The organism is Brevibacillus sp. 1238 (assembly GCF_029892995.1).
Classification (GTDB): Bacteria; Bacillota; Bacilli; order Brevibacillales; family Brevibacillaceae; genus Brevibacillus; species Brevibacillus parabrevis.
This window is the reverse complement of the sequence record NZ_JARXWC010000012.1, coordinates 1-56,566: the sequence shown is the minus strand read 5'-3', so window position 1 is coordinate 56,566 and position 56,566 is coordinate 1. Positions and strand designations below refer to the sequence as shown.

Annotated in this window: 56 protein-coding genes, 5 tRNA genes and 1 other RNA gene (1 of these 62 cut by a window edge); 17 read left to right on the top strand and 45 right to left on the bottom strand. The window is 51.0% G+C overall.

Going from position 1 to position 56,566, the window contains the following annotated elements:
* On the bottom strand, window positions 1–427 hold the 5' portion of the coding sequence (locus M2298_RS22270; protein ID WP_173599413.1) for an ABC transporter ATP-binding protein. 485 nt of this gene lie to the left of the window's left edge; the window shows 427 of its 912 coding nt (coding positions 1–427); the start codon lies at window positions 425–427; the stop codon falls past the left edge of the window.
* A 153-nt stretch (window positions 428–580) separates the two neighbouring features.
* Here M2298_RS22270 and M2298_RS22265 point away from each other — a divergent pair, with 153 nt between their 5' ends.
* Together M2298_RS22265 and M2298_RS22260 are read left to right on the top strand one after the other, a co-directional pair.
* A complete protein-coding gene (locus M2298_RS22265) occupies window positions 581–1,291 on the top strand; it encodes a response regulator transcription factor (protein ID WP_173597690.1) in 711 nt (236 codons plus the stop codon).
* Between the two features lie 2 nt (window positions 1,292–1,293).
* On the top strand, window positions 1,294–2,697 hold the full coding sequence (locus tag M2298_RS22260) for a sensor histidine kinase (protein WP_280649106.1): 1,404 nt from the start codon (window positions 1,294–1,296) through the stop codon (window positions 2,695–2,697).
* Between the two features lie 179 nt (window positions 2,698–2,876).
* Here the strand turns inward: M2298_RS22260 and M2298_RS22255 are convergent, their stop codons facing one another.
* From M2298_RS22255 to M2298_RS22185, 15 genes are all read right to left on the bottom strand, one after another.
* Window positions 2,877–3,470 (bottom strand): YdeI/OmpD-associated family protein, encoded by a 594-nt coding sequence (locus M2298_RS22255; RefSeq protein ID WP_122963708.1) that lies wholly within the window; start codon window positions 3,468–3,470, stop codon window positions 2,877–2,879.
* A gap of 288 nt (window positions 3,471–3,758) precedes the next feature.
* Window positions 3,759–4,178: an SRPBCC family protein gene (locus tag M2298_RS22250; RefSeq protein ID WP_122963707.1), complete on the bottom strand. Its 420-nt coding sequence runs from the start codon at window positions 4,176–4,178 to the stop codon at window positions 3,759–3,761.
* Window positions 4,175–4,522 carry an ArsR/SmtB family transcription factor gene (locus M2298_RS22245; protein WP_173597692.1) on the bottom strand — a complete coding sequence of 116 codons (348 nt, stop codon included), beginning with the start codon at window positions 4,520–4,522 and terminating at the stop codon, window positions 4,175–4,177. The genes M2298_RS22250 and M2298_RS22245 overlap by 4 nt, the downstream gene beginning before the upstream one ends.
* Before the next feature lie 414 nt (window positions 4,523–4,936).
* Window positions 4,937–5,089 (bottom strand): hypothetical protein, encoded by a 153-nt coding sequence (locus M2298_RS28205; protein ID WP_338076110.1) that lies wholly within the window; start codon window positions 5,087–5,089, stop codon window positions 4,937–4,939.
* A 1,379-nt stretch (window positions 5,090–6,468) separates the two neighbouring features.
* Window positions 6,469–7,023 carry a response regulator gene (locus M2298_RS22235; protein WP_173599418.1) on the bottom strand — a complete coding sequence of 185 codons (555 nt, stop codon included), beginning with the start codon at window positions 7,021–7,023 and terminating at the stop codon, window positions 6,469–6,471.
* 68 nt (window positions 7,024–7,091) lie between these two features.
* A complete protein-coding gene (locus M2298_RS22230) occupies window positions 7,092–7,472 on the bottom strand; it encodes a hypothetical protein (protein WP_173599419.1) in 381 nt (126 codons plus the stop codon).
* A gap of 7 nt (window positions 7,473–7,479) precedes the next feature.
* Window positions 7,480–7,710, bottom strand: a complete 231-nt coding sequence (locus M2298_RS22225) for a bacterial transcriptional activator domain-containing protein (protein WP_173597695.1) — start codon at window positions 7,708–7,710, stop codon at window positions 7,480–7,482.
* Between the two features lie 203 nt (window positions 7,711–7,913).
* Entirely contained in the window at window positions 7,914–8,687 is a 774-nt protein-coding gene (locus M2298_RS22220; RefSeq protein WP_122963701.1) for a HipA family kinase, read from the bottom strand.
* Between the two features lie 188 nt (window positions 8,688–8,875).
* A complete protein-coding gene (locus M2298_RS22215) occupies window positions 8,876–9,349 on the bottom strand; it encodes an ASCH domain-containing protein (RefSeq protein WP_122963700.1) in 474 nt (157 codons plus the stop codon).
* A 459-nt stretch (window positions 9,350–9,808) separates the two neighbouring features.
* Window positions 9,809–10,144 carry a cupin domain-containing protein gene (locus M2298_RS22210; RefSeq protein ID WP_122963699.1) on the bottom strand — a complete coding sequence of 112 codons (336 nt, stop codon included), beginning with the start codon at window positions 10,142–10,144 and terminating at the stop codon, window positions 9,809–9,811.
* The gene (locus tag M2298_RS22205) at window positions 10,132–11,901 is read right to left on the bottom strand and encodes a hydantoinase B/oxoprolinase family protein (RefSeq protein ID WP_122963698.1); all 1,770 of its coding nucleotides are present in this window, start codon (window positions 11,899–11,901) and stop codon (window positions 10,132–10,134) included. The genes M2298_RS22210 and M2298_RS22205 overlap by 13 nt, the downstream gene beginning before the upstream one ends.
* Before the next feature lie 4 nt (window positions 11,902–11,905).
* Window positions 11,906–13,948 (bottom strand): hydantoinase/oxoprolinase family protein, encoded by a 2,043-nt coding sequence (locus tag M2298_RS22200; RefSeq protein ID WP_280649105.1) that lies wholly within the window; start codon window positions 13,946–13,948, stop codon window positions 11,906–11,908.
* A 38-nt stretch (window positions 13,949–13,986) separates the two neighbouring features.
* Window positions 13,987–15,327, bottom strand: coding sequence for an MFS transporter (locus M2298_RS22195; protein WP_173597698.1), 1,341 nt, complete (start codon window positions 15,325–15,327; stop codon window positions 13,987–13,989).
* Window positions 15,328–15,370: 43 nt separating this feature from the next.
* Entirely contained in the window at window positions 15,371–16,120 is a 750-nt protein-coding gene (locus M2298_RS22190) for an aspartate/glutamate racemase family protein (protein ID WP_173599423.1), read from the bottom strand.
* 210 nt (window positions 16,121–16,330) lie between these two features.
* Window positions 16,331–18,010, bottom strand: coding sequence for a PucR family transcriptional regulator (locus M2298_RS22185; protein WP_280649104.1), 1,680 nt, complete (start codon window positions 18,008–18,010; stop codon window positions 16,331–16,333).
* Window positions 18,011–18,611: 601 nt separating this feature from the next.
* Between M2298_RS22185 and M2298_RS22180 the strand changes: the two genes are divergently transcribed.
* Complete coding sequence (locus M2298_RS22180; RefSeq protein ID WP_233454114.1) at window positions 18,612–19,175, top strand: hypothetical protein; 564 nt, start codon at window positions 18,612–18,614, stop codon at window positions 19,173–19,175.
* A 194-nt stretch (window positions 19,176–19,369) separates the two neighbouring features.
* Here the strand turns inward: M2298_RS22180 and ssrA are convergent.
* The 4 genes from ssrA to secG form a co-directional block, all read right to left on the bottom strand.
* Window positions 19,370–19,724, bottom strand: a transfer-messenger RNA (tmRNA) gene (gene ssrA / locus M2298_RS22175).
* Window positions 19,725–19,893: 169 nt separating this feature from the next.
* Window positions 19,894–20,367: an SsrA-binding protein SmpB gene (gene smpB, locus M2298_RS22170; RefSeq protein WP_122963688.1), complete on the bottom strand. Its 474-nt coding sequence runs from the start codon at window positions 20,365–20,367 to the stop codon at window positions 19,894–19,896.
* 149 nt (window positions 20,368–20,516) lie between these two features.
* On the bottom strand, window positions 20,517–23,021 hold the full coding sequence (gene rnr / locus M2298_RS22165) for a ribonuclease R (RefSeq protein WP_280649103.1): 2,505 nt from the start codon (window positions 23,019–23,021) through the stop codon (window positions 20,517–20,519).
* A gap of 143 nt (window positions 23,022–23,164) precedes the next feature.
* Window positions 23,165–23,407: a preprotein translocase subunit SecG gene (gene secG, locus M2298_RS22160; RefSeq protein ID WP_003843341.1), complete on the bottom strand. Its 243-nt coding sequence runs from the start codon at window positions 23,405–23,407 to the stop codon at window positions 23,165–23,167.
* 294 nt (window positions 23,408–23,701) lie between these two features.
* On the opposite strand from secG, the gene M2298_RS22155 reads away from it, so the two are divergent.
* The 5 genes from M2298_RS22155 to M2298_RS22135 all read left to right on the top strand — a co-directional run bounded on the left by M2298_RS22155 (window position 23,702) and on the right by M2298_RS22135 (window position 27,564).
* Window positions 23,702–24,097 (top strand): YqzM family protein, encoded by a 396-nt coding sequence (locus M2298_RS22155; protein ID WP_173597700.1) that lies wholly within the window; start codon window positions 23,702–23,704, stop codon window positions 24,095–24,097.
* A 75-nt stretch (window positions 24,098–24,172) separates the two neighbouring features.
* Window positions 24,173–24,940, top strand: a complete 768-nt coding sequence (locus M2298_RS22150; RefSeq protein WP_173599425.1) for an ABC transporter ATP-binding protein — start codon at window positions 24,173–24,175, stop codon at window positions 24,938–24,940.
* Complete coding sequence (locus M2298_RS22145) at window positions 24,937–25,683, top strand: ABC transporter permease (RefSeq protein WP_173599426.1); 747 nt, start codon at window positions 24,937–24,939, stop codon at window positions 25,681–25,683. Before M2298_RS22150 ends, M2298_RS22145 begins: the two co-directional genes overlap by 4 nt.
* Before the next feature lie 113 nt (window positions 25,684–25,796).
* Window positions 25,797–26,321: an RNA polymerase sigma factor gene (locus tag M2298_RS22140; RefSeq protein WP_122963683.1), complete on the top strand. Its 525-nt coding sequence runs from the start codon at window positions 25,797–25,799 to the stop codon at window positions 26,319–26,321.
* Window positions 26,311–27,564: a YjgB family protein gene (locus M2298_RS22135; RefSeq protein WP_122963682.1), complete on the top strand. Its 1,254-nt coding sequence runs from the start codon at window positions 26,311–26,313 to the stop codon at window positions 27,562–27,564. The genes M2298_RS22140 and M2298_RS22135 overlap by 11 nt, the downstream gene beginning before the upstream one ends.
* A gap of 63 nt (window positions 27,565–27,627) precedes the next feature.
* Here M2298_RS22135 and M2298_RS22130 read toward each other — a convergent pair whose 3' ends face one another.
* Window positions 27,628–28,638, bottom strand: a complete 1,011-nt coding sequence (locus M2298_RS22130; protein WP_122963681.1) for an ABC transporter substrate-binding protein — start codon at window positions 28,636–28,638, stop codon at window positions 27,628–27,630.
* 207 nt (window positions 28,639–28,845) lie between these two features.
* Between M2298_RS22130 and M2298_RS22125 the strand changes: the two genes are divergently transcribed.
* The 4 genes from M2298_RS22125 (at window position 28,846) to M2298_RS22110 (ending at window position 32,552) form a co-directional block, all read left to right on the top strand.
* On the top strand, window positions 28,846–29,856 hold the full coding sequence (locus tag M2298_RS22125) for a FecCD family ABC transporter permease (RefSeq protein ID WP_173599427.1): 1,011 nt from the start codon (window positions 28,846–28,848) through the stop codon (window positions 29,854–29,856).
* Window positions 29,853–30,887, top strand: coding sequence for a FecCD family ABC transporter permease (locus tag M2298_RS22120; RefSeq protein ID WP_122963679.1), 1,035 nt, complete (start codon window positions 29,853–29,855; stop codon window positions 30,885–30,887). The genes M2298_RS22125 and M2298_RS22120 overlap by 4 nt, the downstream gene beginning before the upstream one ends.
* A gap of 19 nt (window positions 30,888–30,906) precedes the next feature.
* Window positions 30,907–31,734, top strand: coding sequence for an ABC transporter ATP-binding protein (locus M2298_RS22115; RefSeq protein WP_173599428.1), 828 nt, complete (start codon window positions 30,907–30,909; stop codon window positions 31,732–31,734).
* A gap of 170 nt (window positions 31,735–31,904) precedes the next feature.
* Window positions 31,905–32,552, top strand: a complete 648-nt coding sequence (locus M2298_RS22110; protein WP_122963677.1) for a hypothetical protein — start codon at window positions 31,905–31,907, stop codon at window positions 32,550–32,552.
* Window positions 32,553–32,609: 57 nt separating this feature from the next.
* On the opposite strand, the gene eno is transcribed toward M2298_RS22110, so the two are convergent.
* The 9 genes from eno to rpoN form a co-directional block, all read right to left on the bottom strand.
* The gene (eno, locus tag M2298_RS22105) at window positions 32,610–33,896 is read right to left on the bottom strand and encodes a phosphopyruvate hydratase (protein ID WP_063230975.1); all 1,287 of its coding nucleotides are present in this window, start codon (window positions 33,894–33,896) and stop codon (window positions 32,610–32,612) included.
* 88 nt (window positions 33,897–33,984) lie between these two features.
* The gene (gene gpmI, locus M2298_RS22100) at window positions 33,985–35,526 is read right to left on the bottom strand and encodes a 2,3-bisphosphoglycerate-independent phosphoglycerate mutase (protein WP_280649102.1); all 1,542 of its coding nucleotides are present in this window, start codon (window positions 35,524–35,526) and stop codon (window positions 33,985–33,987) included.
* Window positions 35,527–35,541: 15 nt separating this feature from the next.
* Complete coding sequence (gene tpiA, locus M2298_RS22095; protein WP_122963675.1) at window positions 35,542–36,300, bottom strand: triose-phosphate isomerase; 759 nt, start codon at window positions 36,298–36,300, stop codon at window positions 35,542–35,544.
* Window positions 36,301–36,321: 21 nt separating this feature from the next.
* Entirely contained in the window at window positions 36,322–37,506 is a 1,185-nt protein-coding gene (locus M2298_RS22090) for a phosphoglycerate kinase (RefSeq protein ID WP_242774056.1), read from the bottom strand.
* Between the two features lie 97 nt (window positions 37,507–37,603).
* A complete protein-coding gene (gene gap, locus M2298_RS22085) occupies window positions 37,604–38,608 on the bottom strand; it encodes a type I glyceraldehyde-3-phosphate dehydrogenase (protein ID WP_063230979.1) in 1,005 nt (334 codons plus the stop codon).
* Between the two features lie 19 nt (window positions 38,609–38,627).
* Complete coding sequence (locus M2298_RS22080) at window positions 38,628–39,992, bottom strand: Na+/H+ antiporter NhaC family protein (RefSeq protein WP_173597710.1); 1,365 nt, start codon at window positions 39,990–39,992, stop codon at window positions 38,628–38,630.
* A gap of 20 nt (window positions 39,993–40,012) precedes the next feature.
* Complete coding sequence (locus tag M2298_RS22075; RefSeq protein WP_122963672.1) at window positions 40,013–41,038, bottom strand: sugar-binding transcriptional regulator; 1,026 nt, start codon at window positions 41,036–41,038, stop codon at window positions 40,013–40,015.
* 177 nt (window positions 41,039–41,215) lie between these two features.
* Window positions 41,216–41,482, bottom strand: coding sequence for a glutaredoxin family protein (locus M2298_RS22070; RefSeq protein WP_173597711.1), 267 nt, complete (start codon window positions 41,480–41,482; stop codon window positions 41,216–41,218).
* 6 nt (window positions 41,483–41,488) lie between these two features.
* Window positions 41,489–42,862 carry an RNA polymerase factor sigma-54 gene (gene rpoN, locus M2298_RS22065; RefSeq protein WP_173597712.1) on the bottom strand — a complete coding sequence of 458 codons (1,374 nt, stop codon included), beginning with the start codon at window positions 42,860–42,862 and terminating at the stop codon, window positions 41,489–41,491.
* A 224-nt stretch (window positions 42,863–43,086) separates the two neighbouring features.
* On the opposite strand from rpoN, the gene M2298_RS22060 reads away from it, so the two are divergent.
* Window positions 43,087–43,161: transfer RNA gene (locus tag M2298_RS22060), tRNA-Arg, on the top strand.
* Between the two features lie 129 nt (window positions 43,162–43,290).
* On the opposite strand, the gene M2298_RS22055 is transcribed toward M2298_RS22060, so the two are convergent.
* Window positions 43,291–43,443, bottom strand: a complete 153-nt coding sequence (locus M2298_RS22055; RefSeq protein WP_167470261.1) for a hypothetical protein — start codon at window positions 43,441–43,443, stop codon at window positions 43,291–43,293.
* Window positions 43,444–43,655: 212 nt separating this feature from the next.
* On the opposite strand from M2298_RS22055, the gene M2298_RS22050 reads away from it, so the two are divergent.
* Together M2298_RS22050 and M2298_RS22045 are read left to right on the top strand one after the other, a co-directional pair.
* Window positions 43,656–45,530 (top strand): PAS domain-containing sensor histidine kinase, encoded by a 1,875-nt coding sequence (locus M2298_RS22050; RefSeq protein ID WP_280649101.1) that lies wholly within the window; start codon window positions 43,656–43,658, stop codon window positions 45,528–45,530.
* A gap of 36 nt (window positions 45,531–45,566) precedes the next feature.
* On the top strand, window positions 45,567–45,704 hold the full coding sequence (locus M2298_RS22045) for a DUF4023 domain-containing protein (RefSeq protein WP_083955789.1): 138 nt from the start codon (window positions 45,567–45,569) through the stop codon (window positions 45,702–45,704).
* 244 nt (window positions 45,705–45,948) lie between these two features.
* Here the strand turns inward: M2298_RS22045 and M2298_RS22040 are convergent, their stop codons facing one another.
* Together M2298_RS22040 and M2298_RS22035 are read right to left on the bottom strand one after the other, a co-directional pair.
* A complete protein-coding gene (locus tag M2298_RS22040; protein ID WP_173597714.1) occupies window positions 45,949–47,166 on the bottom strand; it encodes a branched-chain amino acid ABC transporter substrate-binding protein in 1,218 nt (405 codons plus the stop codon).
* A 394-nt stretch (window positions 47,167–47,560) separates the two neighbouring features.
* Complete coding sequence (locus M2298_RS22035; RefSeq protein WP_122963665.1) at window positions 47,561–48,025, bottom strand: copper amine oxidase N-terminal domain-containing protein; 465 nt, start codon at window positions 48,023–48,025, stop codon at window positions 47,561–47,563.
* Between the two features lie 221 nt (window positions 48,026–48,246).
* On the opposite strand from M2298_RS22035, the gene M2298_RS22030 reads away from it, so the two are divergent.
* Together M2298_RS22030 and clpP are read left to right on the top strand one after the other, a co-directional pair.
* Window positions 48,247–48,468, top strand: a complete 222-nt coding sequence (locus tag M2298_RS22030) for a hypothetical protein (protein ID WP_063230986.1) — start codon at window positions 48,247–48,249, stop codon at window positions 48,466–48,468.
* 131 nt (window positions 48,469–48,599) lie between these two features.
* Complete coding sequence (gene clpP, locus M2298_RS22025; protein ID WP_122963664.1) at window positions 48,600–49,202, top strand: ATP-dependent Clp endopeptidase proteolytic subunit ClpP; 603 nt, start codon at window positions 48,600–48,602, stop codon at window positions 49,200–49,202.
* 59 nt (window positions 49,203–49,261) lie between these two features.
* On the opposite strand, the gene M2298_RS22020 is transcribed toward clpP, so the two are convergent.
* The 12 genes from M2298_RS22020 to M2298_RS21965 all read right to left on the bottom strand — a co-directional run bounded on the left by M2298_RS22020 (window position 49,262) and on the right by M2298_RS21965 (window position 56,455).
* Entirely contained in the window at window positions 49,262–49,441 is a 180-nt protein-coding gene (locus M2298_RS22020; RefSeq protein WP_122963663.1) for an H-type small acid-soluble spore protein, read from the bottom strand.
* A gap of 13 nt (window positions 49,442–49,454) precedes the next feature.
* Window positions 49,455–49,649, bottom strand: coding sequence for a hypothetical protein (locus M2298_RS22015; RefSeq protein WP_063230989.1), 195 nt, complete (start codon window positions 49,647–49,649; stop codon window positions 49,455–49,457).
* Between the two features lie 123 nt (window positions 49,650–49,772).
* Entirely contained in the window at window positions 49,773–50,030 is a 258-nt protein-coding gene (locus M2298_RS22010; RefSeq protein WP_063230990.1) for an HPr family phosphocarrier protein, read from the bottom strand.
* A gap of 49 nt (window positions 50,031–50,079) precedes the next feature.
* Window positions 50,080–51,027 carry a DNA-binding protein WhiA gene (gene whiA, locus M2298_RS22005; RefSeq protein WP_122963662.1) on the bottom strand — a complete coding sequence of 316 codons (948 nt, stop codon included), beginning with the start codon at window positions 51,025–51,027 and terminating at the stop codon, window positions 50,080–50,082.
* A gap of 9 nt (window positions 51,028–51,036) precedes the next feature.
* Window positions 51,037–52,047, bottom strand: coding sequence for a gluconeogenesis factor YvcK family protein (locus M2298_RS22000; RefSeq protein ID WP_122963661.1), 1,011 nt, complete (start codon window positions 52,045–52,047; stop codon window positions 51,037–51,039).
* An 84-nt stretch (window positions 52,048–52,131) separates the two neighbouring features.
* Window positions 52,132–53,013, bottom strand: coding sequence for an RNase adapter RapZ (gene rapZ / locus M2298_RS21995; protein ID WP_122963660.1), 882 nt, complete (start codon window positions 53,011–53,013; stop codon window positions 52,132–52,134).
* A gap of 235 nt (window positions 53,014–53,248) precedes the next feature.
* Window positions 53,249–54,208 (bottom strand): thioredoxin-disulfide reductase, encoded by a 960-nt coding sequence (gene trxB / locus M2298_RS21990; protein ID WP_063230994.1) that lies wholly within the window; start codon window positions 54,206–54,208, stop codon window positions 53,249–53,251.
* Window positions 54,209–54,266: 58 nt separating this feature from the next.
* On the bottom strand, window positions 54,267–55,916 hold the full coding sequence (locus M2298_RS21985) for a tetratricopeptide repeat protein (protein ID WP_122963658.1): 1,650 nt from the start codon (window positions 55,914–55,916) through the stop codon (window positions 54,267–54,269).
* Between the two features lie 151 nt (window positions 55,917–56,067).
* Window positions 56,068–56,143, bottom strand: a tRNA-Gly gene (locus M2298_RS21980).
* A gap of 40 nt (window positions 56,144–56,183) precedes the next feature.
* A tRNA-Lys gene (locus M2298_RS21975) sits at window positions 56,184–56,259 on the bottom strand.
* 5 nt (window positions 56,260–56,264) lie between these two features.
* A tRNA-Phe gene (locus tag M2298_RS21970) sits at window positions 56,265–56,340 on the bottom strand.
* 38 nt (window positions 56,341–56,378) lie between these two features.
* Window positions 56,379–56,455 (bottom strand) — tRNA-Asp (locus M2298_RS21965).
* Window positions 56,456–56,566 lie beyond the last annotated feature (111 nt).

Below are 56,566 nucleotides of genomic sequence, written 5' to 3'. Positions count from 1 at the left end.
CAATTCCTAGCCGCTGTTTCATCCCCAGTGAATACTTTTCAACCTGCTTCTCCTTCTGTTTTTCCAGACGCACGATTTTCAGCGCTTCCTCGATGTTTTTCGCCGGAACATCGCGCAGCTTCTGCACGACACGCATGTTTTCCAGCCCGGTCAAGTGCCCGTAGTACGAGGGCGATTCAATCAGTGAACCGATTTGACTGAGAACGAAGCGGCGGTTTGCCTGAAGCTCCTTCCCGAACACCTGCACCTGGCCGCTCGTCGGTCGTACCAGCCCCAACAACATCTTTAATGTAGTCGATTTCCCTGCTCCGTTCGGTCCAAGAAATCCGTAAATCTCCCCTTCGCGAACGGACAAGTTCACTTCCTTCACGCGCAAGGCATCACCGTATCGCTTCGATAGTTTGGTAGTAGATAGGATCGTCTCCATCTGTCCCTCCTGCAATGGCTTTATTTGGCATATATGCAGTATGACAGGAGATTCTTTCAGCAATCTGACGTTCACCTTACACTAGCCTTAAATTTGCTGCAAAAGCCGATTATCCCGCGCCAAAGCCGCTATAGTAGAGAGAGGTGATGACAGATGGACGAACTGAAACAGAAAAAGCTGCTTATCGTCGATGATGAGCCTGAAATTCGAAAAATGATCGAGCATTTTTTGCGCAAGGAAGGATTCATGCGCATTTACCAGGCGGGCGATTGCAGAGAAGCGCTGGAGCTTTGTCGTTCCATCCAGCCTGACCTCGCCATTCTTGATGTCATGCTGCCTGATGGCGACGGCTTTTCCTTGCTGCAAGCGATCCGGCATATTTCGAACTTGCCCGTGCTGTTTTTGTCTGCCAAAGGACAGGATGAAGACCGAATCCTCGGCCTCGGACTGGGCGCGGATGATTACATCGTGAAGCCGTTTTTGCCACGGGAGCTTGTCTTGCGGCTGACGGCTATTTTGCGCAGAGTGTACATTCCCCACACGCCGGAAAAACGCCCTGTTTTTCAACTGGACGACCGTCTCATTGACTTGGAGGCTGGCACCATTCGCCATGGCGGAACAAATATCCCGCTGACCGCAAAAGAAATCGCTCTGCTCGGCAAGTTTTATGAGAACCACAATCGCATCGTCACGAGCGACGCGCTCTGTCAGGCCGCATGGGGCGACGACTATTACGGCTATGAAAATACGCTGATGGTGCACATTCGGCGCATTCGGGAAAAAATCGAAACGAATCCTTCCCAGCCCGCTCATTTGCTGACCGTGCGCGGACTCGGCTACAAGCTGATCGTAAAGGAGGAGTAACGATGGAAGGCACGTCGCGCATTATCAAGCGTTTTGTTCACGCCACCATCCTGATTTCGCTGCTGCTCCTGGCTCTCAATGCTGTCGTGCTCTTGATCTGGATCGGCAGCGGGATCAGCGATGGCGCCTCTCCTTCCGCTGTTGTGCATTTCGTCAGCGACGACTTGCATGGCAATCGAGACGCCTATGCCATCGCTCCCCGCTCGCAACAACTGTTGGAGCAAAACAGGGCGTGGGCCATGCTGCTCAACTCCAAAGGCTACGTGGCATGGAAGTTCCAGCTCCCTGCCGAACTGGAACGGCCGTACTCTCTCGCAGATGTAGCCAAGTTTTCACGCAGCTTCCTGGGCGATTATCCGGTCTTCACCTGGGAACATCCAGCTGGCCTTGTCGTCGTCGGTTACCCGAAAGGCTCCTACGCCAAATACCAGCATATTCTTCCGGTTGGCTGGGTGGAGAATTTGCCCGGGAAGGCGTTCTTTTTGTTGGCAGGCAACATCGTGCTGGCTCTGTTGCTCTCGCTGTTCATCGGTTCCAGACTCATCGCTTCCATCCGCCCGCTGACAAGCGGCATTCAAGCGCTGGGAGCAGACAAGCCTGTCCAGATTGAGCCAAAAGGCGTGCTGGCGAATCTGGCGGTAAGCATCAATCATGTGTCCGCCCTGCTGCAACAAAAAAACGCCGCTCTGAAAGCAAGAGACGCGGCCCGCTCCAACTGGATTTCCGGCGTTTCCCACGACATTCGCACGCCGCTCTCCATGCTCCTCGGCTACGCGAGCGACATCGCTGACAGCCCGGAGCTGCAGGCAGAACAGAGGCGCTTGGCCGCGATCATGCGCCAACAAGCCGAGCGCATCCGTTCTTTGGTGAGTGATTTGAACCTCGTCTCCATGCTCGAATACGAGATGCAGCCGCTGGGCAAAAAACCGCTGCGGTTGTCGGCAGTCGCCAGACAAGCAGCCTCGGAGCTGTTGAACAACGGACTGGATGAGCGATATCAGCTGGAAGTAGAGCTTGGAGATGAATCCCCGCAAATCGATGGGGATGAGCGCCTTTTGTTGCGTGCCCTTGCCAATCTTTTGCAAAACACCATCGACCATAATCCGGCGGGGTGCCAGCTGCGCATCCAAACCTTTTTTGATCCCGGCAACCAAGCTTGTCACGTAGTCGTCTCAGACAACGGAAGCGGAATTTCCCCAGACGAACTGCCCGACTTGCTGGAACTGCCTTACGCAAGCAAACGCAAACGCCCGCGCCAGAACGGACACGGCTTCGGCCTTCCCATGGCCGAGCGAATTGCCAAGGCTCACGGAGGAAAGCTGTCGTTATCGAGCGAGGTCGGCAAAGGCTTCTGCGCGAGTCTGGAGCTACCTGCCCTCTCGCAAAAAGAAAAGAGCAAGCTGTAATGGCCTGCTCTTTCTCCGATTAGATTTCTTACTATTGCGAATAAAAGGCTCGTGACTGCGGTGCAAAAAACAACTGTACGTCACAGCACGGCGTCCCATTTTTTCACTAATTTTTTGCATTCACCGGATTTCAGTTGGTTCGCTCCGTTTGACGCTTATCGCTGAATAGCTGCGCTAGGCTAATCATTCAATCCTTTTCCGTTTAGAATTTGCTCCATGTATTTTTCCACTCTCGCCACTCGCGTCTTGGATTGTTTCGGTTCAGAAAAATAATAAAGGTATGCTCTCTGCCGTCCCGGTGTCAACGCTTCGAAGGCAGCTTTCAGGTCAGGATTTTCAGCCAATTTCGTTTGAAATTCTTCAGGAGCGGTATATTCTTCTGTCTTCTTGAAATCCACTTCCAAACCGGCTTTTTCCACTTCAATAGCCTGATGAATGTAGGCTTTCAAGACGTCTTCCATCTCCACGATTTCTTGCACGTTGGTAAAGCGAATTTGTCGCGCCGCCTGTACATTTTCCGTCTGCTGGATGAGGATTCCGTGCGGATCTTGCAACAACGCACCTTTGTGGAACAGGAGCGCACAGTATTCTTTGAAACCATGGATTAATACGACGTTCTTTTTCTCAAGCGTGTAACAAGGATGCATCCATTTAAAATCTTCGGTCAGCCCACAGTCGAGAACGATTCTGCGCAACTGCACAAATTCTTCCTGCCACTTTTTCGCTTTGCTTAAAAATTCGTCGACCTTCGGATGCGCACTACTATTTGTCATCAAAGAGCACTCCTCTTCCATCTTTTGATCAACTGACAGTGAAAAGAATGTTCATTCAGTCGTAATAACCTCTTGCTCTTAATTTTGCCCATTCTATCATAATTAAGACTGTGACTATGCGAACAACCGCGACAATTCACTTGCACGCAATTGAAAAACCTCCCATTCGAGCACTCTATCCCGTTTGCTGCAACTGGAAGGCTTTTCATTTGTGTGTATGGAAATGATCATCCATTCATCTAGCGTTGCGGACGGAGGTAATCAGCGGTACATCCGGCTATCCGGTTATTATGCCAACGCCTTTTCCAGCTCGCTGCACCACTTGCTCCAGCCGTACTTCGCTCCACCCAGTGCCTGCTCATTGGAGATTCCGGATTGTTCGAGATGCAGGTTAACTTTTCCGTCTCCTAAATCCTGTAGCGTCCAGACAACTGTGTGCTTCTCTCCCCCGCTGCCCCAAGTGTAGGACAAGCGGTTTGGTTCGTCTACGATAAGCACTTCGCCCTCAACGACTCCATCCCAATATTCGGTCGGCTGAGTGCGAAACTGAAAACGATGTCCCACCACAGGTTTAAAATCATTTTCCATCGGCTCGCCAGTCTGGATGTTGCACACCCATTTGGCCAACTTGCTAGAATCAGTCAAAGCGGACCACAGCTTCTCAAGCGTTGTCTTGTACTGAAAATCCAAAGATAACGTCAAACTCATTCTGCTTCCTCCTCTAATAGTTGGTTCAAGCGCAACAAATTCGCACTCCAAAACTTGCTGTAGAAAGCCACCCAATCTTGAATTTCCCTCAGTGGAGCCGCGTTGAGCCTAAAGCGCGTTTCCCTGCCGACTTTGCGGTCGAGCACCAGTCCGGCCTCTTTCAGAATTGTCAAATGCTTGGATACCGCCGTCCGGCCCATTTGAAACTGTGCCGTTAGTTCATGAAGCGGCAGCTCCTCTGCTCCGGCCAATAACTCAATCAGCCGTCGCCTGGTTGGGTCCGCAACAGCATCAAACACATCCCGAGACTGGTTGTTTTTGTTTTCGTTTTCATTCTCGTTCACAACACTCCCTCCAAAATATTAATTTCTGTAGGACATAGGTATTGGTGGCGCGAAAGGACGAATGTTAATTTTGAGCACCTCCCTAAAGTTTGCACCCTGTGAATGCAGCGCCCATGCGGCGAGATTTAGCGCGGAATAAAAGAGCGGGAGGATAGCAGAAAACTCGCAATCACCGTAAGCGTTGGCAAACACATGAGAGAAAGCTGCACCAGTCATTCAAAAGTAGATACCAGCGTGAACCATTCTTTCAGCCGAGGCAAACCTGGCACGGCAAAAGCGATGGCTCCGGGCACTTTTCAAATCCCGGGAATGGTTAAGAGGGTTAAGATAGTCAAAGCCTATAGCGGGCAACCAAACTTCGCCACCAGTTCGACGCTTCTCCCGCTTGCATCAGTTGACCGATGCCACTTACCATCACCGTTGCTGCGAGTAAGAATGTTGCTGACCGATGCCACTTACCATCAATGTTGCTACGAGTAAGAATGTTGCTGACCAATAAGCAGTTATTTTTCCCCAGGGCTGAATTTCTACACTCGCGATTGTTCTGGCACTGATCAGCTTGCTCATTCGTCTCCCCTCTCATCCCTGTTTCAAATGAGGCTTATTCAGGTTGTGAGCTTTGCAAATGGTTTTTTCTTATTGGACACCTTTTAGTGTCTGTTTCGATAATAAGACACCATTTAGTGTCCTGTCAACAGGAGCTTTTTTTCTGCATAGGTCTGAAAGTCAGTGCGTGGGGAGAATTTGTCCCCTGAACACATGCTAAAAAGCCTCGGCGCGTTAATGCCGAAGCTATCTATGTCCGCTAGCTCAAATCCTCTGGAAAATTGTATACTTGCTACCCAATCTATATACTTGAACGGATGTTAGGATGCTGACAAGGAGATAGGTGCATCTTGCGGGATTGTGGGTCTCCCCAACATAGGGAAATCGACAAATACACGCTCTCCCTTCGGCTGTGACTTATGACTCGCTATACGTTTGCTCTTTCGTCATTTGCTTCCCATATAGCAAATGCGCCATAACCTAAAAACTCGCGCACCTCAAGAAGTTAGCGCCTGTAACGCTCAGATCACTCATGAAAATCGCTCCTGTTCGTCTTTGTGTAAACTTCAGCCATTGGCAAACGCCAACTCAACACAGCTTCGGCAAACGCAAAACATCTGAGAAGATGAACAAGCCAACTGAGCCATCCCCGAAAATGAATATCGCGTCTTAGCGCACGCGGCAATGCCCCCTTTATTTTTCCTTAGTGTGCGCATCTTCATGCAATGCTGTTCCCTCCCTCGTTAACAAATTGTCTGGTTTGTCGAACATAAACAATGTAAATTCAGACATATGAGTTGTACGATAATATTGCCTGTTGTTCATTTTCTTTCTGATCCGTTGAATTCCAATCCTCTCCCAAATTATGCGTTTGTGATCGATATTCATGTGTTACGCAATAACTCGGCTACGCCTGAAAGCTATGCCATTGCCGGAGTGATCCGGACGTCTACTCAATCAAACGTTCCTCTTCCTCCAACAAATGCTAACGGAATAACTACATTTGACATTATTTTCATGTCCCAAATAGATAGTGGAGACGGAGTGAGCGTTCAGGTCAAGTCCGCTTTTAACCATAGATTCCTGCGGGCTGCCCTTGTTAACACGAGATGAGCTGCATGATTATTCCAAGCACAAATCCGAGTTTCTGTTTTCTGATGCAAAACAACTGACAGGCAGACTTTTATGCAGCGCCCCTGAACTGAACTTGCCATCAATCGCAAGAAAGAGAGTGCTTTTTAAGTGATTTCCTTACCTCGGAACGGAAATCCATTCGATGAAACCACATGTTATCGCTCGTATGAAAGACAGTGCAAAAAAAGTGGATAATCCGCATTCACTGTTGAATCGGATTATCCACCAATTGCTCCCCAAGCTTGGGTCTATTTTTCTATCTTAATCTACCTGTCCGCGATCGCCTCCACGCCATCCGCCTGCTTCATCGCTGTATGCGGCAGAACATCCGTATAACTCAGCGCAACAATACTATTCAAGACGTTGTACAAAAAATGCGGCTTGATTTGCGATTGCAAAAACGCAACCTCCAGATCGACCGCCTTGGCGAGCGACTCCTTCATCGCCAGCACGCAGCCGATTCTTGCCTTCAGCTCCGCCAGTTCGAATGGCTTCGGCAGGAAGTCGTTCGCCCCCGCCTCGAACGCCGCTACCTTGTCTTGAGGTTGAATCGCAGCCGTCACCATCAGCACGGGAAGCTCCAGCAGCGTGTACGTTTTGCGAATCTCCTGGCACACTTCGTACCCCGACATGCCCGGCATCATCAGGTCGAGAATGACAAGATCTATCTTATGCCGCTGGCTGATTTGTTCCAGCGCCTCATAACCGTTTTTGACGGCAATGACATTATAGCCAAAAGGCTCCAGCGGCGCATCGAACAGATAGGGAATGTTTTGCGCTTCGATTCCTGTGCCTGTGTCCTGAACCGAAATTTCAATCATGCCGTCCGTCTGTCGCCGCTGCCGTTACGGCAATACTGCCGCCCTCGTATGCTTGACCGCGTTGTCGATCAGATTGCCGATGTTTTCAAACCGTAAACCGCTGCCGTATCGCCGACTTTGATCCGCAGACGGTATGTTGCCATGCCCAAAGTATTCATCTGATCCGACCACGAGCCCGGCACTTCGATCCGCCCCGGCAAACGATTGTTTTCATTCGCGGGGGAGGATGTGAAATCTTCATGGAAGAGGAGCTTGTCCGGGTAAAACTCCCATTCTCCGTCCAACGGAACGATGCCTTTGTCTGCAAACCGCCATGCGGTCAAATCCAGCAGCCCGTTCTCCACCCTTGGCGTCTGCTTCCCGTCCGGCGAGAACCAAACGAGAAACATGCCGTATGTTGCGGCCAATATGACCAGCGTGACCAGCGCCGCTGCAATCGTTTTTCTCATCGTCCGCTCATCCCTGGTGTCTCATTTGTTGATACAATCTTACCGTCTCCTCTTCCATCGCGACCCCCAGCTCATCGCGAATGACCCGCTCCAACTGCCAATAAACGCGCAGCGCCTCATTGCGGTTGCCCGCTTCCAGATGCAATTTGATGAGCTCGCGGCCATCCGTCTCCGACTCCGGTGCAATCGCCAAAATGCGCTGCAAGCTGCCCGCCGCGAGTACCGCATTGCCGCCCATTCAAAAGAGCCTGTACATGCGGCGAAGTGCACGGATGTATTGGCTACATTTCTGATTTCCTCGACACAAATGGTCCTACTCCTTGCTTTCGTCGGTTTCGCCTTCGTTCCCTGCAAATCGTTTCCGTCCCAACAATAGCGGTAAAATGGGGCACGTCTCCTGCTTGGTAACACCCTCGCGTCACCCCATTCTTGCCGAGTTGCTTACTCCGCAATCGCTTTCTTATGCCGCATGCACCAAGCCACGACCATCTCGCGTAATTTTTTTTGACGGTAGAGCAGCATTTCTACTACCATTTCTTTTTCGAGTTTTGGCAATACGTTTTCCGGTACTGTCTCCACAATGTCTCGTATCATGTGTTCAGGAATTTTCTCGATTTTATCCACATGCGGCAAAAGCTGGCGAAAGGTGCGGATATAGGCGCGCAAGCCTCTTGGATAGTGGAAATTGTATTTGCTTACATTCAGCCAGTAATCCGCGCTCCAATGGATTTTTCTCCACGTAACTCCCCCTAAAACCGCGCTGCCGTGGTCGATCAAATAAAAATCATAGTGCTTCCCTTTGGGGAAAACAATCAGATTTCCCCCGTGCCGATCAATGTTACAAATCCATATATCAAAAACAAATGTAAGTAACAGTTGTTCGGGATTGTGCAAATGTTTAACGGGCGAACCGCCTGTTTTTTTGGTTAGCTGGAACCAGTTGAAATGGGCGGCCATCGGCTTAGCAATGGAGACGATCCCTTGCTTTCCCTCAACAACCGTTAGTTCTACAGTCGCTACGTTTAGCTCCAGGAGCTTGGCTAGATGATAAGCAATCAGCTCGTTTGCAATCACATTGCCCCACTTCGCGTTTTTCTTGCAAGGAAATTTGAAGTATCCTCGTTGAATTTTGCCGTTCACAGATCGCCAGACGGACCAGACTGTGCCGAATCTGCGCGAAAATCTGCGGTGAGTCCTCCACTTGTTTGTGCTCATCCCTCCACCCCCTTGTACAATTTATGTAGGACAGGCAAGGCGAGGAACGGCATATATAATGACTGGCCGAACTCATTTATTTGTCAGTTTCTCGGTGTTTCGGATGAACTCTCATTTGTCGAGGAAGTCACGCTCCTGCTGCCTGTGCGCTAGTCTCCCCATCTGCTTCGCTCGTCATTTTAGGACAATCATTCATTATCCGTTTTCTCGTTATGGTATTTGTCACAATCCCAATTCCACAATCCTTGCCGTCCGTTCACCGGCACCGGAGCGATCGGCTTTACGTCAACCATCTGCCAGGCAAACCTCCCTCGTTCAAACCAACCGAAGCTGAGTTCATTGCCTTTTATCGGTATCGCCGCATCATCTGCGTCACGCCAGGCGGCAACTTCGCCTGTTCCGGGGGCGATACTGATTTGCAGGCAATCTTCAAGCTTTGCGGTCGCAACCACCGCGCCTGTCGGCAAATTATCTGCCGAGTAGCCATGTTTGGAAAGGACCGACCATATTGGCTCTCTGTAGCACGCCTCCTTGTCCACCTTTTTGGCCGCGTGAATCGCGAGAGGGCCGCGGTATTTCGTGGCCCACCCCCGGGTTTCAAAGCGTTTCTCGCCAAGAGCGATCAATGTTGCCCAAGGCTGGTGGATCGTGATTGTCTTCATGCCGTTTCCTCCTGTGAAATCCTCGAATCTTTCTACCGAAGTCCCTTCTTAATGTAAGGACAATTTGTCGCGACATTAAGGAGGAGATTATTCATGCTGAAAAAGGGTTATTGTTGCGTTCCATTCAAATTTATTTATCAGTATAAAACAAACAAACCGCCCTGTGGACGGTCTACATTATATGGCACTTTAGCAAATTGAAATTGGATAAATCGACTCACGAAGGATAACAGATCGCTCCAAAGATCGGAATCGAAAATGTGTTTACGCAGCAACGTAGTCTCGTTGAAGGTAAGGTGAATGGCTGTATCAACATACTAGCGATCTAGACTTGTTCGAATGAGATAAGATTAGCCCCCTTTTATGAAAAGAGGGCACTCATCCAGTCACACAAACCTATGCTCCATTCACTGCGACATTGAGATAACCAAGTCTAGCATCCTCTCCGTATCCATGCCGCTATCGTTTTACAAGCACCCAGACGATTTCGCAATCTTCGCTCCCGTCGTTGTATGCCCAGTGGGCCTCGCCAGCAGGAATAAGAGACGCATCATTTGCTGACATCCGATATTCACCTTCTTCCGTACCGGCAAGAATCGTTCCTTTTACGACGATTGAATACTCGTCCTGCGCATGACTCCCCGAACCGCTTAAAGGAATACGCGCACCAGGCGGAACGACGACGACACCGAAAGTAGCTTTTCCGCTCTCTACCTGGTCTTCGGTAAACAATATTTTCAGGGTTACACCTGGGCGATCTTCCGGCTGAATCGCATTGGCATTTACAATGAGCATTGCTGTTCCCCCTGTTCAAAAGACTGACGCAGCGGTGTCACCCCTTCTACACGATACGTTGCCTTGTCCAGCTCTACTCCGTACAAGTCTCTTGCTTGTTCTACGGAAATATAGCCATTTTTGGCATCCAGGACGACCTTCTCTACCGGACGTTCCAGCGGATTGCCGTATCCTCCGCCTGTTGCGGTAACAAGGCGCACGACATCTCCTTTATTAAGCGGAAAGCGTGCATATTTGCCAAATGGACCAACCACTTCGCCATTGGCTTTGACGATCTCAAATTCATTGCGGGAGCCGTCATGCCCCCCGTTAAAGCCCCATGGCAAATATTTGTGACGGCCAAAGGTTGCCGTGATCGTCTGACCATCAGACATCGCGCGGTACGAGCGGATAGCTCCTGAACCGCCGCGATATTTACCGGCACCAGCCCCATCCGTACGCAGGCTGTACTCCTCAACCATGATGCCATAACGTGTCTCGGCTACTTCGACCGGCACGTTGTACGTTTCCCCATCGCCGATGCAAAACTGTCCGGCCATCCCGTCCAGTCCGTCTCCTGCGCCCCATCCTCCGACTGAAGGCTCAACCACAAGGAACGGTTCGTTCGTATCCGGATGGATGCCGGATAGCACCACCCCGCACACCGAAAGCAGATGCCCCGCATTCAACCGATGGGGAACGACCGGTGCCAGTGCCTTCCAGACGAGATCCGCTCCATACATCATGGTTTCCCAGTAGGTTGATACGGCTGCCGGGCGTTCCGCTGAGAAAATGGAACGGTCATCGATAAGAATGTGGAGCGGGCGGAAAACGCCATCGTTTACATCCTGAGACGGGTTGGTCACCGCAAGAAAAATGACGCGAACGGCGGAAACCAAGGCGGTATAGGAGCAATTGACTGGACCCAGCACTTGCGGATGACTACCGCGGAAATCGCAAATAAACTCGTCATCGGTAATCGTGACCTTCACCTGTACCTTGAATGGACCGTTTCCAACTCCGTCATCATCAATAAAATCTACGGCTTCATACGTGCCCTTAGGCAGCTTGGCAATTTCTTTTACCGCCAACTGTTCGCCATGTCTTAACAAATGGTCAATGGCATCCTTCACTACCGCTTTTCCATGCTTATCGCACAATTCGCGAAAGCGCTTCTCCCCTGTTCGCAATGCTGCTACCTGCGCCCACATATCACCAAGCGAGAGATCGGGAAAGCGGACATTTGCTGCAATGATATCAACCAACGGCTGATTCAGCTTGCCTGCTTCAAATAGTTTGACGCAAGGAAATTGCAAACCTTCCTGAAAAATCTCCGTGGAGTCGGTCGTCCAGGAACCCGGGTCTTTTCCGCCTACTTCGGTCCAGTGGGCTTTGTTGGCCGAAAAGGCAATCAGCTCGCCCTCGTAAAAGATTGGCAGCACAAGACCTACATCAGACAAGTGGGAACCTCCTCCACCGTAAGGATCATTTATGATGATGATATCCCCCGGCTTTAGCTCCCCATGCTCGGAAAACTTTTTCAAAGTTTCCTTCACCATAAAGGTCAGCATCCCGATAAATCCGGTCACACCGTTGCCTTGCGTCAGAAGTTGACCTTTTGCATCTGTCAAGCCGCTGGCGAAGTCGAGCACCTCGTAAATAATCGGACTCATCGACGTGCGCGCCAATGTATGAAACATTTCTTCCCCAATGGCGATCAGGGAATCTTTCACAATCTCAAGCGTAAACTGGTCATGTTTCAACGTTGTCTCACTCATCTGACTACACCCCCGTAGTAATGATTAGATTGCCATATTCATCAACAATGAGATGCTGTCCAGGATAAATGACCGTTGAAGAAGAAGGTTCCTCGACAATTGCCGGACCCTTCACCGCGCTTCCGGCATTCAGCAGCTCGCGGTCGTAGACTGTCGTGTCAATCCATCCATACTCTTCGAACAGAACCGGACGCACTTCTTTGCGCGCTTCCTCGCTATTGTCCCCTTGTCTTCCCAGACTGGCTATCCGTGGTTTTTGCACCGTGCCGAACGCCGTTAGATGGAGGTTTACAATCTCCGTCGGTGCATGCTCCAGTTTGAACGTGTAATGCTGCTCGTGCAGGTCATGGAAGCGATAAATCACTTCCTCAATCGCTTTTGCATCCATCAGTCCATTTGGCACGGGAACCTTGACAGCATGCTCCTGTCCGACGTAACGGATGTCCGCATAGCGTACGAACAGTACTTGATCCGCTGCAATTCCTTCGCGCTCGTATTGGTCGGTCGCTTCTTTTTCCAGTTGGCTCCATTCGCGATTCAGTTCTTCCTGATTCAGTCCGTTCATTCGGCGAATATACGTCTGGATGTAGTCGTGCCGCAAGTCAGTCATCAGCATGCCCCATGCGGAGAAGACCGAAGCCGCAATCGGGATGATGACTTTTTTCACACCCAATTCCTTGGCCAATGCCAGCGCATGCATCGGTCCTCCCCCTCCGAATGCAACCAGGGAAAACTCCCGCGGGTCGTAACCCTTGCGAATGGAAATGAGCTTCAGCGCATTCAGCATGTTGGAGTTGGCAATGCGGATAATTCCCAGTGCCGCCTCTTCCACGGAGATGCCGAAGTGCTTTGCGATCTTTTCGTCGATCGCTTGCTTGACCGCTTCCATATTTACCTCGTTTTGAAAATTGGCAGGCGATAACCGCCCTGTAACCAAATTGGCATCGGTTGTAGTCGGACTTTCACCGCCACGCCCATAGGCGACCGGCCCTGGCAACGCCCCGGCCGACTGTGGCCCCACCTTTAATGAGCCGGCACCGTCGATCCAGGCAATAGAACCTCCGCCATTCCCGATCTCCACGATATCAACCACTGGTACTTTAATCGGATATCCGGCATTTCGTTCATCTTTCTCAATCCGGTATTCGGTCGTAACCTTTACTTCCCCTTTGTCAATCAGGGAACATTTGGCCGTCGTCCCTCCGATATCAAAAGCAATGATGTTTTCTTCCCCAAGAATTTGCCCTAAGATGGCTGAGCCAAAAATCCCGGCTACTGGCCCCGACTCGACCATGTTGATCGGCGTTTCTTTTGACTGCTCAAAAGTAGTCGTGCCAGAGTTGGACTGCATGATATATTTGTTGCCGTCAAGCCCGATGTCGTGAAGATGGTTACTCAACTTGTCGATGTAGGACTTGGCAATCGGCTTGACATAAGAGTTCAGCACTGCCGTACTGGTCCGCTCGTACTCGCGCCATTCCTTGGTCACCTCATGCGAAGCCGTCACGGCTACCTCCGGCCAAATTTCCCTGATCGCTTCCACCGCCAGCTTTTCATGAATGGGGTTGGCGTAGGCATGCAGGAATGAGACCGCAATAGCCTCGACTCCCTCCGCTCGCAGTTGCTCGACAGTGGCCTTCACCTCTTCCACTGCCAATTCGGCCATGACTTCCCCCTTATAGTTGATCCGCTCGCTGACCTCCTTCCTCAGAAAGCGCGCAACAAACGGAGTCGGCTTCTGATAACGAACATTGAACAAATCGGGACGGTTGCCTCGGGCGATTTCCAGCACATCGCGGAACCCTTTTGTCGTGATTAACCCGGTCTTTACTCCCTTGCGCTCCGTCAATGCGTTGATAATTACCGTCGTTCCGTGGATAAAGGTCGCGATTTCCAAAGGATCAATCCCAGCCTTTTGAATCACTTGGATAACCCCTTGCTCAAAATGGGGCGGTGTTGTATCGCTTTTAGCGGTACCGATTTTACCGTGCTCATCTAGGTACACCAGGTCAGTAAACGTTCCTCCAATATCTGTAGCTACACGCATAGGAACCACCCTTCTAGGAGTAATGGAATGTTACAGCATTAATGCAAAATCTCGCCTTCCGTTTCCTTCAGGAAAAGCGAAGCCACAAATGTAACGACAAGAAAAGCGGAGATAAAGGAAACCGTAGTCAAAAAGCTGCTGTTGATCGCCAGCATGGCTCCGATTACACTTGGTGCAATCGCGTTGGCTACACGCTGGCCGGTCATCCCTACAGAATAGCTGACACCGCGGACCTCTGTCGGATACAGCTCAGCCATCCATGTATCCCATACTCCCCACGCCCCCAAGCTGAAGAACGAAAGGGCAAAATTCCAGATGTACATTTCCTGCAAAGTATTTGCGTTGGCAAATCCAAACCCGCTGACCGCTGCAAAAAAGACGAACAGCGCCATTACTTTTTTGCGCCCATATTTGCCCGTCAAATACGAGGAAACCATGTAACCGGGAAACATGAAGAGGGCGGATATGGCCATAAAGCCCATTCCTTCCGGCGCACTCAATCCTTTTTTCGCCAAAAGTGCCGGCATCCAGGAGGACAGTCCCCAATATCCCCAGGAAAAACTAAAGTTGATGACGAGCTGCAAAATTGTCGAACGCCGGAATTGCCCGCTAAAAATCTCCAGGAAAGAACCTGTTTTCACATTCTCCACAGCAAGCTCGACGCTGTTGATCTCTTTTTGCATCGTGCCTTTGGAAAGTTTGTCAATAACCTCCTTCGCCTCCGAATGGCGCCCTTTTCCGGCCAACCAGTACGGCGACTCAGGTACAAACGCAGCGATTGCCAGAAACCACAAACCGGCAAGCGAACTGACGCCAATAATCCAGCGCCAGCCCAGCTCCATAAAGAGGTAGGTCGTGCCAATGGCAAGCAAATAGCCTACTGGCCATCCAGAAGCCAGATACACCGCAGCCTTCCCACGCACCTTCATGGGGAGCAGCTCCTCGAAGTAGGGGAACGTTGCCACCAAAACCCCAGAGAGCGCCACACCGGACAAGAAGCGGGTCCACCACAGCATTTCGTAGGTGAGTGAGAATGCACTAATAAGCGAAATGATTCCATAGAGGCCAAAACTGATAATCATTGATTGCTTGCGGCCGATTTTATCAACGAGCTTTCCCCATAGCAGGCATCCCGGGATCATCCCGAGATAAATGGAGCCGATAAGCGATCCGATTTGAGTGCCGTCCAGTTGAAACTCGCCGCCAATTGAAGCGCTTGCCAGAATGACAATCATCATTTCCCACGATTCAATCACAAAGGAGAAAAAAAGCACCAATCCCGCTTGCCAATGCTGACTGGTAACCGGCATGTTTTCAAACAGCGCCCCAACGGGTACTGATCGCTTTTGCAGTACCTCCACTCCGCTTTCTGCTCTCATAAATGGCCCCCCTTATCTCTTCTCACAGCCGCTAACTTTGTTTTTAAAACAGCTTCCAGCAGGCCACTTCTTCATCAGGCGGCGACTGGTAGCCATCCAGCTTGCTGTGGCTCCAACCGAATTTTTGGTTGAGCTCTATCAAAAATTCGGCGTATTTAAAAGGTGCAAGGCTTGCGTCAATAACCGGAACCCCCAGCTCCTCCTGAATTTCCCGATAAAAGCCAAATTCAATCGTGCATCCCAGCACAAGCACATTGGCTCCATCCTTCTCGACAGCCTCTCGCGCCGCCTCACGCATCCGCTGCATCGTCACCTGATGATCTTTCTGAAAATCGTGCACGCCCATATCGAGTGACTTGAAAGAAGCCAATTTGTCGGCAAAGCCATATTTATGGACGTTCTCTCTCATCTCGGGTATCCACTTGCGCCGCCCGACAATGATCGAGATACTCTCGCCCAATGTCGCCGCAATATGCAAGCTGGCTTCTGCCGGAGCCGTGACGACCATTTTTTTCGAAATCTCTCGGGCCGCCCTCAAGACAGGATCGTAGAAGCAGCCGATAATTGCCGCATCGTAGCCGTCTTCTTCGGCTTTTTTAATCACGCGGAGGATTTCCGGCATCAGCATCACTTCGTAGCAGTTGTACTCCAGATGAGTCGGTCCAGGACCCGGGGTCAAGGAAACCACATCCACAATCGTCCCCGCCTGCTTGATCCTGTCAAACTCGCTCTTGAAAATGGTGTTAAACAAATCAGTAGTGACCGGATTGATCCACAAAATTCTTTTCTCCATGCGAATGCCCCCTCATCGGTTTTGGTTTTTCCCAATCTTGTGTGTCCATCATGCAGCCCACAGCCCCCTATCCTGCATAGCTTTCAATCATACTGCTTGTTTCTGTTCACATTATTTCACACAAAAACAATAATCTTAATATTTAAAACAAACAAAAAACAACCCGTATCTTTGTCTATCACAGACAAACCGAGCTGCTTCGCGCTTCTATTATGGCAATAGCTTCCTGGCCTTCAGCGCCAGATGGAAATTCAATCTTTCCTCAGGCTTTTTAAATGGATCAAACCCGAGAATCTCCTTCACTTTTTCAATCCGGTATTTGACCGTATTGGGATGTACGAACAACCGCTTTGCGACATCTGTAAAGATTTCCTTTTCATCCAGATACGCTTCTACCGTCTTTACCAGATCCGTTTGATTTTTGGCATCATATTGATAGAGCTGATCGAGAAGCCCCGCTGTAAACTGGTCTAACAACTTGCCGGATATTTCCCCCAGAATCCCGAATACCCCCAGCTCATTCACTGCTGTAATACTGCCCGTCCCAAACATTTTGCAGCCGAGCTCAAGGGCTTGCAGCGCTTCCCTGTAGCTTTGGTCCAAGTTCAACGGCGACGGATAAAAACCGCCGATTCCGGCAGATACGCGGGCTTTGCCGCTTCCCGCTTCGATAGCCTCTTTTAACAGGACCGCAAGATTTTTCGCTTCCTGTTGCGAATGTTGCTTGTCAAATTGCCTGTCAAAATGAATGAAAATGACCAACATGTCCCCCTTTACCACAAAATTGCATTTGGGAGCATGCTGATTGATCGTTGACCGGACCGCCGCGTGAATGCGGCTTTCCAGTTTCCCCATCTCTTTTTCAAGCCCATCGCTGAAGTCAAAACGCATGACCAGCACCATATGTTTTTTCACCAGGTTAAGTCCGACCGCTCTCGCCCTCTCGTACAAATCCTCTTCTCTAACATATTTCCCTTCGAACATTTCCGTCAAAAAGTCGCTTCGCATGCGTCTTTTCGCCTCGGTAATCGCCCGCTGCTTGGCAATCTCCAGAGCGACCGCAGTAGAAGCGTGCGAGATGGCAATGAAATCAAGCTCTTGTAAGAAAGCCCCCATCTCTAAGGTGAAAATGTACCCCAGAGGATCGCTTATCACTCCGGCAGGCATAACGATCAGCCGTACAGACCGCCCCTCTATCTCAAACAAGCTGGAGTGAAACACCATCTCCAGCGCAGAATCGTGGGTCCAGTTTCCAGCTTTATCAAACTGAATCCGCTCCGACATTTCTGTCATAAGTAAACACTTTTTTAAAAATAAATGTTCTTCCGCTTCTTTTAACCCTAAAGCCAAAATTTCGAACATATCGTCGGTAATCATGACTGGCTGCTTGATTAATCCGGTCAGCGTCTTGGCAATCGCATTCACATCGCCGCCATGCAGTATGACACGGGTCATCTCCCGGTTAATCTCTTCCGATTGTTTCAACAACTGTGATTGCCGATTCAGGATCGTCCCTAACACGGCAGAAAAAACCGTAGCATAAGGCATCGCAGGAGGCAACAAAATGACAGGAAGGCCGGAAATATTCGCTGCCTCCACGATCGCCTTCTGCATGATCTTGTCAGCAATCATCGGATGAATCCCCAGAGCTGCTGCCCCGTTTTCAGCAAGCTTTTTAATCGTATTCACTTGCGCCTCCAGATCATCTTTCAAGCTGTGAAAGGTGGTCAGCACAAGCTCGCCTCCCAAAACCAAATGCTCCACTTCGGTTATGGGCATTTCCAAAACATTTACCTGATTGATGATCCTGTCCAAACCATCGAAACCGGCGATAACACGTAAACTTTGCAGCGCGTCCAACCGCAGCATCTCCTGCACCGTAATCCCCATTTTCGATCCTCCTCTCGGCCTAACCTTCCTAGAAGTAGATAAGACACGTTTCCTGATTCGTTGATTAGACGAGCTTTACAAGATCATACTGGTTCGTAAGAGAGAGTTGCGGATATTATTGTTTTTTCTAGCTCGTTCATTTTTGTTTGGCTTCGTTCATGTATTTGTAAGTCTGGTCGGGAAAGTCTTAATTGCGAATAGTCGCATTTATTATACCATTTTGTATTTGGATTGACTTTTGGTAGTGGGAGTCCCTTGTGCAGTCTAGACATTTCGCTTGGGTTTCTGGATGATTTTTGGGCGTAAAAGATGCGCAGTTTGGTAGCTAGTAAGGGTGGGGATGTTTTATGGAAAGGAGAAAGGAAAAAACGACTATTCCTTGATCGTTAAGAGAATAGTCGCTCCTATTTATCGTTCCCTTACGGAGTTATCACCCGTCCAGTAATCGCATCAACAAATTGATCTCCCCGCCCCATTCTATCTTCGCCTACTCTCCCGACCGAACTGATTATTATGTTCATCAGGCAAAGAAGCACATTTTCTTAATTTGTCCAGTCACCGCCGTATTTTCGTAAATACGCTTCACTGTGGAGGTGACAACATGAGTTCGAAAAAGGATGAGAGAAGTAAAAAGTACGAAATCCAAGTCGTACATTCTACTCCGAACACAGGTTTACGCAAGGAAGAAATCGAGCAGTGCTACCAGGACTTGCAGGATTTGAACGACGCTGCTTCGGCGTTTTTTCGAATCCCTGTGTTCTTTAGCCATCAAAATTTGTTTACGCTCGGTCCTCCACAGCCGCCGTTTACTGTCCAACAACAATTCGTAATTCGCATGTTCAAAGAAATCAAGAAAGAACTCCTCTTCCCGCGCACTTTGCCCAACACAGAACAATATCCGAATACTACACTGGAAAACATCCGTACGATGATTAACTCGAGTTATGGAATGGCTTCTGTCCTTCTACGACCAACGAGGGCAACACAGCAGGGAGAACCGTACTCGCCTTTTTTGCAAATTGAACCTGCAATGGCTTATCAATACGGTTTACCATTGCTACTTGTGATTGAGGACGGGTTTCCGGCAGGCGGCATTTGGGGAGGGGCTGGTCAGCTCGCTCCATTTACTCCCATCGTTTGGTTGTTTCTGGTTCTGTATTGGTAGATGATTTTTTAAAAAGTCCCCAGTGGAAATCCGCTCTGAAAAACTGGGCCGGACAAGTTAGAAGCGGGTACTTTATACAGACAGGACCCGCATTTCAGTATCGCTGTGATGACTGAAAATTGAGTCAGTTCATGCATAACGAGACTTCGCTGTCAACGCAAAAAAGCCACCTCTGCAGGTGGCTTTTTTTATGTAGGTGGAGGCGGGGGGATTCGAACCCCCGTCCGAAAACAGCGATACATGAGCATCTCCGAGCGCAGTCACTCATTTAAATTTCGGCGACGGATTCGCGGAGTGACGCGCTGACCCGTTACCTAGCCTGATTGATCTTCTTCCTTCGGCTCCAGGCGGAAGCCTCCGGCGTATCCCACTAAAGTTGAGCGCTAGTCATGCCACATGGGCGATGGAATGGTAGCGCCTCACTGGTTATTAAGCAGCGAGAGAAAGTTGTTTGTTGCCAGTTAATGGCGTTTGCGTTGGTGACGAGGTCCGCAACCCCCCGGCTCGCTTCTCATGCTCTACCATCCCCGTCGAATCCAGAACGCCCCCGAGGTATAAGGTGAGAAAAAGTCCAGATGACGAGCCATTATCGACATCCAGACTGTGTTTACAAGTCAGTCCATGCAAGCTTGTACCGCTTGCTGTTGTTCCACTACTATAGCACAAGCGATGGCGGAAACTCAACGTTGATTGCTGCCAGGCTTGCCATAGCCATCCATTATGCCTTTTGGCGGTCGCGCAAGGCGCGCTCGACTTCGCGGGCTGCGTCCTTTTTCTTGAGGTCTTCGCGCTTGTCGTAGTTCTTTTTCCCTTTGACGAGAGCAAGCTCGACTTTGGCCCAGCCGCCTTTCAAATAAATGCTCAGCGGAACCAGCGAGTAGCCTCTTTCGCGGATCAGACCGTTCAACTTGAGGATTTCCAGCCGTCTCATCAGCAGCTTGCGGGTGCGCTCCGGTTCATGGTTGAAACGGTTGCCCTGCTCGTACGGGCTGATGTGCACGTTGTACAGCAGCAATTCGCCATTTTGCACGCGGGCAAAGCTGTCTTTGAGCTGGACGCGCGCTGCACGCACGGCCTTGATCTCCGTTCCGGTCAGGGCAATGCCTGCTTCGAATACTTGCTCGATGTGGTAATCGTGGCGTGCTTTTCGGTTTTGGGCGACTGTCTTGGTTCCGGTTTTATCTTTTGACATGGAGATCACCTCACTCGTACGTACTGCGTATCGTAACAGTTAGTCTAGCAAATTTTGCCGATGGTGGCAAGCGATTTTCCCGGAAGCTTCGGGGGCTTTCCTGGCCGATTGGCACTCAAATCAAGCCCCCTTGGCTCTTATACAATCGTTTAACGGCGCTTCCGTTTGACCTGGCTGGCTACATTCTTGCGGTTTTTCTTTTTGGAGCGGACAAAATCTTCCCAGAAGCCTTTCTGGTTCTGTGATTGATTTTCCTCTCCGCCCGTCCCGATTGGCAGTACCTCTTCCTTGGCACCTGCTGATCCGGAAGCTGGTGGACGAGAAGCTTTGGTTCCTTCGCTTCTGCGGCGATCCTTGTATTTTTGCCGGATTTCAGCCGGGTGCTTTTTGTCCTTTTGGCGATCTGGACGTTCTGGACGACCTCCACGGGAACGATCCTGCTTGCCGCGAGTCGGTTTGCGCTCTCCTCCGCGTCCGTCGATGACGCGCGGTGTACGCTCGCGGCTGCCGCGGAAACCTGCCGCTTTGGTCATGCCGACGATTTCAAAATCGATGGTGCGTTCATCCACGTTGACACTCGCCACGCGAACCTGCACAACATCCCCGATGCGGTACTGCTTGCCAGTTCGCTCCCCTACCAGCGCATACATCTTCTCATGGTAGTGATAGTAATCGTCGGTCAGGAAGCTGATGTGCACCAGCCCCTCGATCGTATTGGGCAGCTCCACGAAAATTCCGAACGAGGTAACACTGGAGATCACGCCTTCAAATTCTTCTCCGATGTGCTCTTTCATGAACTCCGCTTTTTTCAGGTCGTCCGTCTCACGCTCGGCGTCCACAGCCAGTCGCTCGCGCTGGGAAGCGTGCTCGGCGATAACCGGCATTTGCTCCGCCCAATACGCCAAACGCTTCTCTGACAGGTTGTTGCCCTGCTCGATCCAATCCCGAATGCGGCGATGGACAATCAGGTCCGGGTAGCGGCGAATCGGCGATGTAAAATGCGTGTAAAACTCGGTGGACAGCCCGTAGTGACCGAGGCTTTCCGCGTCGTAGCGCGCTTGTTTCATGGAGCGCAGCATGACCGTGCTGATGATGATTTCTTCCGGCGTGCCTTTGACTTCCTCCAAGAGCTGTTGCAGCGCACGAGGATGCACAGAGTTGCCTTTTCCCCGGATCGAATAGCCGAAGTTCGTGATAAACTCCATGAAAGACATGAGCTTCTCCGCGTTCGGGTCTTCGTGAATGCGGTACATGAACGGCTGCTTCATCCAGTGGAAATGCTCTGCCACTGTCTCGTTGGCTGCCAGCATAAATTCTTCAATAATCTGCTCGGCAATCGAGCGCGTGCGGAATCCGATCTCTGTCGGTGCGCCTTCTTCGTTGACAAAAATTTTCGCTTCGCGGAAATCGAAGTCGATGGCTCCGCGCTGCATCCGCTTGGAACGCAGCTTCAGTGCCAGCTTCTTCATTTCCTCGAACATCGGGACAAGCTCGCTATACTTCTCAAGCAAAGCTTCGTCCTTGTCTTCCAGGATGCTGCGCACATCGGCGTACGTCATGCGCTCGTTGGTACGGATAACGCTGAGGAAAATATCGTACTTCACCAGCTGCGCATTTTGGTCCATCTCCATATCGCAGGAGATCGTCAGCCGATCCACTTTTGGATTCAAGCTGCATATCCCGTTCGACAAGCGGTGTGGCAGCATCGGGATGACACGGTCGACCAAATAGACGCTCGTACCCCGGCGATACGCTTCATTGTCCAGCGCAGACTTTTCACGGACATAATAGCTGACGTCGGCAATATGCACGCCAAGCCTTACATTTCCGTTCGGCAACACTTCAAGCGACACGGCGTCATCCAAATCCTTCGCGTCCGCTCCGTCGATTGTGACCATCATCCGGTCGCGCAGATCGCGGCGTTCCTTGATTTCGTCTTCGGAAATTTCGTCCGGCGAAGCCTCTGCTTCCGCCAGCACCTCATCCGGGAACGCTTCCGGCAGATTGAACTTGCGGATAATCGACAGGATATCGACTCCCGGGTCGTTTTTGTGCCCCAGAATCTCGACGATTTCTCCTTCTGGATTCACCCGTCCTTCCGGGTAGCGGACGATATTGACGACTACTTTGTGGCCGTCTACCGCTCCGTTGTACGCCGTTTTCGGGATGAAAATGTCTTTGCCAATCCGCTTTTCATCCGGGATGACAAACGCGTAGTACGTCTCGTCCTTGAACGTCCCGACAACTTGGGTCATTCCCCGCTCGACGACGCGAACGATCCGTCCTTCCAGGCGATTGCCGCCCGCTTCCTTTTCCACACGAACCAGCACGGTATCACCGTGAATCGCTCCGTTCATGTCGTTGGCGTGTACGTATACATCTTCCATGTCAGGTGTTTCCGGGATGATAAACCCAAAGCCTTTTGGATGGCTTTGCAGACGTCCGCGCACCAAATTCATTTTTTCAGGTACACCATATCGATTCGCACGAGTGCGGATAATCTCTCCGCCGGCTTCCAGTGCGTTCAGCGTCTTCACCAGTTCCTTGAAGGAAGCTGAGTCCTTGATTTCAAACGCTTCCTCCAGTTCCTTCACTGTCATCGGGTGATAGGCCTGCTCGCGCATGAACGCGAGTATTTTTTCTTGATCTGTCATTCACAAACCTCCTTTTTTCGCGTGGCTCTACCGCGCTGTTCCATTTCTCCATTACTATGTAGTATTCACCGTTCATCCACATCGCAATCGGAATAGCGAAAAAGACAGCAAGTCGCACTCGCTGTCTTTCGGCTATTCGTCTATTACGCTCCTGTTTTCAAGAAATACCCGAGCAAAATCGCAAAAATCATGAAAGCAACCGCAAATACAACGGTCAGTTTCCCTAAAAGTGCGTCAATCCCACGGGCTTTTTGTTTGCCCATCAGTTGCTCTGCACCGCCACCAATCGCTCCCGAAAGGCCGGCACTCTTTCCAGATTGCAGCAACACGACGATAATTAAGCCAATACTTGCGATCACAAGTAAAATTTTCGCAGCCAATGCCATCTACATTCACCTCAAAACGGATTTCCAAGGCGGTAAAAAACCAATATAACCACTTTATCATACTTGTCTGGTTACAGCAACCCGCTATCCTTTCCATTATATGTGGAGCAATCATCTGCAAAATAATCTCCGACTTTTTAGGCACAATAGATAGAGATAGTGAAAGATTGTTTACACAAAATTGGCAAATTGTGTACTTTCTTTGTCTGTTTGGCAGTCGCCTTGCAACTGTCAAGATTTTGCCGTAAAATTGCAGTTGAACCTTTATTATTTGCATCGGGAGGTCTTTGTCAAATGGCTGGGTCCAACAAAAAAGACATGAATCAAAACGACGTAATTGATTCCGCGAAGGCCTTTTTCACTTCGTTTGGTATCTTGTTTCTAGTTTTTCTCATTGCACTCGTAGGATCGATTATTTTCCCGCCAAAACATGGGGAAGAAGCTCAAGGTGGCGGCGCACCTACTGCCAACATTGACGCTGCAGCTATTTTCAAACAAAACTGTGCTTCCTGTCACGGGCAAAACCTTGAAGGAATCGCAGGTCCAAACCTGACCAAAGTCGGGGCAACTTACAGCGCTGAAGACATCGCCAAAATTATCAAAGAAGGTAAAGGCGGCATGCCTCCAGGAATGCTGAAAAAGCAACCAGAAATTCAAGCGGTTGCACAATGGCTGTCGGAGCACAAATAAGTACATAGATAGCCGTAAGGAGAAACACCGAAGACTCGTCCTCTTCGGTGTTTTGCCGTTGATGGGGGGATTTGCATGAGCACCGTCATGGAGATTGAATCGTTGGGCAAAAAAGTTTTCGCTTCTGCCGATTCCTGGCTTTTTCGCGACTTGAACGCAACCATCTCAGAACCTGCTATTATTGGAATCCTCGGAAAATCCGGTCAGGGCAAAAGCACGCTGCTCCGCATTTTAGGCCGACTGTTGGCTCCCGATCACGGAACCGTCCGAATGGAGCAAAAAGCAATGGAGCAATGGCCGAGCGCCTTGTGGCGAATGAAAATGAGCTACGTCGCCCAGCAGGCGACCATGCTGCCCGGTACGGTAGAAGACAATTTGCGAACCGCAAGCATGCTGCACCAGCGCCCTTTTGACCAACAGCTCGCCCGCGCCCTGTTTGAACAGCTTCATCTGGAACAGGTCGAATGGACGAAGCCAGCGCAGCAACTGTCTGGCGGCGAAAAACAGCGTGTAGCCCTCGTGCGGACACTGCTCCTGCGTCCGGCTGTTCTGCTATTGGATGAAGTCACAGCCTCGCTGGATACGAGAAGCAAACTGGCAACCGAGCAATTGCTCGTCGATTTGCACAAACAAACAGGCACGACCATCCTCTGGGTCACGCACGATCTGGAAGAGGCGAAAAACAACTGCGAACGCATCTGGTTCATGGCAGATCATCAGCTGCAGGCAGACATGCCCAGCCACGCGTTTTTTCAGGCGCCGCCCACCGAACAGGCGCGGGACTTTTTGCAGACATCACTAGCACAAGCTCATCCAGGCGCGAAAGAGGTACACCCTATATGACGTATACATCGATCTGGATCGCATTTGCCTTCGTACTGATTGCCCTCCTCCTCTCCTTGTGGCAGCGGCTTGGGCTGGAAAAGGAAATTGCCGTCGGCACGATCCGCTCGACGCTGCAACTTTTGGCGATTGGCTACGTGTTGCATTTCGTCTTTCATTCGGACAGCATCTTGTTCATTTTGCTGCTCATCGCCATGATGATTGCCGTCGCCTCCTGGAACGCGGCGAGCAAAGCGAAAAAGCTGCGCGGCATCTTTGGACGCATCGCTCTTTCGCTTGCGCTCACGGAACTGGTCACCATGGGGCTGTTGGTGACGCTCGGACTGGTTTCGCCGACACCTCAGTACCTGATTCCGATGAGCGGCATGATTATCGGCAGCTCCATGATCGTTTGCAGCCTGTTTCTTTCCCATATGAACAGGGAAGTGGAAACCTCGCGCGGCGAGATCGAGGCGCTTTTGTGCCTGGGAGCGACTACCCGGCAAGCGGTGCAAATCGTCCTCAAGCGCGCCGTGAAAGCAAGCATGATCCCTACCTTTGATACGATGAAAACGATTGGGCTTGTCCAGTTGCCCGGCATGATGACGGGGATGATTATTGCTGGCGCCAGTCCTATCGAAGCTGTTCGTTACCAGATTCTCATCATGCTCAGCTTCAGCTCGTCTGCTGCTGTCTCCGCCGTTCTGATCAGCATGCTGAGCTATCGGCTCTGGTTTACACGCGATTCCATGTTGCACTCATAACGTTCTTTCCAAAAACTGTCGGTCATTTTTCCGGCAGTTTTTTTCGTCTTTTGTAATGAAAGCACGCCTTGGTCGTCAAATTACAAGTAGAAAGCATAAAAGGTGGTTCAGCTATGGACAAAAACAGCATCATCGAGCAATGGTTTCTGCGCTATAGCGACGACATCTACAAGTTCCTCGTCTACTACACCGGAAACAAGGACGTGGAGGATCTTGTCCAGGATGTGTTCCTCAAGGCGCTGCGGTCACTGGAGTCATTCGAAGGCCGATCGCAACCGAAAACATGGCTGCTCACCATCGCCAGACATACAGCGATCGACTTTGCCCGCAAAAATCGGCTGCGCAACTGGCTGCCGGACAAATGGCTTGCCGGGGTTCAATCGGAAGCAAAAACGCCGGAGGAAATTTTGCATCTGCACGCCGAACAGCAAGCCCTGTACCAAGCCGTCAGAAAAATGAAGCCCGCTTATCGCGAAGTATTGATCCTGCGCGGGATAAAGGGGTTATCTCCCAAAGAAACGGCCGAAATTCTCGACTGGTCGGAAAACAAAGTAAACGTGACCATGCACCGGGCCATGAAGGCGGTAAAAGAGCATTTGATGCAAGACAGAAAGGAGATGGTAGGCGATGCCATCTAAAACAGACGACCAGCTTCTAAACGACATGAAAGGACTACCTGACATGAAAATGAACCAGGATAAAAAACAGGAAATCATCTCCACGATCCGCTCGACTGACACTCATTCCTTGCCTAAACGAACAGCCGCTTCCCCCGGCCGCTTTTCTGCTCTGGGTAAAGGCTTGGCCGTATGCTCTGTTCTGGCGGCGACGATCTGGATGGGAGCGACCCTTATCAGCAACAACCAGCAAAGCACCATGCCGGAATCAATCACAAGCAACACGCCCGGCTCGACTTCTGCTTCCCCTGGCCCAGCGGCTGGAAAAGGAAATGCCGTAACCCCTGCGCCTGTTCAGCCGCAATCGGAGCAATTGCTGCCGCTCATCCGCAAAGACGCCGAAAAAGGCAAAGTGATTGAGGTTCCCTACAGCGTGGAGCAGACTGTTTTTGATCAAGTCGAAAAAGACTGGGGCAAGCCGGATCATACCGATCAGGCAAACGGCCTGACCTACTCCACCTATGCCAAACGCGGTGTCGTGTTCGGCTACAACAAAGGCATGCAGGTGGTCGATATCCGCACGAACGATCCCCGCTTGGCGAAACTCAATGCGGACATGGTGGAAAAGGCGATGGGAAAACCCGGCCGTATTTCCGAGTTCGCCGGTAAAACGATTTACACATACGACGTAACAGACAAATACCAAATCAAGTTTATCTTCCAAGGCAAGAAAACCGCCAGTGCCAAGGATCTCGTCCTGGTTCGCTACAACGTCTACTACCCGCAAGGCAACAAAAACCTGATGCTGTACGGAAGCAATGCCGATATTTTGCAAAGCATCCGCGATCTGGCCAAAAACGGGCAAACTTTCGGCAGCGAATATCGCGTCGAAAAAGACTTATTTGATGACATCGAAAAACAGATCGGCAAACCAGATATCGTCGCGACCTTCAATGGAATTACCTACAATACCTACATGGACAAAGGATTGGTCTTCGCCTTCAACAAAGGCATGCAAGTCGTGGATATTCGCTCCTACGATGCACGCCTGCAAGCAATCAGCCAAGCGGAAGTTCTGCAAACGTTGGGCAAGCCGAACAATGTCACGACCACAGCAGGTGAAACCATCTACACGTACAAAGTTACGCCTGACTACGAGTTGAAAATCATCTTTAGCGGAACGGGCGGCAAACCGGAGAAACTCTACATCGATCACGTCAACATTTACTATCCGCGCGGCACGATCAACAACATGGCAGGCTGATCAGCACCATTTTGTACGCAAAAAAAGACGAGGGCACCCGCCCCCGTCTTTTTGCTTTCCAGCTTATTTGCCGATGATGTAGCCTTCCAGCTCATCCAGCACTTTGTTAGCCGCGATTACGCCGCCGGAAGTGTTCCAGATCGTATCATCCACTTTGAACGCCTTGCCAGCTTTTACGACATTCAGGTTTTTCCAGAGCGGATCGTTCGTCCATTCTTGCTCCAGCTTGGAAGCTTCTCCTTTGCCTGGCTCATACGTGAAGTAGAACATGATGTCGCCGTCCATTTCCGGAATGCGCTCTTTGGTTACTTCTGCTGCGAACTCTTCTTTGTCCTGGGATGCTGGACGAGCCAGGCCCAAGTCTTTGAAAATGGAGCCAGTGAAAGTGTCTTTGTAGTAAATACGCACTTTACCAGGCATGAAGCGTACGACGGAAATTTGCGTTTTCAGCTTGTCGCCCGCTTTTTCCTTGAAGTCTGCTACGCGTTTGTTCCAGTCAGCGATGACTTTCTCGCCTTCCGCTTTTTTGTTTACCGCTTCTGCGTACAAGTTGAAGTTTGCTTTCCAGTCGCCGCGCGGTTCTTCTACGAATACAGTTGGTGCAATAGCGGACAATTGTTGGTAAATTTTCTCGTGGCGGAACTTCATACCGAGAATCAAGTCTGGCTTCAGCGCAGCGATTGCTTCCAGGTTTGGCTGGCTTTCCGTACCAACCGACTTCGTTCCTTCGAGGAAAGATTTGGTAAAGTCGTAAAATTGAGTCGGGTCAATAGTCGAACCAACTGCACCTACCGGCTTTACGCCAAGCGCCATCAATGTTTCAGTACCTTGGTTGGTCAGCATAACGACGCGTTCCGGAGTACCTTTGATTGTGGTTTCGCCCATCGCGTGTTTTACTGTATAAGATTGGCCGGAACCGTTGGAGTTGCCTGTAGCTTGGTCAGCAGGCTTCTGTTCTGCCGGTTTTTGCTCTGTTGCTTGCGGTGTGCCACAACCTGTGACGATCAGCAACAGCGCCATCAAAACGGCGAAGAACGCTTTACCGCCTGCGGTCCGATATGTACGAGAAAACATGATGTGAGGACCCCCTTGATTTTTGTCTATGGAAAATGTGAGTCAAAGACATTGACTATCCTACCTTTATGCATGGCCACAGTCAAGCATAAAATGATAATGACTATCAGCATCATTGACACATATCCGAGCTGGCTCTAAACTTAGCATTGTGGCGGAATCGTTAACAAAACAGAACAACAAGAAATAGATAAGGATGTAGCCCTCATGAATTGTTTACTCGCAAGTAACATTCGGAAAATTCTGGGAGTGGTTATCGCCATTCTGCTCTTGCTTTACCTTAGCTATGCCAGCCTCGTTTTTGGCGTAATTGACACCAGCTGGCAAAACGCAATCGACGCCTACACCCATTTCAACGGTTCGAACGAACATATTGTCATTAAAGAAGTTCGGGTTCCCCGCGTGCTGAACGCGCTGACGGTAGGCTTTTGTCTCGGCCTGGCCGGGACCCTGCTTCAATCGTTAACGAGAAACCCTGTTGCAGATGTCGAGTTATTCGGACTGAACGCGGGCGCTTCTCTCTTTGTCGTTTTTGCCGTTACCTTTGTCGGGATCAGTTCGCTGACGGAGTTTACCTGGATTGCCTTTCTGGGGGCGGCGGTCGCCGGATTTGTCGTCTACTTGCTTGGCTCGTTTGGCAGAGACGGCCTTACGCCTGTCAAGCTGGTGCTTGCGGGTGCAGCGATTACAGCTTTGGCCGCTTCGATTCGTCACGCCATGATGGTCTTGAATGAAAAAGCTGCCGACGAGGTGCTTTTCTGGTTGGCTGGCTCTGTCGGGGGGAGAAAGCTGGAGTATTTGGCAACCGTCTTTCCTTATATGGTCTTTGCCTGGATTGCCGCCTTCCTGTTGGCCCGTCCGATTCAGACGCTGCTCATGGGTGATGATGTGGCAAAAGGGCTTGGGCAGCGCACACTGCTAGTCAAGCTGTCGACAGGTGTGGTCATCGTTCTGCTTTCCGGCTGCGCCGTTGCGGTTGCAGGGCCGATCGGCTTTGTCGGGCTCGTCACGCCGCATCTGGCTCGCTATCTCGTTGGAATCGAAACACACTGGGTGCTTCTGTACAGCGGCCTGCTCGGCTCGATCCTGTTGCTGCTCGCCGATATCGGCGCGCGCTTTATCGCCATGCCAGCCGAGGTTCCTATCGGTGTCATGACAGCCCTGATCGGTGTGCCGTTCTTCATCTATGTCGCACGAAAGGGGCTGGATAAGGAATGAAACCATACCTCTCTCTGCGGTTTGGCAAACGTCTGTCTTTTCAGCTGCATAAAAAAACCGTTCTTTTTTCCGGCATCGCTTTGCTGGTTGCACTCGCTGTCACGGTGATCAGTCTCGGCATGGGCGAGATGAAAATTGCGCCACTCGATGTCGTCAAAGTCCTTCTCGGCATCGGTTCTGATGAAAATGCTCTGATCGTCCAGCAATTTCGCCTGCCCCGCATCCTGACTGCGATTCTGGTCGGTGCTGCCTTGGCTTCGGCCGGGGCGATCATGCAAGGAATTATCCGCAACCCGCTCGCTTCACCTGACGTTCTCGGCGTAGCCGGAGGTGCTTCTGTTGCGGCTGTGGCCTTTTTGCTCGTCTTCGATACTGTCAGCATCAAATGGCTGCCGCCTACCGCTTTTCTCGGCGCCTTGCTGACCACGTTTCTGTTATACGCGTTGTCCTGGAAAAAAGGCGTCACGCCGATGCGCCTCGTCATGATCGGTGTCGGAATCAAGATTGCTGCGGGCGCGTTCGTCACGATCCTGATCATGTTCAGTCCGTTTTTGCTGCAAAACAAAGCCTTGCTCTGGTTGACCGGAAGCATCTACGGGGTAGACTGGAACGATGTGTTCATGATCCTGCCATGGGTCGTCATCCTGATCGTCGTTGCGGCTGTCCTGGCACGACGGGTCAATATCCAGCAGCTCGGGGATGACGTGGCGACAAGCCTGGGAAGCTCGCTCCAATGGGATCGGTTCCTGCTGCTCATGATTTGTGCAGCTTTGACCGGAACAGCCGTTTCTGTAGGCGGAGACATCAGCTTCGTCGCTTTGCTCGCGCCGCATATCGCCAAGCAGCTAATCGGGCCGTCCTTTGGCGGTGCCCTGCCTCTGTCGGCATTCCTGGGCGCCGTGATTGTGCTGATTGCCGATCTGATCGCCCGCATGGCTTTTTCTCCAATCGAAGTGCCTGTCGGGGTTTTCACTTCTGCGATTGGCGCTCCGTTCTTCATCTATTTGCTGTACAAAAATCGAAATCGTTAGCGAAAGGAGTCTTGCCCTCATGCAAGCTTTGGAAACCCGCAAACTGACCTTGTCCTACGGGGAACGCAACATCATCGAAGCGCTCGACTTGAATATTCCGCGTGGAAAAATTACGGTTTTCATCGGCAGCAACGGCAGCGGCAAATCGACACTGCTGCGCTCCCTCGCTCGCCTGCTAAAGCCAAAAGAAGGAGCCATTCTGCTTGAGGGCGAATCCATCGCCAAACGCTCTACAAAAGAAGTGGCAAAGCGCCTGGCTATTCTCCCGCAAGGACCTTCGGCACCGGAAGGCTTGAGTATTCACCAGTTGGTCAAGCAGGGGCGTTACCCTTATCAAAACTGGCTTCAGCAATGGTCGGAAGAAGATGAGCAAATGGTGAAGAAAGCGCTGGAAGCAACTCAACTGACGGAAATGGCCAGCCGATCCGTAGACAGCCTCTCCGGCGGTCAGCGCCAACGAGCCTGGATCGCCATGACGCTGGCTCAAGGCACCGATACGATTTTGCTCGATGAACCGACAACGTACCTCGACATGTCGCATCAGATTGAAATTCTCGATCTGTTGTATGAACTGAACGAGACTGAGCAGCGGACGATTGTAATGGTTCTTCACGATTTGAATCTGGCTTGCCGTTACGCCCACCATATTGTCGCCGTGCACAATCAGACGGTTGTGGCCGAAGGGGCGCCGGAAGAAATTTTGACGACCGATCTCGTCCGCACCGTGTTCGATATGGATTGCCAGATCACACTCGATCCGTTGTACGGCACTCCCATGTGCATCCCTTACAGCAAATGCCGCATCGGTGGCAACACCGCGAAAGCAAAAGAAGCAGTGATGTCGTAAGCGACCGTTACTCTGAAAAGACTGCCCCTGCCTGTTATCCAGGAGCAGTCTTTTTTTCATGCGAAAAGCAAAACATCCACTGATGCCCATTGCCTGCTTCGCTCATAAGATGCAATAGCAAGGGCTAACTGGAATTGACTTTGGGAAAGGAAAGAAAGGAGGGGGCCGAAATGCCACACCAGATGCGCGAAGAGTGCGTTCGTCTGCCAAAAATATACGATTGGGTGCTAACGACCAGCTATTCCCGCTCGCGGCTGCCGGTTCCTGAGCCTTTTTTCACTCAGTTGAAAAACTGTCTGCAAAGCGGCATGGCGATCTCCGTGAGCTGCCTGCCCCCAGACGACCCTTGCACTTGTGCCCCTATCCGCTGCCACCTCCACGCCCCTTTGCACCGGACTTTTCACATCGTTGGCGGCCAGCGTGTGCCGATTGCTGTTGCCCGTTTTATCGTCGAAGCAACTGTTTCTGTTCTCTTTTTTGCAGACGGCGACTTGCTTTTTGAGCTTCCTGTCCCGCTCGCTTTGGAAGAACAGGCAGCGATCAGCCTGCCGCCCCCCTTGGACCTGGAAAACATCTCCTGCCGGATCGCAGCGGCTGAATGTCGCGCTGATTCGGCACTGTTGTCACAGATGGGGTTTATCGAAATCGATGCTTTTGCCTGCCTGGAAATGGTGGTCGAAGCCCAGGCCGTTTTGCAGGTGATGGGACGTCACTGCACTCCGCGGTCCGATTCGATTCCCGTTCCTCCCCGCAAGCTCCCGCTAAGCTGTACCCCCTTTCGCCTGCCTCCGAACTGCCCCAGGCTGACTGCTCCTTGAACAAAAAGAAGCGATGCCTGCGCATCGTCTGCACAAGCATCGCTTCGTTGTATTTCGTTATTTTTTCAGGTTGTAGAAAGCTTTGCGTCCGCCAAAACGAGCGGTATCAGCCAGCTCATCCTCAATGCGCAGCAATTGGTTGTACTTCGCTACGCGGTCAGTACGGGAAGGCGCACCTGTCTTGATTTGTCCCGCATTGGTAGCTACTGCGATATCCGAGATGGTGGAGTCTTCGGTTTCGCCGGAACGGTGGGAAATAACAGCTGTGTAGCCTGCCAGCTTCGCCATTTCAATCGCTTCAAACGTCTCTGTCAGCGTACCGATCTGGTTTACTTTTACCAGAATGGAGTTGCCTGTAGATGTTTCGATACCGCGCGCCAGACGCTCTGTGTTGGTTACGAACAAGTCGTCACCTACGAGCTGCACTTTGCTGCCCAGCTTGTCAGTCAGAGCTTTCCAGCCATCCCAGTCGTCTTCGGACAGGCCGTCTTCGATGGAGATGATTGGATATTTGCTTACCAGATCTTCGTAGAACGCGATCATTTCTTCGGTTGTTTTCACAACGCCTTCGCCTTCGAAGTGGTATTTGCCGTCTTTGAACATTTCGGTAGCTGCTACGTCCAGAGCGAGGAACACGTCTTTGCCTGGCTCATAGCCAGCTGCCTTGATCGCATCCAGGATAGTCGTAATCGCTTCTTCGTTGGATTTCAGGTTTGGAGCGAAGCCGCCCTCATCGCCTACTGCCGTGCTCAGTCCTTTGTCATGCAGCACTTTTTTCAGGGAGTGGAAAATTTCCGCACCCATGCGCAGCGCTTCCTTGAAGGACTCTGCACCTACTGGCATAACCATAAATTCCTGAATGTCTACAGTGTTGTCGGCATGCTTTCCGCCGTTCAGGATGTTCATCATTGGAACTGGCAGCGTTCTTGCGTTGAATCCGCCCAGGTAGTTGTAAAGCGGCACTCCCAAAGAGTCAGCAGCTGCGCGAGCTACTGCCATGGAGACGCCGAGGATCGCATTTGCGCCCAGCTTGCCTTTGTTGTCTGTACCGTCGAGCTGGATCATCGCCATATCGATGCCTACTTGATCCAGAGCGTCCATGCCGATCAGCTCAGGCGCAATGATTTCGTTGACGTTTTCTACTGCTTTCAGAACGCCTTTGCCCAGGTAACGGGACTTGTCGCCGTCACGCAGCTCAACTGCTTCATAGGCACCTGTGGATGCTCCGGATGGTACTGCTGCGCGGCCCATGGAGCCATCTTCGAGGTACACTTCCACTTCCACAGTCGGGTTGCCGCGGGAGTCCATAATTTCGCGTGCGTAAATGTCAGTAATCATTGCCATTTCTCGTCCATCTCCTTTTAAAATGCGAGTCGCCCCACAAGTATTTGGTATGGCTATCCAGACATCTATCAGTGTGTCTTAGAGACGCCTATTTTGCAAGTAACGATTTCCCTGTCATTTCAACAGGCTGTTCTGCTCCCAAAAGGTCGAGCAAGGTTGGCGACAGATCGGCCAAAACTCCGTCTTCTCTGAGCGTAGCGCCTGCTTTGGTCACAATGACTGGCACAGGGTACGTGCTGTGCGAAGTGATCGGACGCCCTTCTGCATCCAGCATCAAATCCGCATTGCCGTGGTCTGCCGTGATGATCGCCGCCCCGCCTTTGGCCAAAATCGCATCGACGACCCGACCGAGGCAAGCGTCGACTGTCTCCACCGCTTTGATCGTCGGCTCCATTTTACCGGAGTGACCCACCATGTCGCAGTTGGCGAAGTTGAGAATGATCGCATCGAAATGATCGGCTTCAATCTCCGCCACGACCGCGTCTGTCAGTTCAGGCGCACTCATTTCCGGCTGGAGGTCGTACGTCGCCACTTTCGGCGAAGGAATCAGGATGCGCTTCTCGCCTGGAAACTCCTGCTCGCGGCCGCCGCTGAAAAAGAAGGTCACGTGCGGATATTTTTCCGTCTCCGCGATGCGCAGCTGCTTCAAGCCTTGCTGTGCCAGCACCTCGCCCAACGTGTTGTCCAAGTTGGAAGGCTTGTAAGCGACATACCCGTTCACCGTCTCGGAAAAATGCGTCAGGCAGACGAAGTGCAGATCGCGCGGGTGGTTCTCTCCGCGATCAAAGCCGCGGAAATCATCGTTCGTAAAAGCTTGCGAGATTTGGATGGCACGATCCGGGCGGAAGTTGTAAAAGATGATGGAATCTCCGTTCTCGATCGTCGCTACAGGCTTGTCGTCAGCGCCAAGGATAACCGTCGGCATGACAAATTCGTCCATGATCGACTTTTCATAGGATTCCTTGACCGCCTGAATCGGGTCGTGATAGGCAGGAGCATCCGCATACACAATGGCGCGGTAAGCTTTCTCTACCCGCTCCCAACGCTTGTCGCGGTCCATCGCGTAGTAGCGACCTTGCACCGTTGCGATCTGACCAACGCCGATTTCCGCAATCTTCGCTTGCAACTGCGCAATGTATCCGACGGCACTGTCCGGGGATACGTCGCGCCCGTCGAGGAAGCCGTGAATATAAACGCGGTCAAAGCTTTGCTTTTTGGCCAGCTCCAAAATCGCGTACAAATGCTCGATATGGCTGTGCACGCCTCCATCAGACAAAAGCCCGAACAGATGCAGCTTCTTGCCGTTTTGCTTCGCGTGCTCGATGGCAGCAATCAACGTCTCGTTTTCAAAAAAGGCGCCTTCCCGAATCGACTTGGTGATGCGAGTCAAATCTTGATAAACAACGCGGCCCGCACCGATGTTCAGGTGCCCTACCTCGGAGTTCCCCATCTGCCCTTCCGGCAAGCCGACAGCCAGTCCACTCGCTTCAAGCGTTGCATGAGGGTACTCGTTCCAGAGGCGGTCAAAGTTCGGTTTATTGGCTTGCGCTACTGCATTGCCATACGTTTCGCTCCGCAAAGCAAAACCATCCAAAATCAACAGCGCTACCGGTTTCGGTCTTTGTGCCATTTGTTTCTCCTCCTCCTATTGCTGCTGTGCACCTGCCACAAGCTGCAAATAGCTGTCTGCTGCCAGGCTCGCTCCCCCTACCAGCGCGCCGTCGATATCAGGCTGCGCCATATAGCTTGCGATGTTCTCCGGCTTGACGCTGCCGCCGTACTGAATCCGCACGGCTTCCGCTGTCTCTTGGCCGAATCGCTCTGCTACGACACTGCGAATAATCGCAATCGTCTCGTTAGCGTCTTCAGCCGTAGAAGATTTGCCTGTGCCAATCGCCCAAATCGGTTCGTAAGCAATAATCGCTTTTGCCACCTGCTCGGCTGTCAATCCGGCAAAAGCTCCTTCTGTCTGCGTGCGCACGACGTTAGCTGTCTCGCCTGCTTCCCGCTGCTCCAGGCTTTCTCCGACACACACAATCGGCACCAGGTCTGCTGCCAGCGCAGCGACCACTTTTTGATTCACCGTCTCATCTGTTTCATTGAAGTATTGACGACGCTCGGAATGGCCGAGAATCACGTATTCGACGCCGATCTCTTTCAGCATGGACGCGCTGACTTCCCCTGTGTATGCCCCTTGCTCGGCAAAATGCATGTTTTGCGCGCCCACGGCAATATCCGTTCCTGCCAATGCCTCTGTCAAAGCAGCCAAAGCTGTAAATGGTGCGCAAATGACTTTTTGTACGCCGGAAGTGTTGTTCCCTGCTTTGGCTTCTGCTGCAAAAGCTTTCGCCTCGGCAATCGTCTTGAACATCTTCCAGTTCCCCGCGATAATTGGTGTCCGCATGCAAACTCCCCCGCTTCGCTCTTATTCGTGATCTGCCAGTACAGCAACGCCCGGCAGTTCTTTGCCTTCCATAAACTCCAGAGACGCTCCGCCACCTGTAGAAATGTGGGTCATCTGCTCGGCTACGCCTGCTTTTTCCACCGCAGCTACCGAATCGCCGCCGCCGATGATCGTCGTTCCTGTGCACGCAGCCATCGCTTTGGCTACGCCAATCGTGCCAGCTGCAAAAGCGTCCATTTCAAATACGCCCATAGGCCCGTTCCAGACAACCGTTTTGGACTCTACGATTACACTGTGGTATTGCTCCACCGTTTTTGGCCCGATGTCGAGCGCCATCCAGCCTTCCGGAATCGCGTCGATCGCCACAACCTTTTTCTCGGCATCTGCCGCAAAACGGTCTGCGACAACGACGTCGACTGGCATCAGCAACTGGACGCCGCGCTCTTTTGCCTGCTCCATCAAGCTGCGCGCCAGATCGAGCTTGTCATCCTCACACAGCGAAGCACCGATGCCGTAGCCCTGTGCTTTGAGGAATGTATTCGCCATGCCGCCGCCGATGATCAAGTGATCCACTTTGGTCAGCAGATTTTCGATGACAGCAATTTTATCTTTGACCTTTGCTCCGCCGACGATCGCCGTAAATGGACGCTCCGGCTTGGACAAGGCTCCGCCCATGAAGCGGATTTCCTTTTCCATCAAAAGCCCCGCAACAGCCGGTATGTACTGGGCAATTCCTGCTGTAGAAGCGTGTGCCCGATGTGCGGCTCCAAAAGCGTCATTGACAAACAGATCGGCCAGCGCCGCAAAGCTTTTTGCCAGTTCTGGATCGTTCTTTTCTTCTCCCGCATGGAAGCGTACGTTTTCGAGCAAGATCACGTCGCCGTTTTCCATGCTTCCTACTACCGCTTCGACATCTGCCCCTGTGGAATCGTCAAGCTTACGGACTTCCTTGTCCAGGAGCGCAGACAGATGGGACGCGACAGGAGTAAGGCGCATCTCTTCGACTACTTGCCCCTTTGGACGGCCAAAATGGCTCGCCAGGATTACTTTCGCTCCTTTTTCTATCAGGAAACGGATGGTTGGCACAGCGGCACGGATGCGAGTATCATCTGTGATGGTCCCGTCCTGCATCGGCACATTAAAGTCGACACGGCAAAATACGCGCTTGCCTGCCAGCTCAACATCGCGGATAGATTTCTTGTTCATGAACGATCCTCCCAAATCAATGGCTTTTTATTCGGAAAAAACATATGGGAAAAGGGAGATTGCTCTCCCTTTTTTCACAACAGTTCTATTTTACGTGTTAGAAGCCGCGCTGTGCAACAAAATGACACAAGTCTACGACACGATTGGAATAACCCCACTCGTTGTCGTACCAGGAAACTACTTTCACCATGTTTCCTTCCAGTACCATAGTGGACAGAGCATCGATTGTGGAGGACGCCGGGTTTCCGTTGTAGTCGGACGATACAAGCGGGTCTTCGGAGTAGCCCAGAATGTTTTTCATCGGGCCTTCAGCTGCTTCTTTCAGCGCGCTGTTCACTTCATCTACCGTTACGTCAGCTTTCAGCTCAACGACCAGGTCGACAACCGACACATTTGGAGTTGGCACGCGCATAGCGAAGCCGTTCAGCTTTCCTTTCAGCTCAGGCAGTACGAGCGCTACTGCTTTCGCTGCTCCAGTGGAGGTAGGAATGATGTTTTCCGCAGCGGCACGGGCACGACGCAAGTCTTTGTGCGGCAGGTCGAGAATTTGTTGGTCGTTGGTGTAGGAGTGAACGGTAGTCATCAAGCCGCGAACGATGCCGAATTTATCGTTGAGCACTTTGGCAAACGGAGCCAGGCAGTTCGTTGTGCAGGATGCATTGGAGATGACGGTGTGCTTCGCAGCATCGTATTTGTCTTCGTTTACACCCATAACGACCGTGATGTCTTCATTGGTAGCAGGGGCGGAAATGATGACTTTTTTCGCTCCGCCTTCCAGGTGCTTCGCTGCGTCTTCACGCTTCGTGAATCGGCCAGTAGACTCCACGACGATTTCCACGCCGTAGTCTGCCCATTTCAGTTGAGCAGGATCACGCTCTGCGAGAACCTTGATTTCTTTTCCGCCTACGATCAGCGTGTTTTCTCCCGCTTCTACGGAGAGATCCAGAACGCCGTGCACGGAATCGTATTTCAGCAGGTGAGCGAGCGTTTTCGCGTCAGTCAGATCGTTTACTGCGACGATTTCCACGTTCGGATTGCCAAGTGCTGCGCGGAATACGTTGCGACCAATTCGTCCAAATCCGTTAATCCCTACTTTTACCATGAGAAAAACCTCCTGATCGTTAACTAGCTTTATTCTTTATGGCTATCATCCCACCTTCCGGAAGAAACCATCGGGTGGAGAGAATGGTGACAATCGGCAACAAAATGCTGAAAAATACAAAGGGCAACGTCTGTACGGTGGGAACTCCCAGCGTCAGAGCCATCATCATCGACAATCCGTTCCACGGAATCAGCACAGGCATGACTACCGTAGAATCGAGCATGGTTTTCCCCAGCAACTCGCGCCCTTTGCTCCATTGGGAGAATCGGTCCAAAAGCGTCGTTCCCAGCACCAGAATCGGAATGGTCTGGTTACAACTGATGATGATAACCAGGAGCGACAAAGCAGTTGCTTTCGCTACCAGCAGCGTCGGATTTTTCGTCTCGCCCATCCATTTATCGACAATCGGGGCAAGAATTTGGGCCTGGTTCAATATGCCGTTCAAAAACCCTGCCAAAACAATCAGCAGCAGGACGTTCAAAATGGCAACCATCCCCCCGCCGTGTACAAGCTGATCCAGCCTTGTACCTGAGTGCAGCTCGTAGCCGTTCAGCATGGCGGAAAAAAACGTGCTGACATCAAGCTGCCCGTGAACGAGCACCATCACGGCACTGACGACAATGCCGAGCAAAAGAGCCGTTACGGCCTTGATCCTCAGGGCAAAAGACCCGATGAGGACAAGCAGCGGCAGCATGAGCAGCCAGTTAATCGAAAAGTGGCTCGTCAAAAGCTCCTGATACATTTGAATCATTTCGCCTGAACCTGCCTGTGACCGGAACAGGTCGAGAGCGAGAAACAAAACGGCGCATATGCCTGTGGCAAGCATGGCAGGACGTCTCGTTTTTCCATCTTGCGCTTCTGTCATCCCTACATTGGAGAGGACAAGCAGACGACTGCTGGATATCGGTGAAAATCGTTCCCCCACCATCGCTCCCGAGATCAAGGCTCCGCCCGTAATCGCTGGCGATATCCCTGCTGCGTGGGCAATCCCCATCAAGGAAAGTCCGATGGTGCTAAGCGTGCCGACAGACGTTCCAAGCAGGTAACTGACTGCTCCTGTCAGCAAAAAGGAGAGAACGAACAAATAGTCGACGTTGACGATGGACAACCCGTAATAAATGATCGCGGGTATCGTTCCTCCCATCATCAAAAGCGGAATCAGCACGCCCACCAAAAACAGGATCATGAGAACCGGCTTCGTCTTCTTGACACCTTCCCAGCCAAAGGCGAATTGCTGCCTGATGGAAAAGCCCAGCTTTCTTACACTTACCAGTGTGACCAGGATCGCAAAAACAATCCCCCATGCGATCGGCAAACCGAGCGACAAACTGAGCACGATTCCCGCAATCATCGCCAGGATCGGCGTAACTTGCGCCATAGACATACGATCAACTTCCTTCCCCGTTACAATCGTGTGGACAAGAGTGCTCTTGCCGCTCCCTCATCTGTAATGAGTACATTCTGACACGATTGTTTGGCAAAGGAAAGAATCGCTTTTGCCTTGCTTTCGCCCCCTGCTATGGAAAGCACGGTTTCAGCCTTGTGCACTTCTTCCAACTGAAGTCCGATAGTCGGCATCCGGTGGACCGTTTCACCTGCTTCATTAAAGTAGTAGCCAAACGCTTCGGATACCGCTCCCGCTTCTGCCAGATCAGCCAGCTCTTCTTCGGAGTAATTGCGCCGACGAGCCATGGCGATCGCGTCGCCAATCCCGTGCAGCACGATCCGCGTATTTTGCAAAAGCGCGAGAACGTCTTGCACCTGAGGCTCTTTGAGCAATGTTTGCAGCGCTTCCGGGTGCAACCGATCCGGCACGTGCAGCAGCCGATAAGTAGCCCCTGTCTTGGCAGCCATCGCGGCAGCGAGCGTGTTGGCTTGCAGCTCCACTCTCTCGCCCAGCCCGCCGCGAGCAGGTACGAACTGTACATGCTTGAACGAAGCGGAAGGCGTCAGGTGATTGGCTACGCTGGCAATCGAAGTGCCGCCAGTCACAGCGACAATATCGCCCTCTTGGATCGCTTGCTTCAAAACTCTCGCGCCTACGCGTCCAAGCTCGGCTTTGACCCAGGGAGACTGGTCAGCATCGCCCTGCACCACGATCACTTCCGGGATGCCGAGCTTCTTTTGCAGCCCTTCTGCCAAGTCCCGGAGGCCAAACAGCTCGCCGACAAGCGGCTCCATGTCGTCCAACACTTGCTGTCCTTCGCCGCTCAACTGCATTCCCGCAGCGGTAACCGTCAGAAGCCCTGTCTCCTTCAACAGCTCTACCTCGGAACGCAAAATGCGCTCGGTAGTGTTCATCGCCTGAGCAAGCCCTCTGCGCCCAATCGGCTGCAAGTGATAGATCGACCGGAGCAACATGTACCTTTCACGCAAGACCCTGGTCAGGTCAGGCAGCAACTTCTGTTGCAGTTCCAGTAAACGTCGCATGTGCTTACATCCTTGGCTGTAAAATTGATCGGGACGTTTTTTGTCCCTGTATATACATTTTTTGTCCCGATTCGTACAAAAAAAAGATCACTTGCTACAACTTGAATGTAGCATATCGCAGGCAAACATGCAAGCTCCCCCTGACCTAAATATTGGCACAGAGGGAGCTTTTTTCAGTCAATTCTGGCGCCTGGCAAATTCCGCTCGCAGCTCTTCCATGGTCACGACATGAGTGATCGAGCGAAATACGACCTCTCCATCAATCGCGACTACCGGAATCACCAGCATCATCTCTTCGTGCAACTGTTCATCGCTTTCGATATCCACGACGCTTAGCTGTAAAGGAAACTCCTCTGCCAAAGCGCGGATGATCAGTTCCACATCTTCGCACAGATGGCATTTTTTTCGTCCGTACAAGACAATTTCAAGCTGCCTGTTGTTCATTGGCTTTTAAAACCTCTTTCGTTTGGCCGAGGATGGAATCAGCATTTCCTCCCGATACTTGGCGACCGTGCGGCGAGAAATCTCGATTCCTTCTGCAAGCAGCATTTCCCCCAGCTTCTGGTCGGAGAGTGGCGCCTTGCGATCCTCCTGCTCAATCAGCGCCTTGATCCTGCGTTTTACGCTCTCGGAGGACGTTGCAGACCCGCTGGAAGTGGTGAGTGCCGAAGTGAAAAAGTATTTCAGCTCGAAAATTCCCCGCGGCGTTTGCACGTATTTGTTGCTGGTTGCCCGGCTGATCGTCGATTCATGCAAGCTGACGCGCTCGGCGATTTCCTTTTGCGTCATCGGCTTCAAATAATGGATGCCCCGGTCAAAAAAGTCGCGTTGCATGTCCACGATCGCCTGCGTTACGCGCATGAGAGTCAGACGGCGCTGTTCCAGGCTCTTCGCCAGCCACATGGCGGCGTTGAGCTTGTCGTGGATAAACTGCTTCGCTTCTTCCTGGCTTTTTTGCTGACTGAGCATTTTTTCATAAAAGCTGTTGATTTTCAAGCGCGGAGCCGCCACATCGTTGACTAGCACCACGTACTCGCTGCCGACTTTTTCCACGGTCACGTCCGGGATGACGTATCTTGTCTCGGATTGAGAGAACTGAGCACCCGGCCTGGGATTCAGCGTCCGAACGAGATCCGCCATCGTCTGCACTTCCTGCGGCGTGCAGCCTACTTTGTCGGCAATGCGCTGGTAACGGTTGTCTGCGAGGTCTTGCAGGTGGTTGCGGACGACCATGACGATCTTCTCGTCATCGAGCGCCAGGTGCTCCAACTGCAACAGCAAACATTCCTCCAGACTGCGCGCCGCTACTCCTACCGGGTCAAAGTGCTGCAAGACCGACAGTACATCCTCAATCTCCAGCATCTCTACTCCGAGATTGCGGCTCGCTTCCTCCAGCGTTATTTCCAGGTAACCTTTTTCGTCCAGGTTTCCGATCAAAAACAGTGCGATTTGCCTTTGCAAAGGGGAGAAGCCCTTCACGTAGCCAAGCTGCCGCTCCAGATGCTCATACAAGTTTTCGCTGCCTTGCTGAACATAATCCAACGGGTTGTAAGTGCTTTCATTTTTTGCCGGAGAGTACTCACCCGTCGCGCGGTTGCCAACGATTTCCTTCCAGTCAATCTCTGGCGCCGGCTTTTCGGCTTTCGCCGAGGCCACTTCTCCCGCTACTTCCAGGTCGAATACAGGATTTTCGTTGGCCTGATCCTGCAAATAGGAAATCAGGTCAACAGCTGAGTATTGCAATATGGTAATGGCTTGACGCAATTCCGGCGTCATCACTAATTTCAGCGTCTGTTCTTGATACAACCCCAGTCCCATGTTCATGAAGTTCGCCCCCTTCCCACTGCTTCTTGCGAGATGTCTCTTTAATTTTCATTATATTCGTTCTCTCTTGCAATTTTCCTGCCAATTTTTGAAGATGATCTGCAAAAATTAATGCTCCGCTTCTGTTCACACTCATGAAAAAAAATCACACAAAATCTCGTTTTTCGTTTGCATTTTCCTGTGGTAATCCCTTATAATTGATTAGTGTCACCCATTCACATCATACGCCTGTAGCTCAGTGGATAGAGCAATGGTCTCCGGAACCATGTGCGGGGGTTCGATTCCCTTCAGGCGTACCATATGAAAAAAGACTGGACTCGTTCCAGTCTTTTTTGTTTTTCGCGGTCTGACCTTGTCTTTTTACCTGAAAGTCTGCGACAGCACATCCCCATCGCAGGCTCACAGGCAAACCATTCATTCGTTCTGCGCTACTGATCCAGCTCTTTCTGCGCCAGTTCTTTCCCCGGAAGCGGATCTACCTGCTCCGGTTTGCGGGCATAAGCTTTGTTTGTAATCAATATCGTGAGTCCGATGATGAGGACAAAGACAATCACCAACGCAACAATAAACCCCGTACTCATGCAAGACACCTCCGCCTGTTTTCCTTCTTTCATTATAGCCTATTTTTTCGTCCAGTTTGAACCGTCCTCCGTTTGCCAATTTTTCGTTTTCCATATTGTCCCTTTCTATTCTGAATTTGGTGATAGGAAAATAACCCCAATAGCTCGAATACTATGACTATCTTGACACGAATCTGCAAATCCAAATAATTGAATGCCAAGGCAGGATAGCTATGACAGATAAGCTCACGCCCACATACAAGTGGAAAAAAAGGCGCTCCCACCCCGACGCGGCGAGACTCTTCTTCCCGGATCAGATTTTGAAAGCATTTTTTCACTTTACGACAGACGCCATCTCAATCAGTGACATGAACAACCAGATCGTTTTGGTCAATCAGGCATTTGAACAGTATTACGGCTGGTCGCTTGCGGAAATCAACGCCTCCCCGTACTGCTTTATCCCGGACGAGCTTGTCAGCGAGACGAGACAGTTGTTTGATGCCGTCCGAAACATGGGCGTGCATTTGACCAACTACGAAACGATCCGCAGGCGAAAAGACGGCACGCAGGTGGAGGTTACGTTGTCCGCCGCCCCCATACGCGACGCAAACGGAAGCATCATCGCCGCTTCGTGCCTCACGCGAGACATTTCCGAGCGCAAACGGGTCGAAAAAGCGTTGCTTCAAACAGAAACCAAGTATCGACTGTTGATAGACCATACCCAAGATATCGTCACGATTTTCGACGAGTCGCTGAAGCGTGTCTACGTTTCCCCCTCTGTCGAGCAGCAATTGGGCTATTTGCCTTCCGAACTCGTCTCCCCCGGCAGCCTGGAGATTACACATCCAGACGATTTCCCCCTGCTTTTGACCAAGAAGCAAGAAATTTTCGAAAAGAATCAGCCGGTTTTCCTGGAATTTCGCTCCCGGCACAAAAATGGAACATGGATTTCTTTTGAGACACGCGGGATTCCCGTTGCTTCCGAGGATGGCACGGTGAAAAACGTCATGTTTGTCTCCCGCAATGTCATGGAGCGCAAAGTATCTGAAGCGGCCTTGTCCAAAATCAGAAAAGAAAGCCAACTTATCGCGGAGCATACGGACGATTTGATTTTGATAACCGACAAGCACGGAGACATCGTCCACCTCTCTCCCTCATACGAGCGAGTCACGGGAACGATGAGGCATGCCGGCAAGCTGTCCTTCAAAAACATTCACCCGGATGATCTGGAGCGCGTCGACCTGCAATTTCAAGATTTAATGGAAACGCTGGAGCCGCGAACGTGTGAATTTCGCTATCGCACGGTGAGCGGCCACTGGCTCGTGCTGGAGGCAAAAGGAACCCCGATCCTGGCCGACAACGGCGAATGCGACGGCTTCATTATCGTTTCCCGCGATATTACCGAGCGGAGAAACAACGAAATGCTGCTGCGCAATGCCGAGAAACTCTCTGTCATCGGCGAGCTGGCAGCGGGCATCGCTCACGAAATCCGCAATCCGCTCACTTCGCTGCGCGGCTTTATTCAGCTGTTGAAGCCGACGCTGGTTGATCATCAAATGTACGCAGACATCATGCTTTCCGAGCTGGATCGAATCAATTTCATCGTCAGTGAGTTGCTCGTGCTCGCGAAGCCGCACAACGTCAAGATCAAATCTCTCCCGCTGGTCTTCTTGCTGAAAAATGTGCTGACCTTGCTGGCGTCAGAAGCAAACTTGAAGAACATCCGCTTCCACACCGCTTTTGGCTGCGATCCCCTCATCTCCGGGGAAGAAAACCAGCTCAAGCAAGTGTTTATCAACGTCATCAAAAATGCAATCGAGGCCATGAGCGGGCATGGAGATGTCACCCTGACCACTTCGGCAAAAGCCGCTGGCCAAGTGGTCATCACGATTACCGACAATGGCTGCGGCATACCGGAAGAGCTGCTTCCCAAGCTGGGCGAGCCTTTTTTCACGACCAAAGACAATGGAACCGGATTAGGGCTGATGATCAGCCGCAAAATCATCAAAGACCACGACGGCCATCTGGAAGTGAGCAGCAAGCCAGGTGAAGGAACTACGGTAAAAATCACGTTGCCGATTGTCGCCGCTGAAAAAGGGCTATCCTAAAGAAAGGCGTCAAGCCAAACCGCATGGAGGTGCCCGATGGATTTTACCAAGATGAGTACGAGTGAGTTCGTCGCCAAAATTCATGAATCACAAGCCAAAAACCTCAGAAGCCGCAAGCATCAAGGCTACGGCCATCCGGAAAAACGCCTGCCGAGCAAGCAAGGAATCTGGTAAACACAAAAACCCACCCAGGAGCTTATCGCTCGCTTGGGTGGGCTTTTGCTTATTGCGGGTCTTGCTTATTCAGGTTGCGATCTCGCTCGGACTTTTGCTTTTGCGTGCCCTGCGTCTTGCTGCTGTGTCCCTGATTGCCGCCGTTTTTCGTATTGCGATTGTTTGACATGCGAATCCCTCCTCATGTTAGCTGGTCTTCGTGCCAAACGTAGTATGTCCGAAACGGCCTGATCATACTGAGCGATTATTTCGCTTCCCCGATGTATACTTTTTGACCGTTCTCGTATTTGTACACATATACGGACGCGAACTCGTTGTCGCCTTTTTCGTTGAACGTTACGTTAACGAATTTGCCTTTGTAGTCTTTTGTTTTGTGCACAGCTTCCAGCACTTGCTCACGGGTTGGCTTTTTGCCGCCGTTCGCTTTGATCGCCTCTTCCAAACCGCTGAGCATTACACCCATGGAGTCATAGCCAAAGGATGTGAAGATACCCACTTTGTTGCCAGTCGATTTTTCAAAGTCTTCGATCCATTTCTTGCCTTCAGGTGTAGCCCCTACATCGCCGACAGTAGAAGTGAACACTACGTTGTTCGCGTTATCGGCACCAGCGATTTTCACCAGGTCAGCAGAGTCGTAGCCGTCTCCACCCATGAAGATGCCTTTGTAGCCTTTTTCGCGCGCTTGCTTCACGATAATGCCCGCATCGGAGTAGTAACCGCCGAAGTAGATCATTTCCGGATTTTTGGATACGATCTGGTTGATGACGGCACTGTAATCTTTCTCTCCAGCTGTTACCCCTTCAAAGCCGACAATTTCCACGCCGTCTTTTTCAAATTGCTTTTTCACTTCTTCAGCAAGCCCTTGACCGTAAGCAGCCTTGTCGTGCATGACGAACGCTGTTTTTACGCCCAGTTGGTTTTTCGCATAGATCGCTGCCTTGGAGCCTTGCTGGTCGTCACGCGCACAGATGCGGTGTACGATCTTTTTGCCTTGCTCCGTCAGGTCAGAGCCTGTCGCAGATGGCGATACCATGACGAGCTTCTCTTGATCGTATTGAGCAGCAGCAGTGATGGAGGCACCCGTTGTTGCGTGGCCTACAACCCCTACTACATCAGGATTGGAAATCAACATTTGTGCGACCGCTACCCCTTGTTTCGGGTCAGCCTGGTCGTCTTGTGCGGAAAGCTGTACTTCAAAGCCGAGTGCTTTGAACGCCTCTTGTTTTTCTTTCAGGGCATATTCAGCACCTGCTTTGGCCGTGCTTCCGTAATCGGAATATTGACCGGACATCGGACCGACTACAGCGATGACCAGTTTTTCCCCAGCCCCTCCGCCTCCGGTGCTTCCGCCGCCGTTTGCATTCGATTGTGGTGCGCTGGACTGGCCGCCCCCGCAGCCTGCAAGCAATGTCCCCAGTGCTACGGTAGCAGCCAGGATCGACAGTGATTTTTGTTTCTTCATAGCGAAACATCCCCCTCTTTATTTACGTGCAAACTATGAATCACTCTTTTATTGTAGGATATTTTAGAAAATTTGCAATAGAAATGATAATATTTTGGTTGTTTTATTGTGGAAGTTTATATTCCTGCATGATATATTTTCTGAAAATTAAATAAAATAGCCACACCCGTGAAAGGTGCGGCTTCTTTTTTGGTAAATATTTGTTACTCTTTGTATTTTTGGGAATACGCTTTGCACATAACGTATATAGCCACTACCACAAAGCCAACCAGCAACGCTACACTGGCAAACGTGGTTCCTTGCATTTTTGTAAGTCCCCTCTCGATTGCGCCTGCTTTTTCTCTATTATACGAGAAGCCACAGGGCAATCACAACGGAGGAATCATCCAAAGCGTTACTTGTTGATCTCGGTAGTCAGTTTGTATGTCCATGTTTTTGCATCGTAGGACACTTTTGCACCAAGCTCTTCCGCGATGAACACCAGCGGTACCAATACGCCACCAGTCACGGGACGCGGCGGGTTTGCTACACGGGTTTCTTTTCCGTTTTTGTATGCAAACGTGTTGTTTTCATACATGCGCAGGCCGTACTTGTTGTCTTTGGAAACCAGCAGCGATTTGGTTGTGGAATCCCAAGCAGCTGCACCGCCCAGTGCGACTGCCAAAGTGCTTGCATTGACATAAGCTACCCCGTTCTCAGTCACGATGTCCTGAGGAAATGGCAGCTCTTTGCCGTTAAGTTGAACCGTGATTTTGATTTGTTGTTTGGCAGGTGCCGTTTGAGCAAAAGCCGCTGTTGCAGCTACGCTTCCGGTCAGCAAAGCAGCTGTCAGCATCAATGTGGAAAACTTGCGAAGCATAATAAACACCCCTTGATTGTTATGAAATGAATTCCAATTTTGTGTTTTTCGACACAAATCTTCATATTCCTCCTTTTTTGTTCCATACTTTTCCTATGTAAAGGATTAGCCAATTATGCCAAAACTATGGGAATCAACGCATGCTATCCCGCGAACAAATGTTTTTGTGCACAACCTGTGGATAAAACTGTGGATAATTATAAAGATGGGAGGGTGCCTTCATGGCAGGCGAGCGATTTTTTCTGATATACCAGGAAGCCAGTGACGAAGAATGCCTGTTGACGATCCAGCCGTACAAAAATCAGCAGGAGCTGGCAGAAGCCATCAATCACTTATCGGCCTTGCAAATAGACGAGTATACGATCATCAAAGGGAAAAAAATGAAGGCGACGCTCAAGCTTGCCGTTGATCTGGCGGAAGCGGAGGACACAGAGGAAGAATGAAATCATTCGTTCCGCCATAGGTTTAGAGAGAGACAATTTGGCAACCATGGTAGGGAGGGCGTGCACTTATGTGTTTGACCTTCATTGACCTTTTGTGTATGATAATCTTACAAAGAGAGGAGGAAGACTAGATGCACATGAATTTGATTCCAACCGTCATTGAACAGACAAACCGCGGTGAACGTGCTTACGATATTTATTCGCGCCTGCTCAAAGACCGCATCATCTTTCTGGGAACTCCCATCAACGACACGGTAGCCAACATTGTGGTGGCCCAGCTGTTGTTCCTTCAGGCGGAAGATCCGGAGAAAGACATTCATCTGTACATAAATAGCCCGGGCGGTTCCATCACTGCCGGCATGGCGATTTACGATACGATGCACTTCATCAAACCTGACGTTTCCACCATTTGTATCGGAATGGCTGCTTCCATGGGAGCTTTCCTGTTGGCTGCCGGAACAAAAGGCAAGCGCTATGCCCTGCCGAACAGTGAAGTCATGATTCACCAGCCTCTGGGCGGTGCACAAGGTCAAGCAAGCGATATCGAAATCGCGGCAAAACGCATTTTGAAAATGCGCGACCACTTGAACACCATCCTGGCTGAACGGACAGGACAGCCACTGGATCGCATCCAAAAAGATACGGATCGCGACAACTTCCTCTCCGCTGCGGAAGCAGTAGAGTACGGACTGATCGACAAAGTGATTACTTCCGAGCCATCTGCGAAAAAGTAACGACTTTCGTCACAAAAACACTCGTGCCAACGACTGGCCGAGTGTTTTTTGCATCTACTTCACAATTCCTCCAACTGGCTGACATACACAGTCAAGCTGTTGCCCGGATTTCTTTCCTGATGAATACGCGCTGTGGACGTCTTCTCATCGACAGAGTCGATCCATACCGATTCACCCTGGTATTCTACCTTTATTTTCTCAGGAGAATAAAGGATTGCCTGCGCTCTTGTCAGATCCATGGCTTCGTCCCTCTTATCGCTCGTTTTCTAAGGCTTGCTGCGCGGAGCTTGCCCCTGTCATCGTATCCACGCTGGTTTCTTCGATCAGACCGTTCTGATCAGAAACGATTCCGCCGCCAAGCCCTTCATTGATCATCCGGTCGATGTCCATGTCATAAGAATCCCGGCCTTCGTTGCAGCTATCCTGACACGTGTCACGATTGCTCATGAGTCATTCCTCCTTTTTGCGCTCTACATTGTTTAGCAATACCCTCCGTTCACGAAATTGATGCATGGGCATCTGTACAAAAAAAGACACTCCCCTTTCGGGACAGTGTCTTCATCCATCTGTCTACTCTTCCTTGCTTACCAACGTCGAGAGGCTCGATACTGCCTGGGAGGCATCCGGCCCTTCCGCCAAAATGGTAATCTCCGTTCCGGAGCTGATCGCGAGGCTCATGATACCCATGATGCTTTTCGCGTTAACTTTTTTGTTGCCTTTTTCTACGAATACTTCCGATACAAAGCGGTTGGCCTCCTGCACGAAAAAGGCAGCCGGACGAGCCTGCAAACCGGTCTTCAACTGAACCACAACCTGCTGTTGAACCATGAATGGACCTCCTTACTTGTAGACTATTATCCTTTAGTATAGCATGCAATTACATCGAAAGATTTTGTTTTTCTCGTATTTTGTCAGCGATTTCATTAATTTTTCGCAAGCGGTGATTAATTCCCGATTTGCTGACAACTCCACTCGGGACCATTTCCCCCAACTCTTTCAAATTGATATCGGGGTGAGCCACGCGAAGCTCCGCCACTTCCCGCAGACGTCTGGGCAAATTCTCCAGCCCCATTTCCTGATCGATGAGCTGAATGTTTTCCATCTGTCTTGTGGCAGCGTTTACCGTTTTGTTGATGTTGGCAATCTCGCAATTATGCAGCCGGTTTACAGAGTTTCGCATGTCCTTGACGATCCGGACATCTTCGAAGTACAAGAGAGCCTGATGCGCACCGATAAGACTTAAAAACTCGGTAATTCTCTCGCCCTCTTTTATATAGAGGACGTACCCTTTTTTCCGCTCGATGCACTTGGCATTTAGTTTATACCGATTGGCGATCTTGGTCAATGCTTCGCAGAAATCCTGGTAGGAAGTGAATATTTCCAGATGGTAGCTGGACGCTTCCGGGTGATTGACCGATCCGCCCGCCAGAAAAGCTCCACGCAGGTAGGCGGCCCGGCAACACGACTTTTTCACGATTTCAGGAGCGATCCCCGGTACGAACGAGAGACTGCTGTCCATGATCGCCAGGTTTTGCAAGATCTCATTGGCCTGGTTGGGTATACGCACGATGTAGACGTTATTCTTTTTCAGACGCATTTTTTTGCGGACGAGCAGCTCACAGTGCGTCTGAAACAGCTTTTTGATCAAGGTGTAAATCCTTCTGGCAATCGCCGCGTTTTCCGTCGTCACATCCAGCACCAGGCGTCCTGCCCCGAACTGCAAGCTCCCATTCATGCGGATCAAGGCAGACAATTCGGCCTTGTTGCAGCAATCGGCGCCCTCCATCATGGTCAGTTCTTTCTTGGTATGTGCGGCGAATGACATCGAACTTCACTACTCCTTCTCTATCTTCAGCACCTTTCGTCTGCGCTTGACGAGTGAAACGACTTGCTTGCTTACTGCATGCGCATCATGACGCAGGTAACCGTCCTCGAATGTGACCAGCGGCTTTGCAACAATATGCAAGCCGAGCTGACGCAGCTTTTTCAGATCGCACGGGACGGGAGCAGCTCCTTTTTCCGCGTATTTCTCCAATACGTGGTTCGGCAGCTCTGCTGAGTTGACAATGATCGTATCTAAAAATGATTCGTTAACATGTTCGTACATAACCTGCACATGCTTGGAGGCGGAAAAACCGTCCGTCTCTCCTGGCTGTGTCATTACATTGCAAATGTAAATCTTTGGGGCCGTAGAGCGTCTGAGCGCAGCAAACAAGCCTCGCACCAGCAAATTGGGCAGTATGCTCGTATACAAGCTGCCCGGGCCAATTAAAATGGCATCCGCCTCGGCGATGGCCAAAAGAGCTTCGCTCAGCGGCACAGCATCCACAGGATCAAGGAAAACCCGTTTGATTTCCTTGCCCGTCAGCGGTATTTGGGATTCGCCCACCACGATGGAGCCATCCGTCATCTCCGCTTTCAGACGAATGGATTGCGTAGATGCAGGCAGTACATCTCCTCGCACTGCCAAAACTCCGCTTAACGTTTTCACTGCGGTCACAAAATCTCCCGTGATTTCGTTCATCGCCGCAAGTAGTAGATTTCCCAAATTATGCCCTGCTAATCCCGTGCCTGAGGAAAAACGGTACTGCATGACTTTTTCCATCAACGGCTCCGTATCGGCCAAAGCAGTCAACACATTGCGAATGTCTCCCGGTGGCAGCATATCCATTTCCTCGCGCAGACGTCCCGAGCTTCCCCCATCGTCTGCTACGGTTACGATCGCTGTGATATGCACCGGCTCATGCTTCAGACCGCGCAAAAGGACGGACAGACCCGTTCCTCCGCCAATGACGACAATTCGTAATGGCCTTGACTGTAGCCTCCCCATTCCCTTAGTAGGCATATGTCACCTCATTATTTCTGATACAAATAAACAGGTGGCTATCTCATGTGCATCGTCTTGCTTTTTCTTCCTGCCATCCTATGCTCACTTGTTCTTTTCCATGTCTCGATGACTGACACGGATGGTAAAATCTTTTCCGAACGTCTCCCCCAAATGCTCGGCGATGGCGACTGAACGGTGTTTTCCTCCCGTGCATCCGATGCCGATCACCAACTGGCTTTTCCCTTCCCGCTGGTAATGCGGCAACGTATACGCCAAAAAGTCCGTCAGCTTCTCGATGAACTCTTTTGTTTCCTTGTGTTTCATCACGTAATCAGCCACTTCTGGATCACATCCGGTCTTGGGCCGCAATTCGTCCACGTAGTGAGGGTTTGGCAAAAACCGGACATCAAACATCAAGTCCGCGTCAATCGGCGTACCGTATTTAAAGCCAAACGACAATACATTGATCGTAAGGGGTGATCCTTGTTGTGCGTATTGGTTGATGATTTTTTCACGAAGCTGTGCCGGCTTCATTTGACTCGTATCGATAATCTGATGCGCCCAGCCCTTCATTTCCTGCAACAAGCGGCGCTCAGCATGTATTCCTTCCAGAGGGGAACCGTTCGGTGAAAGCGGATGTCTGCGACGGGTTTCCTTGTAACGGGAAACCAGCGTTTGATCGTTCGCATCGAGATAGAGGATGTGGTACGACAATCCCTCCATCTGCTCCAGACTCTCGATCGTTACGGACAGACTTTCGAAAAACTCCCGTCCCCGCAAATCGATAACCAAAGCGACACGCTCAATACTCCCGCCAGACTGTTTGACCAACTCGGCAAATTTGGGAATCAGTACAGGGGGCAGGTTGTCGACGCAAAAATAACCCAAATCCTCCAAGCTTTGTACAGCAACTGTTTTTCCCGCACCTGACATTCCGGTAATGATCAGGAGATTAATGGCCTTGTCGTTTCCCAATTCCGTCACGCAACTCGCCTCCTACGATTCTGACAATAGCATACCATAATCACTGCCCTATTCGCACCTTTTTGGGCGCTTCCCCACTTTTCCCATCTGTTTTTCCAAAGCGTACAAGCTGTTTTTGGACAAAAAAAGATGCGCGACTGCATTCTCAGCCACGCAACAATGTTTATATAGATAAGGGGGTCAATTCATTGTCTTTATCTTACCCTTGAATTATTTCACCCATGTTACAAGCACGTTAAGAGATTGTGACATTTTGTTCCTTTATCTTTTCGTTCAGCTCTTCCACGTAATGTTGCGCGGATTGAGCAGCGATCGAACCGTCTCCGGTCGCGGTTACGACTTGACGCAGCATTTTTTCACGAACGTCGCCGGCTGCGAACACGCCTTTTACTTTCGTGTACATTTTTTCATCAGTCAAAATGTAGCCAGCGTCATTGGTGATGCCCAGCGAACGGACGCTTTCTGTCAGTGGGTCCATACCTACGTAGATGAACACGCCATCTGTCGCAAACTCGCTTTGCTCACCTGTTTTGGTGTTTTCCAAAAGAACGGATTGAACTTTTCCTTCACCACGAATTTCTTTGACGGCGGAATCCCAGATCACTTCGATCTTTTCGTTTTCAAAAGCGCGTTTTTGCAAAATTTTTTGGGCGCGGAACTGATCACGACGGTGTACGATCGTTACTTTGGAAGCAAAGCGGGTCAAGAATACGGCTTCCTCAACCGCAGAGTCTCCGCCGCCTACTACAACCAGCTCTTTGTTGCGGAAGAAAGCTCCGTCACATACCGCGCAATACGAAACGCCGCGGCCGGACAGTTCTTTTTCTCCCGGCACTCCGAGCAGACGGTGCTCTGCTCCGGTAGCAACGATCACAGATTTCGCCAAGTATTCCTTGTCGCCTGCGATTACGCGTTTGTATGGCTCTTCATCGCGGATTTCCTTGATCTCGCCATAAGCGTATTCAGCGCCGAATGACTGCGCATGTTCAAACATTTTGGTAGACAGGTCAGGTCCGAGAATGGAGCTGAATCCTGGATAGTTCTCGATTTCCTCGGTGTTGGCCATCTGACCGCCCGGGATGCCTCTCTCCAGCATCAAAGTGCTCATATTGGCGCGGGAAGTGTATACAGCAGCCGTCATACCAGCAGGGCCGGCTCCGGCGATGATCACATCATAAACTTTTTGATCGCTCATATATGTTGCCTCCTCGTCTGACACGCTTCTTTATTTATAGTTATTATAAAGTAATAATCTATTTAAAATCAAGCGTCGACAATACTTTGACACACTTCGAGACGGTTGCAGCCGAAACTCCGTACTTTTGAGCCAGGTGCGCTTGCGACTTCTTGCTGTTTACCACAGTTCCGTATACATATTCTAATGCAGCGATCCATGCAACTGCTTTCCGCACTTGTACTTGGCTGAGCATATATTCATGATGCACGTTCCACACCTGAAGGCACCACTCTCCTGCCTCCTGCTGGCCCTCTGCGATCAAGTAGCGGTGAATGCCCTCTTCCACACTCATCTCACCTTGTACGATCCCCGTGTGGCTGGCGTGCTTTGCCGAGTCCGGCGCATCCTCAGGCATCGCCGCCCCCATGTCAGCCAAAGCGAGCAACGCCAGCTTTTGCAGTTGAGGGTTGTCCGTCTGGTAGTAAAACTGGCGAACGGCATGTTCAGCCTCGTCATCGCCGATCAACGACAAAGTTTGCAAAACGGCGAATTTGACTTCGTCCCGCCCATGCTGCAAAGCCCACAAAAGCGAAGCACGAATCATCGGATCGTTTTTGAAATCCTCTACTCCCGTAAAAGGCGCTTTTTCCCACGAAACATCGCGTTGCGGAGGATTGTATTGATAAGGGATCGGCTTTATAGTTTCCCCTTCTTGCTCGCTTTTTACCATGTGAATGTACTGGTCAGCAATCCCGGATTCCGGGTCCATCTGCTTTGCTTTTTGCCACCAGCGCAGTGCCTGCTCTTTTCGTCCGCTCAAATACGCCGAGATCGCCGCGTAGTGGTACGTGCAAGCCTCGTGCGGACGGCCAGCGCGCAGCATTCGCTGATAGTGGAAGAAAGCTTCGTCATGCTGTCCCAGGACTCCCATGGTCGTCGCCAGCTTGTAGGTGTTCTCCGGATGGAACGGCACGACTTTTTTGAGCATGTCCATCAAAGCCAGCAGCTCAACAGTATGGTTGTGATGGGAGAGCAAAACAGCCAGATTGCACAAGGCATGCAAATTGCCATGCTCTTTTTCCAGCGTCTTCTCGATCGTCTCCATCGCTTGCTGGAAGTCGCCCACGTAATAATAGGCGAGGGACAAATTGTTCCAGGCTGGCAAAAAGTCAGGGTCGGCTTCCACGATTTCTTTCAAAATGTCCAAAGCCTCCAGGAAGCGGCCTTCTTCCAAGCTGCGACGTGCCCGCTCATGTTTGCTGTACACATCTTCATTTTCGCTCGGGAGAAAATGACGCGGCGGCAAGTCCAGCTCGAAGTAAATGTAATCGAGCAGTTCTTCCGCTTCCTCCCGATAATGTCCGTTGCCGGCTTCCTGCAAATAGCGCACAGCCATTTCTTCAGCCATCTGGTAATCTTCGAGATTGGCGTAGTTGTTCGCCATGTAGAAATACACTTCTACCATGGACGGGTCCCATTTTTCTATAACCTCATAGAGGACTTCATTCGATGCTTCAAACTGCCCCGTCTCAGCGAGGGCACTAGCCAAATGACAGTGGCACTCAGCGTTGGCTGGTTCCATCTCAACAGCCCGCCGAAACGATCGCAGTGCTTTCTCATAGTCGTACCGATTCAAAAAGCGCATACCACGGTCAACAAAAAAAGTGGCATCTTGTTTGAAGTCAACGACAGTCGTTTTTTTCAAAATACTTTTGGTATGTTTCATAAAACCTCCAACATCGTAGGAGCAGCACTTCAAGTATCGTACCAGAAGCGGTGCCAGCCTACAAGCTGACTCGTCTTTTAAAGTGTTCATTTCACAGGTAAAAGCAGGAAAACACCACTGGCGCATAGCAAGTGGTGTTTACGAACGGAAATGGAGCGGACGACGGGTCTCGAACCCGCGACCTTCGCCTTGGCAAGGCGACGCTCTACCAATTGAGCTACGTCCGCATAGTTTATCGTGTTTTCTTTTTCTATAGTTTGTAAAAACTGGTGAGCCATGAAGGACTCGAACCTTCGACCCTCTGATTAAAAGTCAGATGCTCTACCAACTGAGCTAATGGCTCTCACATGGTGGCTCGGGACGGAATCGAACCGCCGACACGAGGATTTTCAGTCCTCTGCTCTACCGACTGAGCTACCGAGCCACATACTTTTTCGCCATTTCTTCTCTAGAAACAAGAAATGGCGGAGCTGACGGGACTCGAACCCGCGACCTCCGGTGTGACAGACCGGCGTGAACTCCAACTTCACCACAGCTCCATTATGGAAGGTTTTGTTCCTTCAAAACTGAATACGCATGATTGCTAAGCATGTGTGGATAAGTCCTCGACCGATTAGTATTCGTCAGCTCCACGCGTTACCGCGCTTCCA

Bases quoted from the DNA above. Each gene is read 5' to 3' on its own strand.
- M2298_RS22265 (WP_173597690.1), top strand. From the start codon at position 581: ATGGACGAACTGAAACAGAAAAAGCTGCTTATCGTCGATGATGAGCCT.
- M2298_RS22260 (WP_280649106.1), top strand. From the start codon at position 1,294: ATGGAAGGCACGTCGCGCATTATCAAGCGTTTTGTTCACGCCACCATC.
- M2298_RS22255 (WP_122963708.1), bottom strand. From the start codon at position 3,470: ATGACAAATAGTAGTGCGCATCCGAAGGTCGACGAATTTTTAAGCAAA.
- M2298_RS22250 (WP_122963707.1), bottom strand. From the start codon at position 4,178: ATGAGTTTGACGTTATCTTTGGATTTTCAGTACAAGACAACGCTTGAG.
- M2298_RS28205 (WP_338076110.1), bottom strand. From the start codon at position 5,089: ATGAGCAAGCTGATCAGTGCCAGAACAATCGCGAGTGTAGAAATTCAG.
- M2298_RS22235 (WP_173599418.1), bottom strand. From the start codon at position 7,023: ATGATTGAAATTTCGGTTCAGGACACAGGCACAGGAATCGAAGCGCAA.
- M2298_RS22230 (WP_173599419.1), bottom strand. From the start codon at position 7,472: ATGAGAAAAACGATTGCAGCGGCGCTGGTCACGCTGGTCATATTGGCC.
- M2298_RS22225 (WP_173597695.1), bottom strand. From the start codon at position 7,710: ATGGGCGGCAATGCGGTACTCGCGGCGGGCAGCTTGCAGCGCATTTTG.
- M2298_RS22220 (WP_122963701.1), bottom strand. From the start codon at position 8,687: ATGAGCACAAACAAGTGGAGGACTCACCGCAGATTTTCGCGCAGATTC.
- M2298_RS22215 (WP_122963700.1), bottom strand. From the start codon at position 9,349: ATGAAGACAATCACGATCCACCAGCCTTGGGCAACATTGATCGCTCTT.
- M2298_RS22210 (WP_122963699.1), bottom strand. From the start codon at position 10,144: ATGCTCATTGTAAATGCCAATGCGATTCAGCCGGAAGATCGCCCAGGT.
- M2298_RS22205 (WP_122963698.1), bottom strand. From the start codon at position 11,901: ATGAGTGAGACAACGTTGAAACATGACCAGTTTACGCTTGAGATTGTG.
- M2298_RS22200 (WP_280649105.1), bottom strand. From the start codon at position 13,948: ATGCGTGTAGCTACAGATATTGGAGGAACGTTTACTGACCTGGTGTAC.
- M2298_RS22195 (WP_173597698.1), bottom strand. From the start codon at position 15,327: ATGAGAGCAGAAAGCGGAGTGGAGGTACTGCAAAAGCGATCAGTACCC.
- M2298_RS22190 (WP_173599423.1), bottom strand. From the start codon at position 16,120: ATGGAGAAAAGAATTTTGTGGATCAATCCGGTCACTACTGATTTGTTT.
- M2298_RS22185 (WP_280649104.1), bottom strand. From the start codon at position 18,010: ATGGGGATTACGGTGCAGGAGATGCTGCGGTTGGACGCGCTGCAAAGT.
- M2298_RS22180 (WP_233454114.1), top strand. From the start codon at position 18,612: ATGAGTTCGAAAAAGGATGAGAGAAGTAAAAAGTACGAAATCCAAGTC.
- smpB (WP_122963688.1), bottom strand. From the start codon at position 20,367: ATGTCAAAAGATAAAACCGGAACCAAGACAGTCGCCCAAAACCGAAAA.
- rnr (WP_280649103.1), bottom strand. From the start codon at position 23,021: ATGACAGATCAAGAAAAAATACTCGCGTTCATGCGCGAGCAGGCCTAT.
- secG (WP_003843341.1), bottom strand. From the start codon at position 23,407: ATGGCATTGGCTGCGAAAATTTTACTTGTGATCGCAAGTATTGGCTTA.
- M2298_RS22155 (WP_173597700.1), top strand. From the start codon at position 23,702: ATGGCTGGGTCCAACAAAAAAGACATGAATCAAAACGACGTAATTGAT.
- M2298_RS22150 (WP_173599425.1), top strand. From the start codon at position 24,173: ATGAGCACCGTCATGGAGATTGAATCGTTGGGCAAAAAAGTTTTCGCT.
- M2298_RS22145 (WP_173599426.1), top strand. From the start codon at position 24,937: ATGACGTATACATCGATCTGGATCGCATTTGCCTTCGTACTGATTGCC.
- M2298_RS22140 (WP_122963683.1), top strand. From the start codon at position 25,797: ATGGACAAAAACAGCATCATCGAGCAATGGTTTCTGCGCTATAGCGAC.
- M2298_RS22135 (WP_122963682.1), top strand. From the start codon at position 26,311: ATGCCATCTAAAACAGACGACCAGCTTCTAAACGACATGAAAGGACTA.
- M2298_RS22130 (WP_122963681.1), bottom strand. From the start codon at position 28,638: ATGTTTTCTCGTACATATCGGACCGCAGGCGGTAAAGCGTTCTTCGCC.
- M2298_RS22125 (WP_173599427.1), top strand. From the start codon at position 28,846: ATGAATTGTTTACTCGCAAGTAACATTCGGAAAATTCTGGGAGTGGTT.
- M2298_RS22120 (WP_122963679.1), top strand. From the start codon at position 29,853: ATGAAACCATACCTCTCTCTGCGGTTTGGCAAACGTCTGTCTTTTCAG.
- M2298_RS22115 (WP_173599428.1), top strand. From the start codon at position 30,907: ATGCAAGCTTTGGAAACCCGCAAACTGACCTTGTCCTACGGGGAACGC.
- M2298_RS22110 (WP_122963677.1), top strand. From the start codon at position 31,905: ATGCCACACCAGATGCGCGAAGAGTGCGTTCGTCTGCCAAAAATATAC.
- eno (WP_063230975.1), bottom strand. From the start codon at position 33,896: ATGGCAATGATTACTGACATTTACGCACGCGAAATTATGGACTCCCGC.
- gpmI (WP_280649102.1), bottom strand. From the start codon at position 35,526: ATGGCACAAAGACCGAAACCGGTAGCGCTGTTGATTTTGGATGGTTTT.
- tpiA (WP_122963675.1), bottom strand. From the start codon at position 36,300: ATGCGGACACCAATTATCGCGGGGAACTGGAAGATGTTCAAGACGATT.
- M2298_RS22090 (WP_242774056.1), bottom strand. From the start codon at position 37,506: ATGAACAAGAAATCTATCCGCGATGTTGAGCTGGCAGGCAAGCGCGTA.
- gap (WP_063230979.1), bottom strand. From the start codon at position 38,608: ATGGTAAAAGTAGGGATTAACGGATTTGGACGAATTGGTCGCAACGTA.
- M2298_RS22080 (WP_173597710.1), bottom strand. From the start codon at position 39,992: ATGTCTATGGCGCAAGTTACGCCGATCCTGGCGATGATTGCGGGAATC.
- M2298_RS22075 (WP_122963672.1), bottom strand. From the start codon at position 41,038: ATGCGACGTTTACTGGAACTGCAACAGAAGTTGCTGCCTGACCTGACC.
- M2298_RS22070 (WP_173597711.1), bottom strand. From the start codon at position 41,482: ATGAACAACAGGCAGCTTGAAATTGTCTTGTACGGACGAAAAAAATGC.
- rpoN (WP_173597712.1), bottom strand. From the start codon at position 42,862: ATGAACATGGGACTGGGGTTGTATCAAGAACAGACGCTGAAATTAGTG.
- M2298_RS22055 (WP_167470261.1), bottom strand. From the start codon at position 43,443: ATGAGTACGGGGTTTATTGTTGCGTTGGTGATTGTCTTTGTCCTCATC.
- M2298_RS22050 (WP_280649101.1), top strand. From the start codon at position 43,656: ATGACAGATAAGCTCACGCCCACATACAAGTGGAAAAAAAGGCGCTCC.
- M2298_RS22045 (WP_083955789.1), top strand. From the start codon at position 45,567: ATGGATTTTACCAAGATGAGTACGAGTGAGTTCGTCGCCAAAATTCAT.
- M2298_RS22040 (WP_173597714.1), bottom strand. From the start codon at position 47,166: ATGAAGAAACAAAAATCACTGTCGATCCTGGCTGCTACCGTAGCACTG.
- M2298_RS22035 (WP_122963665.1), bottom strand. From the start codon at position 48,025: ATGCTTCGCAAGTTTTCCACATTGATGCTGACAGCTGCTTTGCTGACC.
- M2298_RS22030 (WP_063230986.1), top strand. From the start codon at position 48,247: ATGGCAGGCGAGCGATTTTTTCTGATATACCAGGAAGCCAGTGACGAA.
- clpP (WP_122963664.1), top strand. From the start codon at position 48,600: ATGCACATGAATTTGATTCCAACCGTCATTGAACAGACAAACCGCGGT.
- M2298_RS22020 (WP_122963663.1), bottom strand. From the start codon at position 49,441: ATGGATCTGACAAGAGCGCAGGCAATCCTTTATTCTCCTGAGAAAATA.
- M2298_RS22015 (WP_063230989.1), bottom strand. From the start codon at position 49,649: ATGAGCAATCGTGACACGTGTCAGGATAGCTGCAACGAAGGCCGGGAT.
- M2298_RS22010 (WP_063230990.1), bottom strand. From the start codon at position 50,030: ATGGTTCAACAGCAGGTTGTGGTTCAGTTGAAGACCGGTTTGCAGGCT.
- whiA (WP_122963662.1), bottom strand. From the start codon at position 51,027: ATGTCATTCGCCGCACATACCAAGAAAGAACTGACCATGATGGAGGGC.
- M2298_RS22000 (WP_122963661.1), bottom strand. From the start codon at position 52,047: ATGCCTACTAAGGGAATGGGGAGGCTACAGTCAAGGCCATTACGAATT.
- trxB (WP_063230994.1), bottom strand. From the start codon at position 54,208: ATGAGCGATCAAAAAGTTTATGATGTGATCATCGCCGGAGCCGGCCCT.
- M2298_RS21985 (WP_122963658.1), bottom strand. From the start codon at position 55,916: ATGAAACATACCAAAAGTATTTTGAAAAAAACGACTGTCGTTGACTTC.